Origin of the sequence: Roseovarius conchicola (assembly GCF_041403425.1) — a bacterium.
In the GTDB taxonomy this organism is placed as follows: domain Bacteria; phylum Pseudomonadota; class Alphaproteobacteria; order Rhodobacterales; family Rhodobacteraceae; genus Roseovarius; species Roseovarius conchicola.
In genome coordinates, this window is sequence record NZ_JBGEHK010000002.1 from 1 (window position 1) to 55,455 (window position 55,455).

The window sequence follows — 55,455 nt, forward strand, 5'->3', positions numbered from 1 at the left end:
AAAAGCATGATCGCGGATGGGGACGACGACGAATGAGGTATCCCGCATCCGAGAAACTCGAGATCATCCGGTTGGTTGAGCGGTCACATCTGCCGACCAAGCGCACCTTGGACAAGCTGGGTACAGCCAACCACTCTTCGCCATTTCACCGATACAGTTTGTGCCTGTAATAGTATCGCGTTGTCAGGGGCTTGCGTTAGGTCGCGCCAATCGTAGACTCATATCTGCACGAGAAACAGCCCGAACTGGGACACAAATCTGGGCAGGCCGATTTGGCGCCGTCGCTCCGGGTGCCGTAGAGCTGCCGAGGTCCATTCGGAGTCTTCACTACGCGCCGCTGTGTTGAGCGGAAATGATGAAAAGGCACCACGAATCAAACTTTACATGACAGAAGACGCACAAAAACAAATACGCATTGCTGCCTTGTACGCCGCCTTAAGCCATCGCTGGAGTGGCAGCCTGCGCCCTGAACCAGGCAGATGGCTTTCCGACGCCCGTGACAGAGTTGGCAACTTCGTTTCAAATTGCGCCGGCATTTCTGGCCGCTCGAATGCACTCAGGAGGCCGGGACGCGATGCTTCCGACTAATGGGCCGCTAGGTCGGGATCATATGACACCACAAGCACGTTCTGGGCGACCTGAGGGCTGGTCTCATATGGGCCCTCTCCCAAATACTCGACAAAACCAAGGCCAAGTCGGTCCATATCCTCCAGCGTAAAGGTCCACCCGGCGAGGCCAGACGCCTGCAACGCATCGAGATTACCGGGACGCAGACCATGCAGCGTGACTTCTGACGAAATGCCAATGGTTTCGAAAAAATCGGCTTCATCCTGGCGAGATATCTCGGCGAAGGCGATTTGTTGGTCAATCGCCTGTTCGATTTCTGCACTCGTGGCGTTTTCCGGCAGAGCCGGGATAAGAGCCGTTCGCAAGGCCGCTCGCTCCAGATCGTCGCCGCTTTGGTCAGGATCGCTTTCCGCGATGACGTCGTATTGGTTTTCTGATCCATGCCAACCCACAAAGGCACCTGCCCGAATGGTGCGCGTTGCCCCGGCCGTGAAGATGTAGTTGGCGCAGGAAGAAAAGCAGATAGCTTCGACCGTGACATTCAGGCCCTGTTCGTGAATCCATCGCCCTATGACCCGACCCGAATTCGTATCCCCACCACCAGAATTGACAACAAAACTCTGAACGCGCGACGCCGCCTCTGAATCAATGATTTCCAAAAACGCATCCTGCGAGGCAATGGAGATTTCGCCAAAAAAATACATCTCATTGCCCTCGATCCAGATACGGGCAGGATCGTCCTGAGCGAAGACGGGGGTCGGATCTTGGGCCAGGGAGAAGCTCGGGAGGACTGCAAGCGAACTGGCGATGACAAAGCTTGCACCAAGTGTGCGCATAGGGGCCACTACAAAGACCCCAAAAGCTCTGCAATCCGCGCGCGCGTCAGAGCGACATGGCACGCGCCTTCGGTGATGCCTGCACCCGAGCCGCCGCCGAGAAGCGCGGCGCTATAGCTGCACTGTGCGTCCCGATAGGTCAGCCATGCTGATTGCGCGTCGACCAAGGCGGGCACAGCCACCTCTCGACCCGTCACCTCGTCCAACTCCGTAGCCGCGTCCTGAGCGAAGCCCAGTGCTTCGGCAAGCGCCTGATTGGCGATTCCGACCTGAGCCGAGACACAGGACCCGATCTCGACCTGACTGGACACCTGCACGCCGCATTCCAATGCAGCGTCAGCGCCAGCAGGGCCTGAAAGTGGCATCGACAAGACGGCAAAGAAAATCGAATATCGGAACATGGGGATTTCCTGAGTTAAAACTGAGGCATGATGCGTTTACCCTAGCACTCTTTCGATCAATAAGAAACCTTGGTTAAGGCACCCTCGCAGCTGCTTTGATCACCGCGCCCGCCGCGACAATGCGCACTTCCACAAGTAATATCCCATCAAAACAAAGAGGCCATAGAGGGGCTCGAAGTATTGCACGACAAACGCGATGCCCTCGGTTGCGGGATCGCTGTCCAGGCTGACCGCGTTGTCAGCTGCCGCCTGCGGTCGCATAGCTGAAATGCGAGCATTCAAGGTGACCATCGAATCCCAGACGCAATGCAGAAAGGCTCCGGGCCAAATGGAGCGTGTTCGTAGTGCAAGGGCGCCATAAAGAATGCCGGATAAACCTGCCGAAACGACCTGGGTGGTGGTTTCATCGAAATCCTGTCCGCCAATCCAATTGACGTAGTGCATTGCTCCGAAAAGGATGGATGACGCAGCAATAGCCGCGAGCGGCCCCCACGTCACTTCGAACCCGAAAAGAACGACGCCACGAAAGAGGGTCTCTTCAAAAATCCCGACCAGCAGCGTCAGGGCAAGCAGAGACACTATGAAAGATGCCGGAAAGGACACGGTCACCGATTGTTCGATGGTGCCAAAGACTTCGAGAGAAAAAAGGGCGCCCATAAACAGAACGGGTATTAGGACAAACCACACTCCGCCCCATGCCGGTCTCGTGGTCAAACGCGTCTGTTTTGTCCAGCCCAACCAAATGATGATGCCAATCAGGCTGAGCACGAGTACAAGCTCAAATGGTGTTTGCGACAGATCCACCGTGTCGGCGTGGCGGTCAGCATTATGGCCCATTGACGTGTCTGATGAGAGCGTGGGGACCACAAAGGCCAAAAAATATCCGACAAGCATCAGCAACGCCGTTGTAAGCGGCCGCGCGGTCAGCCAATCGCGAAGTGTCTTAACCATGGATGATCCTAGACCGGCGCTTGTTCATCGTCGCCTCTTCTTGTCGCACGACAGACCTAATCCCAAAAGCGCTAAGTCATCTCCTAGGTTGCCGCCGCTCGTTTGTGTCTCTGCAGATAACTGCCTCTTGGCAGACCCAAAGCGAGTGAGATGGGTTTGCTGAAAAATGGGACGGCCTAGTTGAATTCGTTCCCGCGGACCATAGTCGACATACCGCAGGCATTCATCATGTTTCGGGAGTTCATTCGGCATCTCGACTCGCACCGCAATTTCGCGAAGATCGAGGGGCAAAGTAACCGCGGAAAGGCGTTGGAGATGGATCTGGCAGTTCTGGAAGCCCTGGTTGTCGCGTTTGTGGTGTTCGGGGTTATCTTGATGATTGATCGGATGCCGCGATTGAACAAGGCATCAAGAATGGTAAAGGCGGCTTGTGCGGCTGCGATGACTGCGGTCGTGATCGCAATCTTGAGCTGGATCGTGTGACTCTCCGGTAGCCACTGCAAGCGAGGCAATGACAGTTTACTTCCCGATAAAGCGCATCAACCACCAAGATGCCTATTCCAAGGATGGTGCCTGCAGTAACCAAGCGGAAAGCTATTTTAGTCGTTTGCGTCGCGCCGAAGTTGGCACGCACCATCATTTCGCTGGCAAGTACCTCGGTGCATACGCTGCCGAAATGGCGTGGCGTGCCCGAAGCGGCCATTGAAACCCGACATCAGAAACCAAATCCATATTGCGCGAACGCTGCGTGTTTGCGAAATTCGTCGCAAGAGAACTGCGCCTCCCCTTCAAGGATAAGCAAGGCCCTGAATAGGAACTCTTGTGAAATCATCGGGGTCGCGCCATGTGTTGACCCAAGCGCCGTTTTTCTCGTATGTAAATCTATAAACTTTACGCGTGTTGCGTTTGGAGTTTACAAGTTAAGAGATGGCACAGCGCAAGATCCGGAATATGGAAGAGTTTGCGGCGGTCAGCGGAATATCGCGACCGACGCTCTCCAAGTTTTTCAACAACCCTGACAGTGTTCGTGCATCGACACGGCAGCGGATCGAGAAGGCGTTGGACCAGCACGATTACCGCCCCAACATCTACGCCATGAACCAGAACCGGCAAACGACCAGAAATATCGGGGTCGTTGTGCCTTATCTGGCCGACCCGTTCTTTACCGAAATCGGCCGGGCGGTTGAGGTGGCCTGTATCAACGCGGGTTACAGCCCCATATTGCTCAGTTCGCATGGCAATCCCGAGCTGGAAAAGGAAAATCTCGACTCTCTGCGGTCACTGAAACCGGCAGGTGTGTTACTGGCCCCGTTCGGGCGCGCGTCGGATCAAAAGGCCATTCAGGAATTTGGCGCGGATGTGCCGCTGGTTTTGTTTGATGCCAATATCAGCGAGGCCGGAGAAGCCTTTATCGGCACGGACAATTTCCAGAGCGTCGGGTTGATTGTCGAATATCTGTGCCGCAGCGGTGAACCGCCCAGCTTGTTTGAAATGAAGACGCCTTCCAACCCGAATGCAATCAAGCGCCGTCAGGCTTATGGCGCGGCAATGGAGCGCCATGGGTTTACGCCGCACATCTTTCAGGTCGATGGTGAGGGCTGGGATTTCGAAGAGATCGGGAAGGACGAGGGCGGCAAACTTCTGGCCCAAGCGGCCTTTCCGACAAATACAGTTCTATGCAGCAATGACCGTCTGGCGATTGGCATGTTGTCAGCAGCTTACGGTTTGGGCATTCGCGTTGGGCATGGCGAAGGGTGCAGTTTGCGCATTGCCGGGCATGACGACCATCCCTTCTCGCGTTTCACCTGTCCGCCGCTGACGACAATTGCCCAGGATTACACCGCGATCGCTGACCGCGCGGTGAGCACCCTATTTCGAATCATCGAGGCGAAAGAAGCGCCTTCGGTGCGGGAAGAGACGCTTTTCGAGGGCAAATTGGTGATGCGCGACTCTGCCTAAGTCTTGGGCAAAGAGAGGAAAAGTGAAAATAATTTACGCGCGTAAAAAATAAATTGACTTCGCGTTAGTCTCACCGCTACTCTGTTTGCCAACATCCTGCAAAGAGGGAGGACTCGGATGTCTTTGAGGACTAGTATTTCGACCGCAGCCGTTCTGACGTTTGGCCTGACCGGTGCGGCACTGGCTGAAACCACCATCACAGTCGCCACCGTCAACAACGGCGACATGATCCGTATGCAGGGGCTGACCGATGCGTTCACAGCCGAGCACCCGGACATCACCGTTGAATGGGTCACTCTGGAAGAGAATGTCCTGCGTCAGCGCGTGACCCAGGACATCGCCGCCAAGGGCGGACAGTTCGACGTCATGACCATCGGGACCTATGAAGTGCCGATCTGGGGGGCGCAGGACTGGCTGGTGTCCCTGAACGACATGCCCGCCGAATGGGACGCCGACGATCTGCTACCGGCCATCCGGGGCGGACTGACCGTGGATGGCGAGCTTTATGCCGCACCGTTCTATGGCGAAAGCTCGATGGTGATGTATCGCACGGACCTGATGGAGCAAGCCGGGCTGGACATGCCCGATGCGCCGACCTGGGATTTCATCAAGGAAGCCGCTGCCGGCATGACCGACAAGGACAACGAGGTTTACGGCATCTGCCTGCGCGGCAAGGCCGGCTGGGGCGAGAACATGGCGTTCCTGACGGCCATGTCCAACTCCTTCGGCGCGCGCTGGTTTGATGAGAACTGGCAGCCTGAGTTGAATGGCGAGGAGTGGACCGCCACGGTCAACTTCTACATGGACCTGATGAACAATTACGGCCCCCCCGGTGCCTCAACCAACGGGTTCAACGAAAACCTGTCGCTGTTCCAGCAAGGCAAATGCGGGATGTGGATTGATGCCACTGTAGCGGCGTCCTTCGTGACCAACCCCAACGACTCGACCGTGGCCGACAAGGTTGGCTTTGCCCTGGCCCCCGATAACGGGCTTGGCAAGCGCGGCAACTGGCTCTGGGCGTGGTCCCTGGCCATCCCTGCCGGGTCTGATGCCACGGATGCCGCGAAAAAGTTTGTCGCCTGGGCCACATCCAAGGAATACACGGCGCTGGTCGCATCGAAAGAAGGCTGGGCCAATGTGCCTCCGGGCACGCGCACCTCGCTCTATGAGAACGCCGAGTATCAGGCGGCCGCACCTTTCGCGGAAATGACCCTGGGCTCGATCAATGCGGCCGATCCAACCAACCCGTCGGTGAAACCTGTGCCCTACACTGGCGTACAGTTTGTCGCGATCCCGGAATTTGCAGGTATCGCCACGCAGGTGGGCCAGGAAATCTCGGCGGCCCTTGCCGGCCAGCAATCGGTAGAAGAGGCGCTGGACAAGGCGCAGGCGCTGACCGTCGACGAGATGGAAGCCGCAGGCTACTAAGACATCGCTCCCGGGTTTGGGGGGCAATGATCGCAAGATCGCCCCCCAGGCCCTACACTGACCCGCAAACCCAAGCGTCACACCCGGCAGCCCGATGGCAGCCAACAGAGGAGGTGCATCATGGCAACCCAACATTCCAGATCAGCCGCCCGACTAATGATGGCACCGGCGGTCATACTGCTTCTCGGCTGGATGCTTGTGCCCCTGACGATGACCCTTCTCTTCTCGTTCAAGAAATACTTGCCCCTGCGCGGCGGTGATCTGGGCTGGGTCGGATTTGACAACTACGTTCGCTTCGTGACGTCCAGCGCCTTCTGGCCCTCGGTTTCAGCCACCCTGATAGTTGTGGGTGGGGTATTGCTTATCACCGTGGTGTTCGGTGTCCTGCTGGCCATTCTGCTTAATCAGCCGATGTGGGGACAGGGCGTTGTGCGGATCCTGGTGATTGCGCCCTTCTTCGTGATGCCCACCGTCTCGGCACTGGTGTGGAAGAACATGTTCATGGATCCGGTGAATGGCCTGTTCGCGCATTTATGGAAATTCTTCGGCGCAGCACCAGTGGAATGGCTCAGCCAGGCCTCGCTTCAATCCATCGTCATGATCGTCTCCTGGCAGTGGCTGCCCTTTGCCACGCTGATCCTGCTGACCGCGATCCAGTCGCTGGACAGCGAACAGCTTGAGGCCGCCGAAATGGACGGCGCACCGCCGGTCAAACGCTTCGCCTTTATCACTCTGCCGCATCTGGGCCGGGCCATCACGGTTGTGGTGCTGATCCAGACAATTTTCCTGCTGGCCATCTTTGCCGAGATTTTCGTGACCACCCAAGGCAGCTTTGGCACCAAGACACTGACCTATCTGATCTACCAGCGCGTGCTGGAGAGCCAGAATGTCGGGCTGGGGTCCGCCGGTGGTGTCTATGCAATCATTCTCGCCAATATCGTTGCCATCTTCCTGATGCGCATGGTCGGCAAGAACCTGGACGCGTGAGGAGGATATCATGGCCCGCTCAATCACGACGCAACGCAAGATCATCAACACCGCCGCCGCATGGGCTGTCGGGCTGCTGATCTTCTTCCCGATCCTCTGGACGATCCTGACCAGCTTCAAGACAGAGGCCACGGCGATTGCAGATCCGCCGGTGTTCCTTGCCTTCGACTGGACGCTAGAGAATTACGCCACGGTGCTGGAGCGCTCGGACTATGCGCGTTTCCTTTGGAATTCGATCATCATCGCGGGCGGTTCAACCATCCTTGGCCTGATCGTCGCCATTCCCGCGGCTTGGTCGATGGCCTTCGTGCCCTCGACACGGACCAAGGACATCCTGCTCTGGATGCTCAGCACCAAGATGCTGCCCGCCGTGGGTGTGCTCTATCCGATCTATCTGATCTTCATCAAGCTGGGCCTGCTGGACAGCCGGACCGGTCTGATCATCGTGCTGATGCTGATGAACCTGCCGATCATCGTGTGGATGCTCTACACCTACTTCAAGGAAATTCCAGGCGAGATCCTGGAGGCGGCCCGGATGGACGGAGCGGGGCTGAAGGAAGAAATCCTTCATGTGCTGACGCCAATGGCAATTCCCGGAATCGCCTCGACCCTGCTGTTGAACTTCATCCTGGCCTGGAACGAGGCGTTCTGGACCCTCAACCTGACTGCCGCCAAGGCGGCCCCGCTCACCGCCTTCATTGCAAGCTATTCCAGCCCTGAAGGCCTGTTCTATGCCAAGCTCAGCGCCGCCTCGACCATGGCGATCGCGCCGATCCTGGTGCTCGGATGGTTCAGCCAGAAACAGCTTGTGAGCGGCCTGACCTTTGGCGCTGTGAAATAAGGAGACAAGGAATATGGGACGTATCACACTGGACAAGGTCTCCAAGAGTTTCGGCGAGGTGGAGGTTATCCCGCCGCTGGACCTGACCATTGAAGACGGCGAATTCACGGTGTTTGTCGGCCCGTCGGGCTGCGGGAAATCCACCTTGCTCCGCCTGATCGCAGGGCTTGAGGACACCACCGGCGGGCATATCCGTATCGACGGTAATGATGCGACGCACGTGCCGCCCGCCAAGCGCGGCCTGGCCATGGTGTTCCAAAGCTATGCGCTTTATCCGCATATGTCGGTGCGCAAGAACATCGCCTTTCCGATGAAAATGGCGGGTGTGCCCGAGGATGAACAGAACCGGCGCATCGAAGCGGCGGCCAATGCGCTGAACCTCAGCGACTACCTGGACCGTCGTCCGGGGCAGCTCTCGGGCGGGCAACGCCAGCGGGTGGCTATTGGCCGCGCCATTGTGCGTGAACCGGCGGCGTTCCTGTTTGACGAACCGCTGTCGAACCTGGATGCCGCCCTGCGCGTCGGCATGCGGCTGGAAATCAGCGAGCTGCATAAGCGGCTCAAGACCACGATGATCTACGTCACCCACGATCAGGTCGAAGCGATGACCATGGCCGACAAGATCGTGGTCCTTCAAGCCGGTGTCATCGAGCAGGTGGGCAGCCCGCTAGAGCTGTACCGTGCACCGCGCAACAAGTTTGTGGCCGGATTCATTGGCTCGCCCAAGATGAATTTCATCGAAGGCGATGAAGCGGGGAAACATGGCGCGCACACAATCGGCGTTCGGCCCGAACATATCGACGTGGTCGAACAAGACGGTACGTGGCAGGGCACGGTCGGCGTGGCCGAACATCTGGGCTCGGACACGTTCTTCCACATTCATCAAACCGGCCTGGCCGAGACCTTGACCGTGCGTGCGCCGGGCGAAGTGAACTTGGCGCATGGTGACACGATCCACCTCACTCCGCGTGCCGACCAGATCCACAAGTTTGACGCCCAGGGCCTGCGGATCGACTGACGCAGGACAGGGGCAACGAATTTAAAGCCGATTGACATGACGCAGAAACTCGCGCTTTCCACGCTCTCGAATTTGCCGGACAGCATCGCTGTGCCAACCTATGACCGTGCCGGCCTGTCCGCCGGTATCCTTCATATCGGCATGGGCAACTTTCATCGGGCGCATCAGGCGGTTTATCTGGATCGCCTGTTCAACCTCGGGGTAGATCACGATTGGGCCATCGTTGGAGCCGGGATCATGCCATTTGACGCCGAACGTCGCGCCCTGTTGGAAAAGCAAGACTGGCTTAGCACGGTTGTCGAGATGAGCCCCGAGCGCTACGAAGCCCGCGTCACCGGTGCGATGATTGATTTCTGCCCGGCCGAGGCCGAAGCGATCATCAATAGCATTGCCGATCCCGCGATCCGTATCGTTTCCCTGACGATCACCGAAGGCGGGTATTTCATCGACGCGACATCGGGTCAGTTCGACGCGGAACATCCCGACATCCAGCACGACGCGCAACACCCGGACGCGCCGCGAACGGTCTTTGGAATTCTTCTGGCGGGCCTCTGCCGGCGGCGGGACGCGGGCACGCCACCACCGGCCATTCTCTCATGTGACAATATCCCCGAGAATGGCCATGTCACCAGACATGCGCTGCAAGGTCTGGCGGCACTCATATCTGCCCAGCTGCGCGATTGGCTTGCCGAGTGTGTGGCCTTTCCCAATTCCATGGTGGACCGGATCACCCCCGCAACCTCCGAGGGCAAGCGCGCGATGGTCGCCGAGCAGTTCGGGGTCGCGGATGCCGCACCTGTCGTCTGCGAGCCGTTCATTCAATGGGTGATGGAGGATAACTTTCCGCTGGGCCGCCCGCAGCTGGAAAAGGTAGGCGTGCAGTTTACCGAAGACATTCTGTCCTACGAGACGATGAAGCTGCGCCTACTGAACGCCGGGCATGCGGCGATCTCCTACCCCTCTGCTCTGTTGAATATCGATTGCGTGCACGAGGCGATGGCCGATCCGGATATCGCAGGATGGCTGATGAAGCTGATGAGCGAAGACGTTATTCCAGTGCTCAGCCCGATCGAGGGCGTCGACTATCAGACCTATCTGAACACCTGTGTCACGCGCTTTTCCAACCCCGAGGTGCGCGACACCATCGCACGACTGTGTCAGGATGGATCAAACCGGCAGCCCAAATTCGTCTTGCCAACAATCACCGAGGCGTTGGACCAAGGGCGGCCCGTGGAGGGGCTGGCGCTGGAGGTGGCGTTCTGGTGCCGCTATTGCGCCGAGACCGAGGCGCTGGATGACCCGCGTGCCACTGTTCTGCGCACCGCCGCGCAGGAAACACGGCACAACCCCGCGGCCTTCCTGGCGCTGTCAGAGGTGTTTGGCACGCTGGGCCAGAACGCCAGTTTCGCAAGTGGCTTTGCACGCCAGATCACGGCGCTTTGGGCCAATGATGCGCGTTCGGTGCTGCGCAGCTTTCTGAACCGGAAGGCGGCGTAAGATGATCCTGTGTTGCGGTGAGGCCCTGATCGACATGATCCCCACCCCCACAACGGGCGGGCAGGATGGGTTTGTGCCGCATACCGGCGGGGCCGTCTACAACACCGCCATAGCACTGGGGCGGCTTGGGGCCCGCAGCGGGCTGCTGACGGGGCTGTCCACGGATATGTTCGGGCAACAGCTGAGCGATGGGCTGCGGGCCAGCCATGTTGACGCGTCTCTTTGCATCCTGTCGGACCGCCCCACCACCCTGGCGTTCGTGCGGCTGGTGGATGGTCATGCCACCTACAGCTTTTACGACGAAAACTCCGCGGGACGCATGCTGTCCCCCAGTGACATGCCCACCCTGACCGATGAGATTACCGCGCTGTTTTTTGGCGGCATCAGCCTTGCCTGCGAACCCGGGGCCGATGCCTATGCCGCGCTTCTGGAACGGGAAGGCGCGCATCGGGCGGTGATGCTCGACCCCAATATTCGCCCCGGTTTCATTCAGGACATCGCGCGCTACCGCGCCCGGCTGGGGCAGATGATCAGCCAGGCCGACATTGTCAAAGTCTCGGATGAAGACCTCAATTGGATCGACCCTGCGCCCCTGTCCATGTCAGACAAGGTTCACACCATCCTAGAGGCCGGACCTGCCATGGTGATCCTGACCCGCGGTGGTGATGGCGCAACGGCATACCTGGCCGATGGCGCGCAGGTGCATGTGCCTGCCGCCACGGTAGACATTCACGATACCGTCGGGGCGGGTGATACATTCAACGCCGGAGTGCTGGCCAAACTGTCCGAAATGGGCCAATTGCGGAAACCCGATTTGCACGCATTGCCCTCTGAAGCATTGCATGAAGCGATGACGCATGGCGCAAAGGTTGCTGCCGTGACGGTATCACGCGCCGGGGCCAATCCCCCCTGGGCAGGAGAGCTCTGACATGACCAGATGCACACGGGTCGCATTCCCTTTTTGGCGTAAATATGTTAGCGCTATCAAATCTCATCTGGCAGTGCCCAGGCTGCTGCATAAATGGAGAAAATGACATGACCATCAATATTGCAATTAACGGGTTCGGACGTATCGGGCGCGGCGTTCTGCGGGCGTTGGTTGAAAATGCGGACAGCCATGTGCGCGTGGTGGCGATCAACGATCTGGCCCCGCCCGAAACCCTGGCTCACCTGCTGAAATACGACAGCGTGCATGGGCGGTTGAAGGCACGGGTCTGGGTGGAGGATGGCGACCTTGTGGTAGGAACCCAACGCATTCGCCTGACCGCCATCCGCAACCCGGCGGAGCTACCCTGGGGGGATGTGGATGTGGCATATGAATGCACCGGGCTGTTTACCGCGCGCGACAAGGCGGCGCTCCATTTGCAGAACGGCTCCAAGCGAGTGCTGATTTCAGCCCCCGGCAAGGGCGCGGATCGGACAGTTGTCTATGGTGTGAACCACCGCGACCTGACGGCGGATGATGTCATCGTCTCCAACGCCTCCTGCACAACCAATTGCCTGGCACCGGTGGCGATGGTTCTGGACCGGGTCTTTGGCATCAAGACGGGTTACATGACCACGATCCACTCCTTTACCGGCGATCAGCCCAGCCATGACAGCAGCCATGGTGACCTTTACCGCGCGCGCGCGGCGTCACTGTCGATGGTACCCGCGTCAACCGGGGCGGCCCGGGCAATCTCTGAAGTCTTGCCGCAACTGGCGGGCAAGCTGGAAGGCTCCGCCGTTCGGGTGCCGACCCCCAATGTCTCGCTCGTTGATCTCAGCTTTGTGCCCCAGACCCGGGCCAGCCGCGATGACATCAACGCCGCCCTCCGCGATGCGGCCGCAAGCGAACTTGCAGGTATTCTCGCCTATGAGGAAGACCCGCTGGTCTCGGTCGATTTCAACCACGATCCGCATTCTTCCTGCTTTGCCGCCGCGCAAACCTCGGTCACGCAGGACGGGCTGGTGCGCATCGTCAGCTGGTATGACAATGAATGGGGCTTCTCCAACAGGATGATCGACACTGGTCGGCGCATGGGTGAGCTTCTGCATCATGCCGGTCAGCTTCCGATGGCGTGCTAGGGCCATGGTCTCGCGCGTCATCCCTGTTGCGCCTTTTGATCTGGTCGTATTCGGTGCGACCGGCGATCTTGCACGGCGCAAGATCATCCCGGGTCTGTTCCACCGCTTTGCCGTCGGGCAGATGCCACCGGATGCACAGATCATCGGTGCCGCGCGCAGCGACATGGACGCGGACAGCTTTGCCGATCTGATCCGTTCCAGCTTGCTGGAGTTCGCCCCGGAGGCTGCCAAGGAGGGCGGGTCGCTTGGAGCGTTCCTCAAGACATTGCGCTATGTCCGCGTCGATGCGGGCGGCGAGAGTGGCTGGACCGCCCTTGCCGATCATCTGCGCCCCAAGGCGGTGCGGGCTTTTTACCTGTCGGTCTCGCCCTCGCTCTTTGGCCCGATCTCCGACAAGCTCAGCGCGCATGGTCTCGCCACTCCCGAAAGCCGCATCGTGGTGGAAAAACCCTTTGGGCATGACCTGGCGTCGGCCCGGGCCCTGAACGCGGACCTGCGTCGCAGCTTTGAAGAGCATCAGATTTACCGGATCGACCATTACCTGGGCAAGGAAACCGTGCAGAACCTGATGGCGCTGCGGTTTGCCAATTCGCTGTGGGAGCCGCTGTGGAACGCGACCCATGTGGACCATGTGCAAATCACCGTGGCCGAGAGCCTGGGCGTCGAGGGGCGTGGGGAGTATTACGACCGCTCGGGCGCAATGCGCGATATGGTGCAGAACCACCTGATGCAGTTGCTGTGCCTCACGGCGATGGAGCCGCCGTCACGCTTCACCTCGGATGCGGTGCGTGACGAAAAGGTCAAGGTGATCGAGGCGCTGGATCCGGTGGAGCCGAGCAATATCGTGCGGGGGCAGTATCGCGCGCGAGACACCGAGGGCAGCTATCGCGACCATGCTGGCAATCCACAAAGCCTGACCGAAAGCTTCGTCGCCATGAAGGTGACTATCGGCAACTGGCGCTGGGCCGGCACGCCGTTTTACCTTCGCACGGGCAAGAAGCTGCGCGCGCGGACGTCGGAAATTGCCATCGTGTTCCGCGACCCTCCGCACATGATCTTTCCCAGGATGGAAGGACGGCGCGGCAATGCGTTGATCATCCGTCTGCAACCCGACGAAGGCATCACCCTGCGCAACACGATCAAGGAGCCCGGCCCCGGCGGTTTCCGGTTGGCTGAAGTGGCGCTGGATATGACCTTTGCCGATGCGCTTGGCCCCCATGCCGAGACGCAGGATGCCTATGAGCGGTTGATCATGGATGTGATCCGCGGGGATCAAACCCTGTTCATGCGCGGGGACGAGGCCGAAGCCGCCTGGGCCTGGGCCGATCCGATCATCCATGCCTGGGAAGAGGCCCGTCAGGCCCCGGCGCCCTATGACGCGGGCGGGTCAGGGCCGGAGGACGCGCTGATGCTGTTGCATCGGGACGGGCGGCGTTGGCGCGAGATCGAAGCATGACCACAAGTTTTCAATCCGGGTGCTGTGCATCGAGACCATGCAGCGCCATCAAGGAGATGCAAGATGACCACATTGAATGACACCATTTTGCGGGTGACGGACCGGATCATCGCCCGCAGCGAACCCACTCGCACGGCCCATCTGGAAACCATGGAGGCCGCCCGTGCCAAGGGACCAGCGCGTGCGCATCTATCCTGCAGCGGACAGGCGCATGCCTATGCGGCATCGGGACCGGACAAAGATCGACTGGCAGCAACCAGCGCCGGAAACCTTGGCATCGTGACGGCCTATAATGACATGCTCTCGGCGCATCAGCCCTTCGAGCGGTATCCCGATCTGATCCGCCAGGCCGCGCGCGAGGTCGGTGGCACCGCACAGGTTGCTGGCGGGGTGCCCGCCATGTGCGACGGTGTCACGCAGGGCGAGGCGGGGATGGAGCTGTCGCTGTTTTCGCGCGACGTGATCGCGCTGGCCGCGTCGGTGGCGCTCAGCCACAACACCTTTGATGCCGCCGTGTTCCTGGGTGTGTGCGACAAGATCGTGCCGGGGCTGGTGATCGCAGCACAGGCCTTTGGACATTTACCCGCTGTCTTCATGCCCGCAGGACCCATGGAAAGCGGCATGCCCAATGACGAAAAGGCCAAGGTGCGCCAGGAATTCACCGCCGGTGACTGCGGCCGTGACAAGCTGATGGCCGCCGAGATGGCCGCCTATCACGGCCCCGGCACCTGCACCTTTTACGGCACCGCCAATACCAATCAGATGTTGATGGAGTTCATGGGGTTGCACCTGCCCGGGGCCAGTTTTGTGACCCCGGGCTCCAAGCTGCGTGACGCGCTGACCCGTGAGGGCGCCAAACGCGCCCTGAGCCTGAGTGCATTGGGCAACAATTATACTCCGGTCTGCGACATCCTCGATGAAAAGGCGTTCGTGAACGGCATTATCGGTCTGAATGCGACTGGCGGATCAACCAATCCGCTGATCCACCTGGTCGCCATGGCCCGCGCAGGCGGCATCGTGCTGGACTGGCAGGATTTCTCCGATCTCAGCGAGGTGACGCCGCTCATGGCGCGGGTCTATCCCAATGGCCTGGCCGATGTGAACCATTTCCATGCCGCGGGGGGCCTGGGCTACATGATCGGCGAGTTGCTGAAAGCGGGTCTGTTGCACCCCGACACAAGCACGGTGGCCGGAACCGGGCTGGAGCACTACACCAAGGACCCGGTTTTTGCCGACGACACGCTCAGCTGGCGCAACGGCACCGGGCAAAGCCTGAATGACAGGATCCTGCGCCCCGTGCATGACCCGTTCCAGCCCACGGGCGGGTTGAAGCGCCTGACCGGCGCGCTCGGGACGGCGGTGATGAAAGTGTCCTCCGTGGCACCCGAGCATCAGGTGATCGAAGCCCCGGTCAGGGTGTTCCACGATCAGGACGAGGTGAAAGCGGCCTTCAAAGCCCGAGAACTGACCGGCGATGTGATCGTCGTCGTCCGGTTCCAGGGGCCCAAGGCCAACGGGATGCCCGAACTGCACAGCCTCACGCCATTGCTGTCAATCCTGCAAGGGCGCGGGCAGAAGGTGGCCCTGGTGACAGATGGGCGCATGTCGGGGGCATCCGGCAAGGTGCCCGCGGCGATCCATGTCTGCCCCGAGGCGGTGGATGGCGGCCCGATTGCCCGGCTGCAAGACGGCGATATGCTGCGGGTGGATGCGGTGACGGGGGTGTTGGATATCCTGACCGACGGTGTTGCAGACCGCCCTGTTGCCACCGCAGATCTGGCGGCAAACACTACGGGCACCGGACGCGAACTGTTCGCACCCTTCCGCAATGCAGTGGGCGCAGCGACCGCTGGCGCGTCAATTTTCGGAGGTTAATCCAGATGGCTCTCTTCCCCAATGATGCAAGTCGGCTCGCGCGCGAATTCTGTGCCCTGGCCCCGATCATCCCGGTTCTGGTTGTCGAAGACGCAAAGACTGCCAGGCCCCTGGCCGAAGCCCTTGTTGCCGGAGGGCTACCCGCGCTGGAAGTCACATTGCGGACGCCTGCCGCGCTCGACGCCATTGCCGCGATGAGCGACGTGCCCGGAGGGTTTGTCGGCGCCGGTACGCTGATCACCCCAGAGGATGTACGCGCCGCCAAGGACGCGGGCGCAACCTTTGGCGTCTCGCCCGGGGCCACGGATGAGCTGCTGGCGGCGTGCGAAGCCGAAGACCTGCCCCTTTTGCCGGGCGCGGCCACTGCGACCGAGGCGATGCGCCTGTTGGCGCGCGGATATGACATGCTCAAGTTCTTTCCCGCCGAAGCGTCGGGCGGGGCGCCTGCACTCAAAGCGATCGGTGCGCCCCTGCCGCAGATTTCATTTTGCCCCACAGGCGGCGTCAATCCAGACAATGCGGCGACATATCTATCGCTCCCCAATGTGCTCTGCGCCGGGGGCAGCTGGGTTGCGCCGAAAGAGCTTGTGGCCGCAGGGGATTGGGCCGGGATCGAGGCCCTTGCACGTGACGCGGCCCGCCTAGAGGCGGACAGATGAGCGACCTCTGGCAAAAGCTGGCTCAGAACCGTGCCGCCACGAAAGACCGCAGGATACTGTCGCTGTTTGACGATCCGGGCCGGTTTGAAAGCTTCTCCGTCTGCACAGACGGCCTGTTTCTGGACATTTCCAAGACGAATATCGACAGCGAGGCCCTGACCTTGCTGACCGACCTGGCCATTGCATCGGGTGTCGCCGAACAGCGGCAGGACATGTTTGCCGGCACCAAGATCAACAACACGGAAAACCGGGCGGTTCTGCACACGGCCCTGCGCTCGGACGACAGCGCGCCATTGATCGTCGATGGCCAGGACGTACGGCCCGGCATTGCCGAAACGCTGCGCCGAATGGAGCAGTTTGCCGATGGCATCCGGACAGGTGAGATCACCGGGGCCAGCGGGGCCCACATTACAGACGTGATTAATATCGGCATCGGAGGCTCTGACCTTGGCCCCGCCATGGCCACATTGGCGCTGGCACCCTATCAGACAGGGCCACGCTGTCATTTCGTCTCGAATGTCGATGGTGCCCATATCGCCGACACGCTGCGCCCTCTCGATCCGCGACACACATTGATCATCGTCGCCTCCAAGACCTTCACCACGATCGAAACCATGACCAACGCCGCGACGGCGATCGATTGGCTGCGTGCGGGCGTGGGCACGGATGTTGGCGCGCATCTGGCTGCCGTCTCCACCGCGTTGGACAAAACCGCCGCGATGGGCATCGCGCCTGAGCGGGTGTTTGGCTTTGCCGATTGGGTCGGCGGGCGCTATTCGCTTTGGGGGCCAGTCGGGCTGCCGCTCATGTTGGCGGTTGGACCCGCGCATTTCCACGATTTCCTTGCCGGTGCGCGCGCAATGGACCGGCATTTTCAGGCCGCGCCGTTTGATCACAATCTGCCGGTTCTGATGGCGCTGGTGGGGGTTTGGCACCGCAATATCTGTGGCCATGCCACACGCGCGGTCTTGCCCTACGATCAACGGCTGTCACGTCTTCCCGCCTATTTGCAGCAGCTTGACATGGAAAGTAACGGCAAACGCGTGTCGCAGGATGGCACAGCGCTGGACCGCTCATCCGGTCCGGTGGTCTGGGGCGAACCCGGCACCAACGGCCAGCACGCCTTCTATCAGCTTCTGCACCAGGGCACCGAGGTGATCCCGGCGGAATTTCTGATCGCGGCGGAAGGGCACGAGCCTGAGCTGGCCCATCACCACGATCTGCTCAAGGCCAACTGCCTGGCACAATCCGAGGCGTTGATGCTGGGCCGAGCGGTGCAGGAGGCCATGGAACTGGCGGCGCAACAAGGCCTGCAAGGAGAGGCACAGCATTTGCTTGCGGCCCACCGTAGTTTCCCGGGTAATCGCCCATCGCTGACACTCGCCTATCCAAAACTGACCCCCTTCGTCCTGGGCCAGATCATCGCGCTCTATGAACACCGCGTCTTCGTGGAAGGCGTGATCTGGGGGATCAATTCATTCGATCAATGGGGCGTGGAACTGGGCAAGGAACTGGCAGCCGACCTTGTGCCTTTGGTGCAGGGCGCGAGAGCTGACCACTTGAACGGGTCCACCCAAGGGTTGATGAATCAGCTTTCAGCGTGGTCGAACAAATCGCGTCAGAAATCAAACGCACCGAATTGATCAACTGCTCTCCTGCATTTGTATCTCCTGCATAATCCAAGTCCTCTTGGTCGCGCGACCAGGGCGCAACAACATCAAGGCTTTGCCGCGCGGTGAACGAAGGGCTGCATTCGCCAGATGGGTCAATGGCTCTGCCCCAAAAAACAATCTATGTGGCCATAGGGGTCAAAGTGCTGTCCATAGGTGTTAAACTATGTGTCACGTAAAACCTTGCCAGCCAGTCGGCGCTGCCCCATATCTGCGCGAAGTGTTAGCCAGAGGGACAGAGTATGCGCAGCCAGATCGGCGCTTTCATCGACCGGCCAGCGGTTCAGAATTTCATTCTGGGCGTCATTCTGTTCAACGCGGTGATCCTGGGGCTTGAGACCTCAAAACCCGTGATGGCCCAGTTTGGCCCGCTGATCCTGATGCTGGACAAAATCTGTCTGGCCATTTTCGTGGTCGAGATTGCGATGAAGCTGATCGCGCGGGGTGCGGGGTTTTTCCGCAATGGGTGGAACCTGTTTGATTTCGTGATAGTCGGCATTTCGCTGGTTCCGGCTACACAAGGCCTGTCTGTGCTGCGGGCGCTGCGGATCTTGCGGCTGCTGCGCGTTGTCTCGGTCACCCCGTCGTTGCGCCGCGTGGTCGAAGGGCTGATGAACGCGCTGCCTGGCATGGGCTCGGTCTTTTTGCTGATGGGAATCATCTTTTACATCGGCTCGGTCATGGCGACGAAACTTTTTGGCGCATCTTTCCCCCAATGGTTCGGCACGCTGGGCCAATCGGCCTATTCCCTGTTCCAGATCATGACATTGGAGTCCTGGTCCATGGGCATCGTGCGCCCGGTGATGGAGGTGTATACCTACGCTTGGGCGTTCTTCGTACCCTTCATCCTGATCACCACATTCGCCGTGGTGAACCTTGTGGTCGGCCTGATCGTGAACTCGATGCAAGAGGCGCATGGGGTAGAAGATGCCGAGAAGACGGACGTCTACCGCGACGAGGTGCTCAAACGCCTCAACGAGATCGAGATTTGCCTGAAAGAGCGCGACAAGCCCTAAGTTTGCCTAATCCTCGCGACGACTGGAGCTTTCACGACCGCGTTTATATCCCCTGAGACCCGGAAATTCAGGCAACCACGCTTCGCGCCGGTCTGTCCAGCCTTCGTAAGTTGGGATCAATTGGTCCGGAGCATCCAACGCCCCCAGATGCACCTCGACCTCGTCACCGCTATGGGCAAAAACCGATGAGCCACAGGACGGACAGAAATGCCGCCCGGCATAATCATGCGTTTCTCCCGTGATCGTCACGGCCTCTTCCGGAAAGACAGCCGCCGCATAGAACAACGCACCATGATGCTTGCGGCAGTCAAGGCAGTGGCACAGGCCGACCCGATAGGGTTTGCCCGATGCGTGTAGCGAGACCTTACCGCAAAGGCAGCTGCCCGAAACCTGTTCCATGTTGCGTCTCCTCAAGAACCCAAGCAGTCTGCATCGTTACAGCGATCCCGGTCCGGGGTCCAACAGCGCGAGATCGATGAAATGGACTACCTCTTGTTCTTGGCCTTCCTGACCACGACACTTTTGTTCGTGGCCAAACCCGGCCCTTCCGTTGCCTTTGCAACCGCCCAGGCCGTCAGGCATGGCCCGTGCGCAGCCGTCATCACCACCGCAGGCGATGCCTTGGGGACCGTGGTGCATATCATCATCGCAGTGGGCAGCCTAAGCGCGCTGATGGCGCTGTCAGAGATCGTCTTGCCTTTCCTGCAGATCGCCGGAGGGGTTTTCATCCTGGGGATGGCGTATCGGTCATTCCGCGACGCGCGCAGGGCAAGCGATACGCCGGTCAAAGCAGTCGGCAAGGCAACATTCTGGGCCGGGTTCTTTGCCTGCGTCACCAACCCGAAAGCCATCGTGTTCTTCGTCGCGCTGTTTCCGGCCTTCATTTCACCCGACCACAGCATCATCCTGCAAAGCCTGATTTACGGCGCGGTGTTCGTGGTGTTGGATGCAGTTTCAATCCTGGGCTATGCATTGCTGACCATGCATGCGGTCAGGCGCACCACGTCGCGATGGGTCAATGTCGATATCCTCAGCGGGCTAGGCCTGTCCGGCGTCGGGGTTGCGATGATCGTGAAGGGATACCGCGCCATTCCGTCCAACTAACGGCTGCGGGTCAACTCCAGAAACACATCCTGAAGATCGGCCTGTTCGGTACGCACATCCCGAATGCGGATGCCCGCATTGCGCACGGCCTCCAGCACCGCCTCGGCGGGGGTGCTTTGGGATTGATAGCTGAGCGCCAGCGTGCCATCGGGCCGCTGTTCCACCTCGATACCCGGCGCATCCGGCAAGGTGGTCACGGTCGCGTCCGGCTGAATGATCATGGTACGCGCATCCAACCGCCCAAGCAGGTTTTCGGTGCTGTCGCGCGCCACCAAGGACCCCTGATTGATGATGGCGATCTGGTCGCACATCTCTTCGGCTTCTTCCAGGTAATGGGTGGTCAGAATGATGGTCATGCCCTGCTGATTCAGTTTGCGCACGTTTTCCCAGAGCATCTGACGCAACTCGATGTCCACACCCGCCGTGGGTTCGTCCAGTACTAGAATATGGGGCATATGCACCAGTGCCTTGGCCAACAACAACCGCCGCCGCATCCCCCCGGACAGCGTGCGCGCATAGGCTTCGGCCTTATCCTCAAGCCCGACCAGCGCCAGAATTTCATCGCTGCGCCGCTGCGCCTTCGGCACACCGTAAAGCCCTGCCTGCACCTCCAGGGCACCGCGCGGGGTGAAAAACGGATCGAGATTCAGCTCTTGCGGCATCACTCCGATCGAAGCGCGCGATTGGCGCGGGTTCACATCCTGATCAAAGCCCCAGATCGTTACCTGCCCGGCCGTTTTCAGAACCAGCCCGGCCAAGATATTGATCAGCGTCGACTTTCCCGCCCCGTTTGGCCCCAACAGACCAAAGACCGAACCCGCCGGAATATCCAGATCAATCGCCTTCAACGCCTGCTTCTCGGGGGCGGATTTACCGCCTTTGTAGGTTTTGCTTAACCCTCGAATTTCAATCGCGTTGCGCCGCATCGTCCTCTTGCCCCTGCCCGGCAGATCGCCCATAAACGCAGCTAGCGTGATTGCAGCCAAAAGGAAACGCCTGATGACCACCGAGGCACCGGAAACCAGAATTGTCGATAGCTTCCGTGTGTCATGCGATGGCGGCGAAGGCGCTTTGGGGCACCCACGTGTCTGGCTGCAAATCCCACTTGAAACAGGCTTTGTTGAATGCCCCTATTGCGATGCAAAACTGGTGCACAAGGATTTTGAAGGCAAGGTCTAGGACCGACCACGCCTGACTGCACCACCCAGAACCTTGGATGAGGGGGCTGCATGTTATGAAACGACTTATTTCGTGTTTTTTGGGCAAGATGCTGTTCCTGGTGACAGCCCTGACTGCTAATACCGTTCAGGCCCAGATGATTGGTATGTGCGAAGGCAGCGCGCTTGCCCCCCTTCTGGACGAGATGCATGAGGATGCCGGACGCCGCTTTGCAGATGGGGCCATCCGGGTCATGGATGTCTACATCGATAGCAACCTGCCAAACGCGGTTCTGATTGCGGTTCTGCATCCGGCACCCAGCGAATTGGCCGGCGGTGGCGTCTTTACCCGATGTTCGGCGGTTTACAGCACGCGCAATGGGCCGGGCTTTTTCGGGCAGGTCTTACTGGATCAGGCGGATGCATCCTATGATCCCGAGGTCGGGCTGACATTGCAGGTGCCAGTCAGGTATTACTATTCGGATCGTGCCGTTGAAGAAGACATGCTGACGTTGATTATCAATCAAAGCACCGGTTACGTCGACGCACGGATGCCTTAATCAAACGTTCCCGCCACGCGACCGACCAGCATAAAAGCCCGCGCCGTACGGGTATCAGACAGGTCTGAGATTTCGGCATCCGTTGCGGTTTGTGCAAACTCCGAGATCATCCGATCGAATTTGCGCAGGAAATGATGCGCCGCGTCGCGGAAGATCGGGTCCGAGCGCATCCGCGTTGCCGTCAGCGCGAGGGATGAACGATCCCGCACACCGCCCAGCGTGGCAATCTGGCGGCCCCTTTCACCGGCGGCAAAGCGCCGCCAGATTTCGGGCCGGGCCATATCGGGGCGCAGATCGTCCATGTAAATGCCGTCCTGACTAAGCAGGGTCAGCACATCCTGCGAAGCCTGCACCAATTGGGCGGTGGGGCGATCCTTCATCGCCCGGCGCAAGGCGGCAAACCCGGCCTTGTCCTCGGCCGTTTCGGGGAAGTTCAGGGCGCGGATGAAATCATCATGCGCCAGGGGCGGTTGGATATCCTCGGCTGGCGTGCCCAATGGCAAGACCACCTGATCCTCATCCGTTACCTGTACCACCTCTGGCTGAACCACGGCCCGTGGCGGGGCCGCTGGACGGGTCGAAGAAAACGTTGCCAACGCGGTTTCGGTCTTGCGTTGGGCCGCTGCGATTTCATCCAGTTTGCGCGCGACAGACGGTTCGGACGTGGTGGTTTGCGACTGGCTTTGCGCGAGATAGGCATGGCGGATCGCATCGATCGCCGATTGCAGGCGCTGGCTTTCCTCGCGCATCACCTGCGAGGCCCGCGCGGCAGTCGCTGCAACCCAAATCATTGCCACGGGCAGGAACACCGCCATCAGGATCGTCACAAAGCGGAGCGCCCCACCACTTTCTTCGGAACCGCCCGGTTCCAGCACCAGAAAGAACACTGCCGCCAGCACAAGCCAAAGGACGGAGAGGATCACCGCCGCGATCTCGATCGCTGTGATCCCTTCGCGCTTGGCCTTGCTGTATAACCCCGTAGATTTGGGGGGCGTCTCGCGACGGTTCGTCATTGGGCAGGTCCAGTTTCAGGTGGCTGGGTCAGATATACTGAATTTTTAACACTTCATACGAGCGGTCGCCACCGGGCGTGCGCACTTCGACGCTATCGCCCTCATCCTTGCCGATCAGGGCGCGGGCGATGGGGGATTTGATATTCAACAAACCCGCTTCGATATTGGCCTCATGCTCACCTACTATCTGGTAGGTTTTCTCCTCGTCCGTATCTTCGTCGACGAGGGTGACAGTGGCCCCGAACTTAATCGTGCCCGACAGCTTGGCGGGGTCAATCACCTCGGCCAGGCTAATCACACCCTCAATCTCTTTGATGCGCCCTTCGATGAAGGACTGCTTTTCCTTGGCCGAATGATATTCGGCATTCTCGGACAGGTCACCATGCTCGCGCGCTTCGGCAATAGCGCGGATGATAGCGGGGCGCTCTTCGGATTTGAGCTGCTTGAGTTCTACTTCCAACGCGGAGAAGCCCGCATGGGTCATCGGAATTTTATCCATCGTCCAAAATCCAGTTTTGTCGTGCCTGCCGGTGCTGTCTCACACCCAATTGCAATCTGGATAGAATGGGCGCATCGGGCGTCGGATTTCAATAGGATAAAGCAATGGGGCAGACAATGGCCGTCAATCTGCCCAGCCTAGTCGACGGAACACCCCGTGCCACCGATGCCATCACCGGGATCGTCACAGGACGTATCAGGGGTCACAGGTGCGGCTTCAACAGGCGCTTCGGCGACCGGCTCGGCCAGGATAGCGGCCTCTGCGTCGGTACTGCGCCCCGCTCCCATAAGATCATCGCCCTGGGGCCCGGCGCATCCCGCTAACGCCATCAACACCGCTATTCTAAAGATCAGTCTGGTCATGATCCGTCCTTGGCCTTGGCGGGCTGTGCATAGAAATACCCACCCGCGCGTAAGCGCATTGTGCCTTGACCGGACACTGATGTCTTCATTTTCGCCGCCTCAGCATTGATTTCTTCCAATAATTTCATCTGACGAACCTGGAAGCGGGCGGCAAGCGTATCGACCTGTGCCTGGCTCAAACCAGAGTAATGAACCGCGCGTTCAAAGAAGGGTGGCTCGGCTCCCAACACGTTTTCCGATGCCGCTGCCAGATGATCGCCGACGTTAAGGTCCAGATACTCCAGCTGATCCTCGCTGCCCCCCAAGGGCAAATAGGCGGTTTCAATCAGGTGAACGGTCTGGCCATCATCGTCCACACCGATCGTGCCCGTTGTTTCCAGCGTGTCCAGCATGGTGCGTGGATGCACATCCTTGCGCACCATCAGCGCCAGCGCCTCGAACGAGGGGGCAGGCCCGGTACGGGGCAGCGGCAGGGGTGCTCCCGCCTCGGCATAGTCCGGATCCGACTGCCATAAGGCGACAAGGCGGCTAAGGTGATTTGGCTTGGCCGGTTTGGGTTGAAACTCGCGCAGGCGGGCAATTTCACGTCGTTGCAGGCCTGTCATCACCGACAGGCGGCTATCGGTGGTTTTGCCTTCTGCCAAGGCAAGCGCGGCCTGCACGTAATGCCCTTTGAGCCGTTCCGCAAACTCTGCAAACCCCACGCCACGCGCCACCATCAGGCGACATAGCGGTGAGAGGAGGTGATCAAGCATCGTTGGCATAATGTGCGAATTACACATTTTTATTGACAAGGGCAAGCGATTCCCAATAAATGTGCAAATTACACATTTATTGGAGATTACCATGCCCCGCTTTTTCAGAGCTTCCCGTCACATTCCCCTGCACACCCGGCGAATCGTCCTTTTTGCCGCGCTGCTTGGCTGTGCATTCGCAGCGGGGTGCAACGATGGCAACATGGCCGGGATACCAGCCGCGGACAGCGCCGACATGGGCGCAGCACTTGAGGCCCCTGCCCCCGTGGCCGAGGCGATGATCGTCGCCGAACCTGCGCCTGTGTCCTCGGGGCGCTGGCAAAACCCCCGGCGCGGCGTTGTGACTGCGGGCGACATTGATGACGCCCTCAATCTGGCGGCGTTCAAATCCTATCAGGGCCGCACGGCGAAAGATCTGCGCCTGCCTCAGGTCAATCTGCGCGGCGCGGTGCGGGTGCAACTGACCGGATCGGATGGCAAACCGGCCTCCGGCGTGCCGGTTACGCTGCGCAAACCGGGTGCCGATGAACCGTTTTACCAAGGGCATTCCGGTGTCGATGGCTGGGTCACCGCCTTTCCCGCCGCCCTTGGCACAGGTGCGCCCAAACGCGTTCAATTGCGGGCTTTTGGTGAGGGGCAGCAAGTGCATGATCACAGCCTGCCCACCGGGTCGCCGAACCGCAGCACCCTGCCGTTCAACAGCAAGTGGCAACCGGATTTTCTGGATCTTGTGTTTGTCTTCGACACAACCGGCAGCATGGGCGACGAACTGTCCTGGCTGACCAAGGAATTTGGCGGCATCGTGCAGGCCGCGCGGCGCTCCGCACCTCGGGCCAATATCCGCTTTGGTCTGGTGGCCTATCGCGACCGGGGTGACGCCTACGTGGTGAGAAACTTTGGTTTCACCAACCGACAGGCGCAAATGCAGAGCTGGTTGCGCAGCCTGGATGCCAATGGCGGGGGCGACTACCCCGAAGCCGCCGCCGCAGCGTTGCAGTCAGCCGTTGGCTTGAATTGGCGACGCGGCAAGGGCGAGCGTATCCTGTTTCACATCGCCGATGCACCGCCGCACAAATCCGAGGCCCGTGCCTATCTGGATGCCGCTCGCGGCGCCGCCAAGAAGAACATCCAGATCTTTGGCTTGGGCGCCAGTGGCGTGGCCGAGGAATCAGAGTTCCTGATGCGCCAAGCCGCCCTGGTCACCGCCGGGCGCTATCTGTTCCTGACAGATGACAGCGGTGTTGGCCTGTCCCACGCCGAGCCCAGCACTGCCTGTTATCGCGTTACGCGGCTGAAATCACTGTTGGTGCGGGTGCTGCAATCCGAGTTGAGCGGCGTGCGCAAAGAAGCCAGTGACAGCGAGGTTCTGCGCGAAGTCGGCACCTACCACCGGGGCGTTTGCAAGCAATAGATGTAAGTCGGACATGCATCCACCAGCGGTATATCGACTCACGATTCGTTCCAAATTGTTGGCAAGCGTGATTTGACAAAACGGTCTGAATTGGCGACTTTTCGCCATATCTTTCCGGCTGAGGTTATACATGCGCAAGCTGATTAGAACATTTTTTGTAGCGACTTTACTGGCCATGACGGGTGCTGGTGCGACCGTTGCTGCCGATGATCTGGAAGATGCGCGCATCATCGTCACGGCCAAGTCGAACACGATCAAGAAGTGGCAATATCCACCCCGTTTCGTCGTCGTGCATGATCAGCCGGTTGATGTATCGGTCTTTGAAGAAGTAACAAACTTCATCGTCTCCACAACCGGGCTGGATATCGAGCCGCCGACCTTCGTCAACATGTCGGAGGACGCGTTTGATCCTCGGTTCTACTCGGCCTCTCGTTACAGGCCGCGGCAGACCTCCCCCGGACAGATGACATCGGATCTGCTGATTGCACAGCGCGAAGACCTAACGCTTTCGGCGAACATCTTTGTCTTCATGGTCTCGCCCCACCTGGCGTCGCACTTTATCGCGCTGACGTCTTATGGCCGGTTCTCGGGCAACCTGACGCGCGGCTATGTCGAGGGCCACGGACCCTGCTATTTCAAGGTGTTGTCAAACGATGAAAGTATCCAGTTTGGCACGATCCTGATCGCACCAACCATCGACCCGGATATGCAGCGCGCCTGCATATACGAGGAAATGGTGCAGGCTATGGGATTGATGAACGATGCACAGGATTCGCCTTTCTTCACCTTCGACAACCTCGCCGAGGACAAGTCGCGCGACTATGATCGCCGCCTTCTGGCCGCCCTCTATCACGCCGAGGTTCAAAATGGTGACGAGGTCGACAAGGTGCTGAATATCTACGCGAAGGGCAAATAGCCGTAACCGCCGCGTAACAATCTTTCCCAAAACGATGTTTTTGCCGCATTTAGATACGTTTCGACGCTGTGTCGCAATTGACGATGCCTCATATGTGACGCTAAGCAGCTTCGAGCGAGGTCTGCCAGATGGCACAGTTTTAGGAGCGGCAAATGTCCGAGATCGAACGCGAAGCGATGGAATACGATGTGGTGATCGTGGGCGCTGGCCCTGCGGGGCTGTCGGCGGCTATCCGACTGAAGCAGCTTGATCCGGACCGCGAGATCGTTGTTCTGGAAAAAGGCAGCGAAGTGGGTGCGCATATCCTGTCCGGTGCCGTGTTGGACCCGGTGGGTCTGGACGCGCTGATCCCGGATTGGAAAGACAAGGGCGCGCCAATCACCGTACCGGTCAAGGAAGATAACTTCTATGTGCTGGGTCCGGCCGGAAAAATCCGCTTGCCGAACCTGCCCATGCCGCCGTTGATGGACAATCATGGCAACTACATCGTCTCGATGGCCAATGTTTGCCGCTGGATGGCGGAACAGGCCGAAGAAATGGGGATCGAGATTTTCCCCGGCATGGCCTGCTCAGAAATCGTTTATGCCGAGGATGGCAGCGTCAAAGGTGTGGTCGCCGGCGAGTTTGGCAAGAACCCCGATGGCACCCCTGGCCCTGCATATGAACCAGGCATGGAACTGCATGGCAAATACGTCTTCCTGTCCGAGGGCGTGCGCGGCAGCCTGTCAAAAGAGGTGATCGCGAAATTCGACCTCTCACAAGGCAAACAGCCGCAGAAATTCGGCATCGGCATGAAAGAGATCTGGGAGATCGACCCCGAAAAGCATAAGGAAGGCACCGTGACCCACACGATGGGCTGGCCTTTGGGCAGCAATGCCGGGGGTGGATCGTTCATCTATCACCTGGATAACAATCAGGTCTATGTTGGTTTCGTGGTCCACCTGAACTACAAGAACCCGCATCTGTTCCCTTACATGGAATTCCAGCGGTTCAAGCATCACCCGATGGTGGCCGACTTACTGAAAGGCGGCAAACGCGTGGCGTATGGCGCGCGGGCGATCACCGAAGGCGGCTATCAGTCGATGCCCAAGATGGTCGCACCGGGTGTGGCGCTGCTGGGCTGCTCGGTTGGTATGGTCAACGTGCCGCGCATCAAGGGCAACCATAACGCAATGCTGTCCGGCATGGCCGCCGCCGAAGCCGCGCATAAAGCAATTGAGGCCGGGCGTTCGGGCGACGAGCTGAACGATTACGAAACCGAAGTGCGCGATGGCGCGATTGGCAAGGACCTGAAAAAAGTCCGCAACGTCAAACCGATCTGGTCAAAATACGGTCTTCTGGCCTCGCTCACGCTTGGTGGGTTCGACATGTGGACCAACACGCTGGGCTTTTCCCTGTTCGGCACCGTCGGTCACTCGAAAAACGACGCGGACTCGACCGAAGAGGCCAGCAAGCACAAGCCGATCGACTATCCCAAGCCCGATGGCACGCTCAGCTTTGACCGGCTGACCAATGTCAGCTTCTCGATGACCAATCACGAGGAAAGCCAGCCAGCGCACCTGACGTTGAAGGATGCCAGCGTACCGATCAGTGTGAACCTGCCCAAATACGCCGAACCGGCACAACGCTATTGCCCGGCCGGGGTGTATGAGATTGTCGAGGAAGACGGCAAGGACCCGCGCTTTGTGATCAACTTCCAGAACTGCGTGCATTGCAAGACCTGCGACATCAAGGATCCCAGCCAGAATATCAACTGGGTCACGCCGCAGGGTGGCGACGGTCCGAACTATCCCAACATGTGATCGCTCACCTTTTGGTGAGAACGGGGGCGGTGCATCGCTTGCGCCGCCCCTTTGCATTGCCTCGGACCCTAGGGCGTATTACCTTCTGCAGCGTAGATGCAAAAACAACAAGGCAGGTCGGCGTGAGAAGCAGAGCATTATCCATCCTTGCAGCGGCCATTCTGTTGGTTGACGCTGTTCCGCCCGTTTTTGCTGATGGCGGCGATGTGGGGGCCTATCTCGCTGCACGGCAAGCCCGCTTTGAAGGCGATTTTGCCGCCGCTGCGCAGTATTACACCAAGGCACTGACCAAGGACCCGTCGAACCCGCAAATCCTGGAAAGTGCGGCTGTTGCTTATCTTTCGCTGGGTCAGTTGGACAAAGCCTTGCCGATTGCCCGCAAGATCGAAGCGGACGGCCTTATGAGCCAAGTCGCCAACATGGTTCTGATGGCCGACGAGGCCGTACGCGAAGCCCATGACGACGTGCTGGCCCGGATCGCGGATGATCGCGGCGTCGGGGTGCTGGCCGACGGGTTGGTCGCCGCCTGGACCCTTCGGGGACAGGGCGATATGGACGCCTCGCTCGCGCGGTTTGACGAGGTGGCCGGAGAACGCGGGCTGAAAAGCTTTGCGATGTATCACAAGGCGCTCGCACTGGCCTCTATCGGCGATTTCGAGGGCGCTGACCGGATTTTCTCGGGCGAGGCAGAAGGGCCAATCCAACAGACCCGGCTGGGCACCATCGCCTGGGCCGAAATCCTCAGCCAGCTCGAGCGCAACCCCGAAGCCGTCACCATCCTCGACGAAACTTTCGGAACTGATCCGGATCCCGAGATCGCAGATATCCGCGCCCGTCTGGCCGCGGGTGAAAGCCTACCCTTCACGCGGGTCAGATCCTCGACCGACGGGATTGCCGAGGTGTTCTTCACCATCGGTCAGGCGCTGATGTCAGACAGCACGGATGACTACATCCTGCTCTATTCGCGACTGACCGAGCATCTCAAACCCGATCATATCGATGCGATGCTGATGACCGCCGAACTGCTTGATGGGCTGGAACGCTATGTGCTGGCCAACGAGGCGTATAAACGCGTGCCGCGCGACCACCCCAATTTCCACATCGCCGAGCTGGGGCGCAGTGAATCACTGCGCCAGGCCGGGAAAGAAGACATTGCCATCGAAGTGCTGGAACAACTGTCCCAAAGCCATGGCGATCTGCCGATCGTGCATGTCTCGACCGGCGATATGTACCGGTTCGTCGATGAGTACGAGAAAGCCGCCGCCGCTTATGACCGCGCGATTGACCTTTATTATGAACGCGAAAACGCCCAGTGGTTTGCCTATTACGCCCGCGGCATCAGCCATGAGCGTCTGAATAACTGGCCCGAAGCCGAGGCAGATTTCCGGCGCGCGCTTGAGTTGAATCCGGATCAGCCGCAGGTGCTGAACTACCTGGGCTACTCGCTGGTCGAAGAGCAGATCAAGCTGGACGAAGCGCTCGACATGATCGAACGTGCCGTCGCCGCCCAACCCAACAGCGGGTATATCGTCGATAGCCTTGGTTGGGTGCTGTATCGTCTGGGCCGCTATGAAGAAGCCGTAGTGCATATGGAGCGTGCGGTCGAACTGGAAGCCGTGGACCCGGTTATCAATGATCATCTGGGCGACGTGCTCTGGGCCGTGGGTCGCTATACCGAGGCCGAGTTCCAGTGGAAACGCGCCCTGTCCTTTATCGATGAAGACAATCCCGGCCAGGACAGCGACCCGGATCGCATCCGCCGCAAGCTGGAAGTGGGCCTGGATGTCGTGCTGGATGAGGAAGGGGCGCCGCCCCTGAGAGTTGCAGACGAAGATGGGTAGATTTCTTGCGCCTGCCAAGATCAACCTGACACTGCATGTGACCGGGCAACGGGACGATGGCTATCACCTGCTGGATTCGCTGGTCATGTTCGCCGACAAGGGCGACCGGATTTCCGTATCACTGGCCGAGGAAACCAGTCTGCAGGTCGAAGGCCGGATGAGCGACGGCGTACCGGTGGATGAAACCAACCTGATGGTGCGGGCGGCCCGGCTGATGGACGTGCCCGTGGCAATGAAGGTCAAGAAAAAGCTGCCCAATGCCGCTGGTCTCGGCGGCGGGTCATCGGATGCCGCTGCGGTACTGACCGCGATTTCCCTGATCACTGGTAAGCCCATTCCGGAGCACGCGATTGAACTGGGCGCCGATGTACCCGTCTGTCTCAAGCGCTCGGCTGCGCGGATGCGCGGGATTGGTGACCGTATCGATACAGTGCCAAGCATGCCCTCGCTTGAGGCGGTGTTGGTCAATCCAGGGCGGCCCGTGCCCACGAAGGCGGTGTTTGAGCATCTGGAGAAGAAAGAAAACCCCCCGATGCCCGACGAGCTGCCAAGGGGCAAAACCGCCAGTCAACTGGTCGAGTGGCTGGCCACGATGCGCAATGATCTTCAAGCCCCTGCCATGGCCGCAGAGCCGGTGATTGCGCAAGTATTCGACACGCTGTCGAAAACACCGGGCTGTATGTTGACGCGGATGTCCGGCTCGGGCGGGACATGTTTCGGGATCTATTCGGACAAGGAAACCGCGCGCGCGGCGGCAGGGCGTTTGCGCGAACAGAACCCCGGCTGGTGGGTGACAGCGACAACGCTGAACGCGTGACGGGCGTTGCCCGGTTAACTGACCCGCGCGACCACGTAATCCGCCAGATCAATCAACATACGCCGCAGCGGATGATCAGGCAGCTTTGCCAACGCATTCTTGGCCGTCCCGGACCAGAACAGAGCATCCTGCCGCGTGGCCTCCAACGTGCCATGACGGTGCAACAGCTCCAGCGCGTATTCGAGATCGCCGTCGCGCTGATCGCCTTTCTCAATGGTGCGCTTCCAGAACGCGCGTTCTTCGGCGTCGGCTTTCGCCACCGCCTTGATCACCGGCAAGGTCAGTTTCCGTTCGCGGAAATCGTCGCCCACGTTCTTGCCGGTGGCACTGCTTTCGCCCTGATAATCCAGCAGATCATCAACGATCTGAAACGAAATACCCAAGGCATCGCCGTAATCAAACAACGCCTGTACCTGATCCTCGGGCGCTCCGGCGATCACGCCGCCTACCTCGGTTGCCGCGGAAAACAGCGCGGCGGTCTTGCCCCGCACCACTTGCAGGTAAACGCCCTCATCCGTGGCCAGGTCACGCGCCGCAGTCAGTTGCAGCACCTCGCCCTCGGCAATGGTGGCCGAGGCGTTCGAAAGGATATCCAGTACCCGCAGGGACCCGGTTTCAACCATCAACTGGAACGCGCGGGAAAACAGGTAGTCGCCGACCAGAACCGACGACTTGTTATCCCACAGCAGGTTGGCCGTGGGTCGCCCACGCCGTTGCCCGCTCTCATCGACAACATCGTCATGCAGCAAGGTCGCGGTGTGAATGAACTCCACGGTGGCGGCCAGATGCACATCATACGGCCCGCCATAGCCACACATTTCAGCCGTCGCCAAGGTCAGCATCGGGCGCAGGCGCTTGCCGCCTGCCTCAACCAGATGCGCGGTGACTTCGGGAATGCGGGGCGCGTGTTTCGAGGCCATGCGATCGCGGATCAACACGTTCACCGCGTCCATCCCCGAGGCCAGGTGCGCCGCCAGTTCTTCGTGCGGCTTGGTGGCTGCGTCGTCCAATCCCATCACACTCCCGTCACACCGCTCGACAAACCGGGGGCGGTGCCCTTATCTCGTTCCTATGAAACAGTTAATGCGTACCACCGACCCAACCCAAATCGCCTTTGCCAAGGCGCTTCTTCAGGGCGAGGGTATAGACTGCTTTGAATTGGACGTAAATATCAGCATCCTCGAGGGATCGACCGGGATTTTTCCTCGTCGGATCATGGTGGCGGAACGCGATTTCTGGCGGGCGCGCGCGGCGCTAACGGATAATGGATTGCCGGTGGATGAATGACACCCTGACCCGCGATGCGTTTCTGGGCGGCAAGCTACACCTGTGGCAGCCGAAGTCCGGGTATCGCGCAGGCGTTGATCCGGTTCTGCTGGCGGCCAGCGTGGCCGCCAAACCGGGGCAAAGCGTGTTGGATCTGGGTTGTGGTGTCGGAGCCGCCATGTTGTGCTTGGGTGCCCGGGTGCCGGGCGTGGCCCTCACCGGGTTGGAACTGCAATCAGACTATGCCGATCTGGCGCGGCGCAACAGCTCTGAGGCGGGGATCGACGCCGAGGTGGTCACCGGCGATCTGTCCGAGATGCCACCCCACCTGCGCCAACACCGGTTTGATCACGTGATTGCCAACCCGCCCTATTTTGACCGCGGGGCCGGCACCGAAGCACGCGATGCCGGACGCGAGACAGCCCTGGGAGAAGCCACACCGCTAGCGGACTGGGTCAAAGCGGCAGCAAAGCGCTGTGCCCCCCAAGGGTATGTGAACCTTATTCACCGGGCCGAACGCCTGCCCGATCTGTTGGCGGCGATGAACGGCCGTCTTGGCAGTATCGAGGTTTTGCCACTGATCGCGCGCCCCGGGCGTGCCGCGCGTCTGGTGCTGATCCGCGCGCGGATGGGTGGACGGGCGGATTTTCGACTGCACCATGGTATGATTTTACACGATGGACTGGCCCATGATGGTGATCGGGAAAACTACAGCGCAACAATCACTTGCGTGTTGCGTGATGGCGCGTCTCTGCCATTTCCGGCCTAGCTTGGCGAAAATTGACGGCATTTCATAGCGGGTATGATGCACCTGCAGCGTGACAGATTTGCGAAAGTGTGATGCACTCGTATTCCGATGACGTTCAAACCTTAGAGGAGACTGCCCATGAGCCTGCATTCGCATCTTGAAGAGTTGAAACGGAAACATCAGACCCTGTCACAGCAAGTCGAAGACGCACAGCGCGCGCCGGGGTTCTCTGACCTGGAAATTTCGGACCTCAAGAAGCAAAAGCTGCGACTCAAGGAAGAGATCGAAAGGTTGTCCGTCAGCGCCTAGGCGCGGGCGACCTCAACGGCCGAAACAATCTCGTGGTTCTGCGCCAGGTGGTCCATGCCACTTGCCTGGCGCAAGACCCATTCACGGATCGCTTTGATGCCGGAGCGGTCCTCATGCCCTTTTTGGCATAGAATTCGAAACTTTGCGCCCGTATCCAACGCAATTCGATAGGGGGCAACCAGCCGCCCGATCGTCAGATCGAACCCCACCAGCGTACTACGCCCCAAGGTCACACCAGTGCCAGATATGGCCGCATCCAGCGCGTGATCAGGTTGGGAAAAATGCATACTTTGCTGCGGTGCGAAATCGACGCCAGCGGCCTTGAACCAGACTGCCCAGTTCGATGCCAACGCCAATGAATCGATTGAATCATCAGTGATCAACGGCGCCCGGATCAGGCTATCCGGAGTCGGATAGCGCGCCGCCATCTCGGGTGTCATGACCGGGGTGACCCATTCGTCTTTCAACGGCGCAGAAAACAAGTCTTTATCATCGCCAAAGCCAAAACGGATGGCCACGTCGATCTCGTCACGCTGAAAATCCATGGTCTTCATGCTGGCTGAAAACTTCAACTCAATATCAGGATGGGCACGCGCAAAGTCGTACACACGGGGGGCAAGCCATTTGGCTGTGAAGGCGGGCCCCGCCGTCACGGTCACTGAGCCGCTATCCGACAGGCGCCGCGTCGCGCGCCAGGCCGCCCCCAGGGTCTCGAACCCGTCCTTGGCCCCGGGGGCCAATGCGCGACCTGCTTCGGTCAACTCGACCGCGCGATTGAGACGACGAAACAGCGGCGCGCCCAAATGCTCTTCCAATGACTTGATCTGGAAACTCAGTGCCGCGGGCGTGACACTCAACTCGGCCGCGGCCTGTTGAAACGACATATGGCGCGCCGCGGCGTCAAAGGCACGAAGAGCCGTGAGGGGAGGTAGGCGATCTGACATTTCAGTTAAGTATCACTTAACTGAACCGGAAGAAAGTCTAGTTTGTCGCACGCGTTTTAAAGGGCCATATTGGGTGCAGATAAGAAATCCTGACAAACTCAAGGAGACAGACAATGATCGAAGCGCCCACAGATCCCCGCACCCGCACCGCTTTCGAAGCCGCTCATCGCGCCCGTGGCGCTGCCTTGAGTGATTTCTGGGCGTGGATGACGGGCAACCATACTCCCTCTTGATCGTTGCAAGTGATCGAGAATGAGAAAAGGGCCGGTCAGATGTGACCGGCCCTTTGATTATGTTTGTGGTTTTGTCTCAGCTAAAGAACTGTGCACCGTTCGCTGAAATCGTCGAACCGTTGATAAACTGTGCATCGTCCGAGGCTAGGAACGCCACGCAGCGTGCGATTTCCTCTGGCTCGCCCAGACGGCCCGCAGGGATTTGCGCAATGATCGACTCGCGAACTTTTTCTGGCACGGCCATAACCATTTCGGTGGCGATGTAACCGGGGGCAACCACGTTGGCCGTGATGCCGGCGCGCGCACCTTCCTGAGCCAGTGAACGCACGATGCCGATGTCACCAGCTTTGGTCGCGGCATAGTTCACCTGTGCGAACTGGCCTTTTTGACCATTGACCGAACTGATCACGATCACACGACCGAATTTACGCTCGCGCATGCCGGGCCAGACGGGGTGCACAGTGTTGAACACGCCGGTCAGGTTGGTGTCGATCACCTGATGCCACTGTTCGGGCGTCATTTTGTGGAAAGGTGCGTCACGGGTGATACCGGCGTTGGCAACGACTATGTCGATGGGGCCAAGATCGGCTTCGACCTGGGCGATACCGGCGGTCGATTCGTCGTAATCGGCGGCGTTCCATTTGTAGGTCTTGATGCCGGTTTCGGCGGTAAAGGCCGCCGCGGCCTCGTCATTGCCCGCGTAAGTGGCGGCAACGTTGTGGCCTTCGGCCTTGAGTGCTTTGGAAATGGCCGCGCCGATACCGCGCGATCCACCGGTGACAAGTGCTGTTCGTGCCATGATGTCCTCCTGACTGGCGTAATCCTGTTGGTAACTCTGTTACTGTTTTGATTGATAATACGCAATATTATTGCGTGATGTTTTTCTGCAATGCAGCTAAAAATGGCCGATTATGCGTATTGTCGTCTCTTAAAAAGACAAAGGGCGCCGCAGGTGGACGCCCTTTACCTTACGTGATTCGCGAGGCTTGGGCTTAGGGGCGCTCAAGGCACATGGCCACGCCCATACCGCCACCGATGCACAATGTGGCAAGACCCTTCTTGGCATCGCGGCGCTTCATCTCGAACAGCAGCGTGTTCAGGATTCGGCAGCCCGACGCCCCGATCGGGTGACCAATGGCGATCGCGCCACCGTTCACGTTCACGATGGACGGGTCCCAACCCATGTCTTTGTTGACGGCGCAAGCCTGCGCGGCAAACGCTTCGTTGGCTTCGACCAGGTCCAGGTCATCAACCGACCAACCGGCTTTTTCCAGTGCTTTGCGGCTGGCGTGGATTGGGCCAACGCCCATGATCGAGGGGTCCAGACCGGCGGTAGCGTAAGAGGCGATGCGCGCCAGAGGTTCGACCCCTTGCTTTTCGGCCTGATCGGCACTCATCAGCAGAACGGCAGCGGCTCCGTCATTGATGCCTGACGCGTTCGCAGCGGTAACCGAACCGTCTTTGGTAAAGGCGGGGCGCATTTTCTGCATCGCTTCCAGATTGGCCCCGTGGCGGATGTATTCATCCTTGTCGACAACGATGTCGCCTTTACGGGTCTTGACCGTGAAGGGGATCACCTCGTCATCGAATTTGCCAGCGTTTTGAGCGGCTTCGGCTTTGTTCTGGCTGCCCACGGCAAACTCGTCCTGCATGTCGCGGGTGATCTGCCATTGGTCGGCAACATTCTCGGCTGTCTGACCCATATGATATCCGTTGAACGCATCCCAAAGGCCGTCGCGGATCATCGAATCGATATATTTCATGTCACCCATTTTGTGGCCTGCACGAAGGTGAGCAACATGGGGGCTGAGCGTCATGTTTTCCTGACCGCCAGCAGCGACAATATCGGCATCGCCCAGCTGGATGTGCTGAGCACCCAATGCCACGGTCCGCAGACCAGATCCACAGACTTGGTTGATGCTCCATGCCGAGCTTTCGATGGGCAGGCCGGCATTCACATGCGCCTGACGGGCGGGGTTCTGACCCTGACCGGCGGTCAGCACCTGACCCAGGATGGTTTCGGACACCATGGATTTGTCGATGCCCGCGCGCGCAACAACCGCGTCCAGAACGGCTGCGCCCAGATCATGGGCCGGGGTGTTTGCGAATGAGCCGCTGAAAGAGCCCACGGCAGTGCGTGCGGCTGATGCGATAACTACGTTGGTCAAATGTCTGTCCTCCACCAATGATGAGGCCGGGCAATGTCTGGGCATCACAACAAATAAGGAGTCCAGATTCCCCCGGCTGTTGGCGATGTCTTAAAGGATGCGCCGCAACGCGGCAACAGTAGGGTATGTCGCAGTTTCGCTCTGCCTCGTGCGATCGGCATGTTTTAGCATGTGCACCACCCACGCCCTGCAAAGACAGTTGAGTGAAACAGCAGTGGCGACAGATCAGGCCGAAGCGCGATTCTCAACCGGTGCAAGCCAGGGGGGACGAACAGTGGGCGCGCCATAGTAGTAGCCCTGCAAACAGTCGATGCCCATCGCGGTCAGATAGGCGGCATCCTGTGGTGTCTCGACGCTTTCGGCCACAGTCAACATATCAAACTGCTCGGCAATCGTAGCCAAAGCCGTTGTCAGCACCTGATTGTCAGGATCCTGAGAAATCCCGCGAATGAACTGCCCGTCAATCTTGAGAATGTCGAAATAGAAATCCCTGAGATAGCGGAACGACGTATAGCCTGCGCCAAAGTCATCCAGTGCAAAGCTGATCCCCTTGCTCTGCAAATCGGCCATAAAGCCCATCACCAGTTCAGGCACCAGCATGGCCGAGCTTTCCGTGATCTCAAGGATCAGCCTCTCGCCGATTGTCGGGTCTTTGCCCAGCCCTCGCTTGAGTGTGCGCATCCAGCGGCTGTAGCCGATCGAGCGTGCCGACATGTTGATCGACAAGCGAATGCACGGATACTTGGACAGGACATGCAGCCCTTTTTCCAAAGCAAGGCAGTCAACAATCCTTCCGGTTTCAGTCGTTTCAATCGCGCCGATGAAATCTTTGGCCGGTATTATACGCCCGGTTTCGTCCAGCACCCGGATCAGTCCCTCGTAAAAGGCGGGTTTTGATTGGTTCCGCGCGGGTACGACCGCCTGATAGGCCAGCATGACCTGCTTATGGCGCACGGCCGCATTCACCATTTCGATCACTGACCGATCCCGCGCAGCCACGGCGTAAGACAGCGGGTCCTGTGCCCCCGCAGGAATATCCGCCTTGGTCATTTTATCATCTCGTGGCATGGCCCGCCTCCAGTTTGGTTGGTTCACAGGCTGGACCATCCGCGCTAAGGAAGTCTTAAATCGAGAATTCGCCGAGAATTGTCGGCATCCATCACCGCGAACCAGTCGGAGAGGAAAAGAACATGTCAGACAGGTGTGGCTGGGCAGGGCCCGATCCGATCTACCTGGACTATCACGACACCGAGTGGGGCGTGCCCGAATATGACAGCCGCGCGCTGTGGGAAAAGCTGATTCTGGATGGGTTTCAGGCCGGGCTGAGCTGGATCACGATCCTGAAGAAACGCGACAGTTTTCGCGAGGCATTTGAAGGGTTTGATCCAAATATCATTGCCACTTGGGGTGAAGACGATGTGCTGCGCCTGTTGGACAATCCCGGCATCATCCGCCACCGCGGCAAGATCGAGGCCACCATTGGCAACGCGCGTGCCTGGCAGGTGATTGAGCAGGAGCAAGGATTTGACACGTACCTGTGGGACTACATGGGTGGCGCGCCTTTGCAAAACCGATGGTCTTCGCTGTCCGAGGTGCCCGCGCAGACGGAGTTGTCCCAACGGATTTCAAAGGATTTGAAGAAACGTGGATTCAAGTTTTGCGGACCAACAATTGTTTACGCGTTCATGCAGGCGGTCGGAATGGTTAACGATCATCTGATCACCTGTCCCTGTCATGACACGGTGGCTAAGCTGGCACGTTAGATCGTCAGCACGGCACCTGCCGGGTGGGACCACTCACACGGGGACAGCCTCTCTCCGGCTTTCGCGTACCGGCAAATGCACAATCGCCGAGAACGCGCCAACCCCTACACCAATCCACCACACGGCGGTGTAGTCGCCATAGATGTCATACATCCGTCCCCCCAGCCAAACGCCCAGGAAACTGCCCAACTGGTGGCTGAAAAACACGATCCCATAGAGCGTGCCCATGTAACGCAACCCATAGATATGCGCGATCAGCCCGCTGGTCAGCGGCACCGTGGCCAGCCACAGCGCCCCCATGCTGACCGAGAAAAGCAACACTGTTCCGGGCGTGATCGGCGTCAGGATAAACGCCGCCGCAATCAAAGTGCGCAGGGTGTAAATCCCCGCCAGCAAGTATTTCTTGGAATACCGATTGCCCAGCCACCCGGCGAACAAAGTGCCCCCGATATTGGCCAGCCCAATCACGGAGATCGCCACCGCGCCCAGCGCCGAGGTCGTGGTGATCCCTATGTTATGCAAGGTGCTGCCCGGTGCAATCGGGCCGCACATCTCGGTCACGAAGGCCGGGAAATGCGCGGTGACGAACGATAACTGGTAGCCGCAGGATAAGAACCCGAGGAAGATCAAAGTAAAGCTGGGATCGCGCAGCGCACGGTTCAAAATAACCCCCATGCTTTCCTCAAGCTCGGCCTTGGTGGCCACCTTGGGACTACGCATCATCGGCAGCAGCAAAAGAACCGCCAAGATCATTGCGGCAAAGGCAAGGAACACCATTTGCCAACTCATTTGGCCCAGCATGAATTCCGCCAAAGGCGGGCCAACCACCTGCCCGCCTGACCCTGCCGCCGTCGCGATAGCGAGTGACATCGACCGATTTTCATCCGAACTGGCCCGGCCCACGACTGCAAGGATCACACCAAAGCCGGTGCCCGCGATGCCGAAGCCCACCAAAATTTCATAGAATTGGTGTGCCTCTGGTGTCACCGCAAACGAGCTGAGCACCAGTCCGGCAGCATAGATGAACGCGCCGATGATGATCGCCCTGCGGTCCCCGATCTTCTCGGCCAAAGCGCCGAAGAAAGGCTGCCCGATGCCCCAGGCCAGATTCTGAATGGCGATTGCCATGGAGAACTCGGCGCGCAACCACCCGAACTCATCCGCGATCGGAATCTGGAACACGCCAAACGAGGCGCGGATCGCAAAGGACACCAGGATGATCGCACAACCGACGATCAGCACCGGCGTAAAAAGGGGGGCAGATTTCTGCATGACGCGCTCCTGAGATCACCACTCTATGGGATCGCTCCGACCCGTCAATTCAGCAATTGTGATGCACACAATCACCAAATCGCAGCGGGCTTTCCCTTGGCGACATCGCAGGTTAGAGGTTCGCCATGGAAACGCTGCCAAATCTTTATGCCGCCATGGTCGCCGAGGGCGTGCTGACACAGGACGCCACCCAGGTGGCGGTGATCCCCGAATTCGAGCGCATTCGGGCGGGTTTGGCGCAGCCTGCCAAGAAGGGATGGTTTCGCAAAACCGCCGAGGCACCCAAGGGTCTCTATCTTTGGGGCGGGGTCGGGCGCGGCAAATCAATGATCATGGATTTGTTCGTCGACACATTGCAGGTGCCCAGCCGTCGTGTGCATTTTCACGCTTTCATGCAGGAAATTCACAAGGGCATGCATGCCGCCCGACAGAAAGGGGTCGAGGATGCGCTGGCCCCTGTGGCCAAAGAGGTGATCGACAGCGTCCGCCTTCTGGCTTTTGACGAAATGCAGATCACCGACATCACCGATGCGATGATTGTCGGGCGCTTGTTTCAGGCGCTGTTTGATGCCGGTGTGGTGGTTGTGACGACATCGAACCGCGTGCCGGACGATCTGTATAAGAACGGTCTGAACCGACAGCTGTTCCTGCCTTTCATCGATCTGGTGAAAGAACAGATGGTGGTGCATGAAATGACCAGTCCCACCGATTACCGGCAAGACAAGCTGGCCGGAAGCCCCAGCTATTTCACCCCCGTTAATGATGAGGCGCGCGCGCAGATCGACGCGGTGTGGCAGGATTTGACCGGTGGACAGGGTGGCCCCCTGCCATTGATCGTCAACAAACGCGAAGTTCTGATCCCGGCGTTTCATAACGGCGTGGCGCGGGCCAGTTTCTACGACCTGTGCGGCAAGCCGCTTGGCCCGGCTGACTATCTGGCCCTGGCCGAGGCGGCGCGCGTGCTGGTGTTGGAGAATATCCCTCAGCTGGGCCGCAGTAATTTCAACGAGGCCAAGCGCTTTGTCACCCTGATTGACGCGCTTTACGAGGCCAAGGTGCAACTGATCTGTTCAGCCGCCGCCAAACCCGAGTTCCTTTACATTGAGGGCGAAGGCAGTTTCGAGTTTGAACGCACTGCCAGCCGGTTGCGCGAAATGCAATCTGAGGATTGGGGCCAGACCTGATCTAGAGCGCGGCAACGGCGGCGGCGAACCGCGCAATTTCCTCGTCAGTATTATAATAATGAACCGACGCCCGGACCAAACCATCGGTCAGGCCGCGGGGTTCCAAGTCCAGCCGCGCGCTGGTCAGAAGAGAGACCGACGTGTTGATACCCTGCGCGCTCAGCGCAGCGGTAATCTGATCCGGGGCCACACCGAATTTGGTGAAGGTGGTGATGCCGCATTTGCGCAGTCCCTGATCGTGCACGCTGACGCCCGGGATGTCGCGCAACGCATCTCGCAAACTGGCCGCAAGTGTGCTCACCCGCGCTTCGATCGCAGGCAGGCCGATGGCGCGCGCATAGCGGACAGCCTGCATCAACCCAATCTGACCGGCGATATTGCGTTCCCAGTTCTCAAAGCGTTTGGCATCCGGGGCCAGTTCATAGCTTTGCCGCCCCGTCCAGGTGGCCGCAAACAGGTCGATGAAAGGCGGCTCGATCTGCCCAATCATCTCGCGGCGTACATAGAGGAACCCGGTGCCGCGAGGCCCGCGCAGATACTTCCGGCCCGTGCCGGACAGCACATCGCAGCCGATTTTCTGCACGTCCAGATCAATCTGACCGGCAGACTGGCAGGCATCCAGCACATAGATCAGCCCATGGTCTTTGGCGATGTTTCCGACCTCTTCGGCGGGGTTCACCAATCCGCCCTGCGTGGGCACATGGGTGAGAGCAATTACACGGGTCTGTGGGGTGATCAACGCGGGAATAGCCTCGACATCCACCTGCCCGAAGGCATCCGAGGGAATGAGATCAATTTCCAAACCGCGCCGCTTGGCCTGTTGCAGGAACGCCAGATAGTTCGACACATATTCCGAGCCATGGGTAAGGATTCGATCCCCCTCGCCCAAGGGCAGACCATAAAACGCCATGTCCCAGGCACGGGTGGCGTTTTCGATGAAAGCAATCTCATCAGGGCTTGCGTTCAGAAGCCTGGCAAACTCGTCATAGAAGGCATCGCACTCACCCTTGGCTGATGCATGCGCCTCATAGCCGCCGATTCGTGCCTCCAAGGCAATATGCCCTGTCAGAGCATCTATCACCGGTTGAGGCATCAACCCGGCCCCGGCATTGTTGAAATGCAGAACCTCTGCGCAGCCGGGCGTGTCAGCACGCAGCGCGGCGATATCCATCAGGCCTTGTCCGTTCCGACATTCTCGGCAAAAGCTTTCTTGAATGCTTGCTGCTTTTCGGGTGACGCGTCAGTCTGATAGTTGGCTTTCCATTCATCCATGGTCATGCCGTAATAAATCTCGCGGGCCTCTTCCTTCCCCATTTCGATGCCGCGTTCATTGGCGGCCTCCTGATACCAGCGTGACAGGCAATTGCGGCAGAACCCGGCGAGGTTCATCATGTCGATATTCTGCACGTCAGTGCGCTTTTCCATCAGGTGTTCGCGCAGGGTGCGAAAGGCGGCGGCTTCGATTTCGATACGGGTTTGATCGTCCATCGTTCATCAGGCTCCAAAGGAAAATGTGGCAAGCTCCGCCAGGCAGCCTAGCAGCGGCCTGACAGCGGTACAATCGCATTGCCCTGCGGAACGTATTACATCAACCGCAAAGCAAGATACGGCACGAGCGTCAGCACGATCAACGCTAACTTGTAGCCGCCCAGCCAGACATACATAGTCTGCCGGACCACTGCGGCATCCAACCCGAACAACCGGGAGTGCAGCTCTGATACCCAATCCCTGAGCACAAGGATCAAAAAGGTGCTGATCAGCAGGATGCCGAAGTTCAGGACCACCATCCAGCCAAAGACGTTCGTGAGCATGTCTTGTGTCATCGCAATATCCTTTCGGATTTCAGGAAATCACACCACAGATGTGGGGAGAGCGCCCAGGCACCGCAAGACGGTGGGACAGCAAGACGCAGGGCTACAACATACGTTTGAGATAGGGCGGGTTCAGGTCTGTAAGGCGCACGGTCAGGCTGCCCACATCGGCCAGCGGCCCTGTCATCGCGTCCATCACCAGTTGTGCCAGTTCACTGCGATGCGCCTCGCTGCGCCCCGGCAACAACAGCACGGTGGCATGGGCAAAGCTTTGCGGCTCGACCCCGATGCGGCTGGCCGTTGCCGCGATACAACGCACGCGTACGGTGTCAGGGCCTTTGACCGAAGGGTGATCGGCAAAGCCTTGCCAGATCACATCGCAAAGCGACTGCAGATCGTGACTATCCTGAAGACCGGCGGAGTGTTCGATGACAATGTGGGGCATGGCGGACCTTTCAGAAGACCCGCAAACCCTGCATCGCTTGGGCCGGGCTTGCAATGGCTCATCACACTCCGGCGATTTCACCTGCTTTTTCGATGAAAGGTGCCAGACGATCGGCCCACGCGACCTGATCCGCGGCATCCTCGATCAGATCATTGCGCAGCTCGATCAGGATATTGGGCCGCTCATACGCAATCGCATGGCGTGCAATGGCGTCTCCGGGCAGGTGCCCGCCATAGGGTTCGTTCTCACCGATGCACAGATCATTTTCCTGCCCCAGAAGATCGGCCAACGGCCGTGCCAGCCGGGTGTCGGATGCATAAAGCAGTCCCACGTGCCAGGGGCGTGGCGCATAGCCGTTCAGCTGTTTGGTAAAGCTGTGGACAGAGATGATCACCGTATCGGCCCGGCGCGCTGCCAACTCGGCCAGCGCGGTGTGATAGGGGCGATAACAGCGATTCAGACGATGCTCGCGTTCCTCCACATCCGCATGGCGATTGCCGGGGATGATCGTACCGTCATAAAGCTTCATCAGAAGCGTCGGGTCATCCTCGCCCCGGTTGGGATCAATCACCAGCCGCGAGAAATTTGACAGGATGGCCGGGGCATCCAGTCGCTCGGCCAGCCGCCGGGTCAGACCCGCAGCCCCCACATCATAGGCAATATGGCGCCCCATATCCGAATCGGGCAGACCCAAGTTTCCGCCATTCACAAAAGGCGGCACCGTGTTGGTGGCATGGTCGCAGGTGACGAGCCACCTGGCAGGGCGATCAGCCCCTTCGATGTCAAAAGGTTGATATGTCATCGGGTTGTTAAATCCTCTGAGCAGGATTTAGGACAGTTGATGCAGAATGTGAATTGGGTAATAAGGCAAAGTGAGATTGATAGCGGTAACATCAAAAGCGGTCCGACGGCGCAGTTTCCCGTCATGTCGGTTGACAGCCCCGCATGCCGCATGCCGATTACAGGTAAAGACAAGATAAGGACGCAGGAATGAGACGCTTTCGCAACGTCAAGATCGTCGCCACGCTTGGCCCATCCTCCGAGGATTATGACACCATCCGCGCCCTGCACGAAGCTGGTGCAGATGTGTTCCGTCTGAACATGAGCCATGGCGATCACGACAGCATCCGCGAGAAACACCGCATCATCCGCCAGATCGAAGAGGACTGCGATAGCCCGATCTGTATTCTGGCCGATCTGCAGGGGCCGAAACTGCGCGTTGGTGTATTTGCCAAAGAAGAGGAAGAGCTGGAACCCGGTGCGCCCTTCCGTCTTGACCTGGACCCGGCTGACGGCGACGCCACCCGCGTTTGCCTGCCGCATCCCGAGATTTTCGAGGCGCTGGAAGTGGGATCGTCCCTGCTGGTCAATGATGGCAAAATCCGCCTGAAAGTTACCGATTGCGGCGCGGATTATGCGGAAACCGAGGTGGTGGTCGGTGGAACGATCTCAAACCGCAAGGGTGTGAACGTGCCCGACGTGGTGCTGCCGCTGGCCGCTTTGAGCGAAAAGGATCGCGCCGATCTTGAGTTTGTCTGTGAATTGGGCGTCGATTGGCTGGCGCTCAGCTTTGTTCAGCGCGCCAAAGACGTGGAAGAGGCCCGCGCGCTTTGTGCCGGCCGGGCCGCGATTCTCTCCAAAATAGAAAAGCCCTCGGCAGTCGAGTGGTTCGACAACATTCTAGCAGCCTCGGACGGGATCATGGTGGCGCGCGGCGATCTGGGGGTTGAACTGCCGGTGCAGAACGTCCCACCCATCCAGAAACGCCTTGTGCGCAAATGCCGGGCTGCCGCCAAGCCGGTGATCGTGGCCACGCAAATGTTGGAAAGCATGGTGGAAAGCCCGGTGCCCACCCGGGCCGAGGTTTCGGATGTGGCAGCGGCCATTTATGAAGGCGCGGACGCAATCATGCTCTCGGCCGAATCCGCCGCCGGGGACTATCCGGTGGAAGCCGTGACCACGATGGACAACGTTGCCCGCGAAGTGGAAGAAGACCCGACCTATACTCAGATTATCGAAGCCTCACGCCGGGTGGAAAGGACGTCTGTCGCGGATGGCATCGTGGCCGCCGCACGCGAAATTGCCGAGGCAACGGATATCAAGGCGATCTGCTGTTTCACGCAATCCGGCACGACAGCCCTGTTGACTGCGCGTGAACGCCCCCGGGTCCCTATCATGGCGATGACCAATCTGCGCGGCACTGCGCGGCGCCTCGCGCTCAGCTGGGGCGTAAACTGCGTAATGACCGACGAGCTGGAACGCTTCAAACTGGCCGTGATCGCCGCCGCCCGAGCGGCCCGCGCGCAAGGCTATGCGGAAGCGCTGGATCAGATCGTGATCACCGCCGGCGTGCCTTTCAACGTACCCGGCACAACCAACATCCTGCGTATCGCGCCTTGTCAGGAAAGTTTGCTTTTTTCGACAGATCCGGGATAGGCTTGCATCAGGTGAAGTGCAGGAGCAGGTATTTTGGATACCGACATTATCCTTGTTATTGGCGTGTTGCTGGGCGTCTTTTCCATCCCGTCGATCCTGTCAGCCATCTCTGAGGGGCGCGCGCCACGCGTCGCGGCTTTTACCATTATCGCCTCTGGTGTGCTGATCCTTTATGCGATCAATTCTCACCCCGGGGGGTATACGCTGGAAGATGTGCCCGGCGCCTTTGTACGGGTTGTGGCAAAGTTCCTCTGACGCATTTCCCGATATGCCGCCTACGCTCACAGCCTGTGCAAACGGGTTGATTTTTTAGGCGCTTTGTCAGGGCCAAAACCGCTCAATTGGGCGATTGGTTGTCAATCCGGGTCGTTTCTGTAAGCTGATCATATGGTTAACGCGCCCAAGCACTTCAGCGAAATGACATCCGAGGATGGCGTTCGCACCCCATATTCCAGCTATGATACGTGGTTTACCAAACAGGATGTCGAACGGCTGGCCCGTAAATCACAGGAGGCCGAGGCCTTTTTTCGCCGCACTGGCATCACCTTCAATGTCTATGGTCAGTCCGATGCAGAAGAGCGCCTGATCCCTTTCGATCTGGTGCCGCGCATCCTGTCCAACAGTGAATGGACGAAACTGTCCAAAGGCGTGGATCAAAGGGTCCGCGCAATCAATGCGTTCCTGCACGATATCTATAACCGTCAGGAAATCCTGCGTGCGGGCGTGGTGCCCGTCGATCTGGTCGCCCAGAACGATGCTTTCCTGCCCGAGATGATGGATTTCACCCCGCCGGGCAGCGTCTATACCCATATCGTCGGTACCGATATCGTCCGCACTGGCGAGGATGATTTCTTCGTGCTTGAGGACAATGCGCGCACGCCGTCCGGTGTCAGCTATATGCTGGAAAACCGCGAAACCATGCTGCAGATGTTCCCCGAGCTTTTCAGCAAGATCAGGGTGCAGCGGGTCAATGATTACCCCAAGAACCTGCGCGCCTCGCTTGAGGCATCGGCCCACCCGAATTGCCCCGGACGGCCCTGCGTTGTGGTCCTGACCCCCGGCATTCACAACTCGGCCTATTTTGAACACAGCTTTCTGGCTGATCAGATGGGCGTCGAACTGGTCGAGGGGCATGATCTGAAAGTGGTCAACGGCCATATCACCATGCGCACGACGCGCGGCGAAAAGGTGATCGACGTGATTTATCGCCGGGTGGATGATGAATTCCTCGATCCGCTGACTTTCAATCCCACCTCGATGCTTGGTGTGCCGGGCATCATGGATGTCTATCGCGCGGGCAATATCACCATCGCCAATGCCCCCGGCACTGGCGTGGCCGATGACAAAGCGATCTATAGCTACATGCCCGATATCGTCGAGTTCTACACCGGCGAGAAGGCAATCCTGAAGAATGTTGAAACGCATCGCTGCTCGGAACCGGACACGCTGCAATATGTGTTGGATAACCTAGCCGATCTGGTGGTCAAAGAGGTTCATGGATCAGGCGGCTATGGCATGTTGGTCGGCCCTGCCGCCAGCAAAAAGGAACTGGCCGAGTTCACCGAAAAGCTAAAGGCGCACCCGGCCAATTACATCGCCCAGCCGACCTTGTCGCTGTCCACCGTTCCGATCTTTACCGAGGCGGGCCTTGCCCCGCGCCATGTCGATCTGCGCCCCTTCGCGCTGGTCTCGCCCGAAGGCGTGAACATCGCGCCCGGCGGGCTGACCCGTGTGGCGTTGACCGAGGGCAGCCTGGTGGTCAATTCCAGCCAGGGCGGCGGCACCAAAGACACCTGGGTTCTGGAGGGCTGATATGCTGGGCAAAACCGCAGGTGGTCTTTACTGGATGTTTCGCGGGCTTGAGCGGGCGGAAAACACCGCGCGCCTGATCGAGGCTGGGTTTCGCATGGCGCTGACCCGCTCCAGCGATCCGGCCTCGGAATGGAAATCGGTCATCGTCACCTCCGCCGCGCAAATGGCCTATGAGGCCAAGCATGACAGCTATGACAGTACCCGTGTCACCGATTTCCTGCTGCGCGATCTGGACAATCCCAGCTCGGTCCTGTCGGTGATCAAAACCGCGCGCGACAATGCACGGATGGTGCGCACCGCCCTGACCAGCGAAGTGTGGTCGGCGGTCAACGAAACCTGGATGCTGCTGGATGACATCCTGAAAGAGCCGGTGCCCGAAACCGATCTGCCCGAAGTTTTGGGCATCATCCGACAACAATCGGCGCTGGTGCGCGGCGCGCTGCACGGCACGATGCTGCGCAATGATATCTACGATTTCTGTCGTCTTGGCACCTTTGTGGAACGCGCCGACAGCACCGCACGGATCATCGACGTGAAATACCACGCTTTGCTGCCCTCACCGTCTTTCGTGGGCAGCCGGATGGACAATGTGCAGTGGGAAACAATCCTGCGTTCAGTCTCGGCGCATCGGTCGTTCCGTTGGGCGATGGAGGGGGAATACAACGCCGCCAACATCGCCAGCTTCCTGATCCTTGATCGCCGGATGCCCCGCTCGCTGGCGTTTTGTGCCAGTGCGCTGGTGGGCAATCTGGGTTTTCTGGCCGATGATTACGGCGCTGAATCCGAGAGCCTTGAAATGGCGCGGGACTTCCATGCCCGGCTGAAAGACCGCGACATCAATTCGATCTTTGATGAAGGCCTGCACGAGTTTCTCAGCACCGCCATCGCCAGCACAGCCGAGTTGGGCCTGCAGATCGAAAAAGATTACAGGTTTAACGGCTAGATGCGACTGACCATTACCCATACCACCTCCTACGCCTATGACACGCCGGTCAGCTATGCGCTGCAAAAGGTGCGGTTGCGGCCCCTATCGGGGCCGCTACAGGATATCGCCAACTGGGATCTGGAGATCACCGGTGGCAAGATCGAAACCAGCTATGTCGATCACTACGGCAACCACGTCGATCTGGTCAGCGCAGATATCCGGACGCATCAGATGACCATCACCGCCACCGGCACGGTCGAAACGCGCGACACGGCTGGTGTTCTGGGCAAGACCTATGGCCGCGCACCGCTGTGGCATTTTCAGCAGGCCAGCAAACTGACACAGCCTTCATCTGATATTGAGGCTCTTTCCAAGACGATCATCGCCAGTGACACCACGCTGAACGGACTACATGATCTGTCCTCTGCCATTCTCAAGGCCGTGCCCTATCAAGCCGAGAAAACCCATTCTGAAACCTCTGCGACCGAGGCCATCGCGATTGGCCACGGCGTGTGTCAGGACCACGCCCATATCATGATCGCTGCCGCCCGTCTGGCTGGTCTGCCTGCGCGGTATGTGTCGGGGTACCTTATGATGAATGACCGCGTTGATCAGGATGCCAGCCACGCCTGGGCCGAGGTCCATCTGGACGATCTGGGCTGGGTGGGCTTTGATGTCTCAAACGGAGTCTCTCCGGATGAGAAATACGTCCGTATCGCCACCGGACGCGATGCCCATGACGCCGCCCCCGTCTCGGGCTTGCGGATGGGCGATGGGGATGAAACATTGATTGTATCTTTACAGGTGCAGCAGTAAGCCAACGGCATGGCAATTTCGGCAGGCAAGTCAGAATGACATATTGCGTAGGGATGCGTCTGAACCACGGGCTGGTTTTCATGTCCGACACCCGCACCAATGCCGGGGTGGACAACTTCGCCTCGACCCGCAAGATGTTCACTTGGAGCATCCCGGGCGAACGCTCGATCACCATCATGACCGCTGGAAATCTGGCCACCACCCAGGCGATGATCAGCCTTCTGCAAGAACGCTCGGAAGCCGCCGAAGATCGCGACCCCGGCATCCTGAACCAGCCGACGATGTTTCAGGTGGCTCGCCTTGTTGGCGCGACGTTGAAAGAGGTGATTTCCTACAGCACCCCGGTCGGCCCCACATCCGATGATCAGTTCAGCGCCTCGGCCATCGTGGGTGGTCAGATCAAGGGGGGCCAACCGACCATTTTCCTGATCTATCCCGAAGGCAATTTTATCGAGGTGACCGACGACACGCCCTTCTTCCAGATCGGCGAGGCGAAATATGGCAAACCCATTCTGGTGCGGGCCTTTGCGCCGACCTTGAGTTTCAAAGAGGCGCTGCGCCTGCTTTTGGTGTCGTTCAATTCAACCGTGAAATCCAACCTCTCGGTCGGCCTGCCCTTTGATGTGCAGGTCTATGAGAATGACAGCTTGCACAGTGACCGTACACTGCGGATCGAGGCGGATGATCCGGTTTATCAATCGATTGCGTCGGGCTGGGGCGATGCGCTGAGACTGGCGCTGGAACAGCTACCGGACTACGATATCTAAGCGGCTCAGATCACCGCCTTTTCCACCATCGGCGTGCCGCTTGCGATGCGGTCAAAATGAAACGGGCTGAGGTCAAGGCTGCGATACGTCCCATGCACCAGCATCTCGGCCAAACCGCGCCCCATTGCCGGGGATTGCTGTAACCCGTGACCTGAGAACCCGTTGATGAAGTAAAAGTTTTCGACCACAGGATGCGGGCCTAAAATCGCGTTCTGGTCCAAAGTGTTATAAGCGTAATGCCCGGTCCATTCTGATTGCACCTTGATCGCCTCGAATTGGGGAATACGCGTCGCCAGAACCGGCCAGATATGGTTTTCCCAAAGGGAGAAATCCATCGTGAAATCATCATAGGCCGCTGCCGGATCAATATCGGAATGCCCCCCGGCCTGATAGGTGCCACCTCCATTTTCGCGCACATGCACACCCGAGGGATCAATGGTCAGCGGCAGGTCACGATCCAGCGGCTTGTCGGCCTTGAATATCCACGAATACCGCTTGCGCGGCTCCACCGGCATCTCGATCCCCACCATCCGTGCTGTTTGTGCGGCCCGTGGCCCCGAGGCATTCACCAGCTTGTCACAAGCAATCACCTCACCCGTTGCCAGCGTCACGCTGCGCACAGCCGTACCCGCCGCGTTCAGAGACATGGCGACCACCTCGTTGTGTATGTACTCCACCCCTCGTTCACGCGCCTGCCGCCGCCACCAGTCACAAACCGTGTTGCCGTCGAAATACCCCTCGTTCACGCGATTGATCGCTCCCAAAACAATGTCATCGACATTGTAGAAGGGGTAATCGCGCTTGATATCCTCGGGCATCATCAACTGGGTTGCGGCCCCGGTGGCATTCTGCACCTTCACATTCTGTCGCAGCACATCGGCAAAGGCATCGGTATCGACCAGATACATGTAACCGAAACTGCGGATCGACAGCTCGGGGATACGCTCATCCCCACCCATATACTCGCGGATATTGGTGACAAAATCGGCCGCAAACTGCGAAATCCGCACATTTAAGGCTTCGGAAAACTGCTGACGCATGCAACTGTTGGTGTGGGTGGTCGAGGCGAACTCGAAACTGGGGTCACGCTCCACCACCAAAACGCGCCCGTCAAAGTCGGGATCGTCCGACAAGAACCACGCCGTCGATGATCCCATGATCGCACCGCCGATGATCACAATGTCATAGCTGGATTGCCGGGGCGTCTTGTGCATCAGATGTCTCCTGTCGCGGGTCGGGTCTGCTCTACCCTTCGCATCCCTTGGCACGAGAAAACAAGCCTTGTGACATCACGCGTTGCACCGGTGGCTCAAGCCTCCTACGGTCCGCCGGAAAGCAAATTCGGAGCGCCCATGCGCATGTCTTTGATATCCTCGGCCCTGGTGGCGGCGATGGTGGGCTACGGCGCATCCGTTGCCATCGTGCTGGCCGCGGCACAGGCCGTGGGGGCCAGCCCGGTCGAGGCCGCGTCATGGCTGGCCGCTGTGTCGATTGCCAAAGGGTTGGGCATGACATTTCTGAGTTTCACAACCCGCATGCCTGTGGTGCTGGCCTGGTCCACGCCGGGTGCGGCCCTGATCGCCACGACGGTGGGGATCACCATGCCCGACGCGGTCGGAGCCTTCCTTTTGACAGCCCTGTTGTTGATCATCACGGCGCTTTTGCCGCCGGTCCGCAAGGCGGTCAGCGCCATTCCTGACGGGGTGGCCGGCGCCATGCTGGCCGGTGTGTTGTTACCCTTTTGCATGGCCGCCGCCGCTTATGCAGGCACAGATCCGGTCTTTGCGTTGCCGATCATTGCGGCCTTCTTTCTGATGCGCCTGATCAACCCGTTGATGGCGGCAATTGCCGCGCTTGCCCTTGGTCTGGCGCTTGGCTTCACGCTGACTAACGCCACCCTGCCAGCGCCCGATATCCCGTTGAACCCGTTTGTCTTCATCCCGCCGGAATTCAACACAGCCGTGCTGATCGGGCTTGGCATCCCGCTCTATCTGGTCACCATGGCCTCGCAAAACCTGCCGGGCTTTGCCGTGATGCGCGCGCACGGCTATGAACCGCCCGTGCCGCAGGCCTTGGGGGTCACCGGTATCGGATCGGGACTGTCGGCACTGTTCGGCGCGCATACCCATTGCATGGCCGCCATCACCGCGGCGCTATGCATGGGCGACGATGTGCATCCTGACCGCGATCAGCGCTGGAAAGTGGGCGTGGTGCAGGGGGTGATCTGGGTGGGTCTGGGGTTTCTGGGCCCGTTCATCACCCAAGTGATCCTGGCGCTGCCGGTGTCGATCATCGGCACGGTAGCTGGCCTCGCCCTGATCTCGCCCTTCCTCGGCGCGGTGCAGACCGCCTTCACCCCCGAGGCGACCCGCTTTGCCGCCGCCGTCACCTTGATCACCACTGCCTCAGGTGTTGTAATCTTTGGCATCGGCGCGGCGTTCTGGGGCCTTGTCGCCGGGATCGCGGTGGCCCTTTCAGATCGCAGGTCAAGATGACAGATAAATAAATGGTAAAGCCCCACCGGGTCACGAAACCCGATGGGGCAAAAACACTATGCCATATGGCGCGATGAGACAGGTTTAAAACTCAATCTGTTCCAACGCAGTATCGACGTAACCTTCGACCATGGCATTGTAGAAGTCATCTTTTGTGGCAGGCAGCAAAACCCAACCCTCAGGCAACACGATGTCGGGTGTCGTCGCGCTTACCCCGACGGCAAAGCTCTGCAGAATACGTCCGGGCTCAGAATCCGCCTTGGCGTTGGTACCAGCGTTCAGCGATTCCATCACAACGACGGTACCCTCCAGCTGATTGAATTCGCCGTCATCGGCCAGGATGGTTTCGCCGTTCACGGCAACCTTGTTGATTTCAACGCGGATGCTCGGCGCATCTGACAGGTCATCAATGGCGACTTTCTCGGAAATCTCTTGCGCGATATCGGCCTCCAGAGTGGGCCAGTAATCAAGCGCGCTGCTGTTTTCGTAGGCGCTCAGATCGGTTTTGACCTCGATATCGGACAGTTCCATGTTTGCAGCTACAACAGCCGTGGACGACAGGGCCAGGGCAGAGCACAAAGCAAGAGTCTTAATCGGTTTCATAACGGTCTCCTTCTGTTTTTCCTGATGCCGCGGCCAGAGCGGGCACGAGGGCCCTTGGATAAAAGCAAATCCAACCGCAGCGTCTGGGAGAAGAACTTGGGGCCGCCCACAAGGTTCCGAAAAAAATGCGATTTATGCGCGCCGATTGAGAAAGAAGCGGTGACTTTTGATTTTAAATCAAAGCCTTATTATCAACCCCGACGCCGCCGCCGTCTGCCGCCAGCCTGATCACCCTCGCCCTTGGTGTTGAAACTTGGCTGAGGCAGGTTGACCACCTGACTAAGCTCGGGGAAGGGATCGGTCTTGTGCGGGATCGCGTTGGCGGCGACGAAATGCTCCTGAAATTTCGGCTCGATCGCGGTTTCGACCTTGGTGATCTGGCCCACGACCCGCTCGATCTCGGCGCGCGCAGCCACGTTACACAGCGCAATCCGCGCGCCGGTACCTGCGGCATTGCCCGCGCTGGTCACCTTGTCCAGTGGCACATCCGGGATCATGCCCAACACCATCGCGTGCAGGGACGAGATATGGGCTCCAAAGGCCCCCGCCAGCACGACACGGTCCACCTTGTCCACACCGCGTTCGTCCATCAACAGGCGCGCGCCGGCATAAAGCGCCGATTTGGCCAGTTGGATGGCGCGAATGTCGCCTTGGGTCACGGTGATCTTCGGGCCGCCCTCGGCAGTGCCATCATGCACCAGATAGGCGTGGGTGCGCCCTTCGGGAATGTTGCGCGGGGTGCCGGTTTGCCCGGCCGACCCGATCAGCCCAGACTCGTCCATCAGGCCAGCGATGCGCAGTTCCGCCACGGCTTCGATAATGCCCGACCCACAAATGCCAGTAATCCCGGTTGTCGCGGTTTCCTCCCAGAAGCCCTCTTCATCCGACCATTTCTCGCAACCAATCACGCGGAAACGAGGTTCCTTGGTTTCGGGGTCAATCCGGATGGCTTCGATGGCACCGGGAGCGGCGCGCTGACCGGATGAGATCTGTGCGCCTTCAAAGGCGGGGCCGGTGGGAGAAGAACAAGCCAGCACCCGGTTCTTGTCGCCCAGCAGGATTTCAGCATTGGTGCCCACATCGACGATCAGGGCGAGGTCTTCGGACTTGCCCGGCTCTTCCGACAGCGCGACGGCCGCGGCGTCCGCCCCCACATGACCCGCAATGCAGGGCAACACATAGACCCGCGCGCGCGGGTTGATCGCATCCATGCCCAGCGCACTGGCATCCAGTGTCAGGCTGCCCGACGTGGCCAAGGCAAAGGGTGCCTGGCCAAGTTCAACCGGATCAATGCCCAGCAGTAAATGGTGCATCACCGGATTGCAGACAAACACAGTCTCGACGATCAGGCTGGGATCAATCTCGGCCTCGGTCGCAATTTCGCCAGCCAGCACATTGATCGCATCACGCACCGAGGCGGTCATTTCCTTGTCCCCACCGGGGTTCATCATCGAATAACTGACCCGGCTCATCAGGTCTTCACCAAAGCGGATTTGCGGGTTCATGATGCCCGAACTGGCCTTGACTTCACCCGTTTCCAGATCGGTCAGGTGGGCCGCGACCGTGGTCGAACCAAGGTCAATCGCCAGTCCATAGAGCCCGCCCTCATGCAGGCCCGGCCAGATGTCCAGAACACGCGCCACATCTTCGTCATGGCTTTTGTTCAGCGCCACTGTGACCTGAAATTTGCCCTTGCGCAGAACCGGTTGCAGCTTGGTCAGCAGGGTCAGGTCAGCGCGAATCTCGGGGATTTCCCATTGCTCGCGCAAAGCCCGCTCCAGCCGTTCCAGATCGCCGGTAGGTTCGTGCATATCGGCCTCGTCCACCTCAACGAAGTAGAGCCGCGTGGCCGGGTCCATCTCAATCACCCGGGCCGAGGCCGCCTTGCGAACGACCTGTTTATGCACCTGGCTTTCTGGGGGGACGTCGATCACCACATCGCCCATCACCTGCGCCTGACAGCCCAGACGACGGCCCGGTTTCAAGCCGCGCT

Annotated in this window: 57 protein-coding genes and 2 pseudogenes (1 of these 59 only partly in view); 36 read left to right on the forward strand and 23 right to left on the reverse strand. The window is 59.3% G+C overall.

Annotated elements, in window-relative coordinates; translation table 11 throughout:
• Positions 1 to 155, forward strand: a pseudogene (locus V6N02_RS05835) (IS3 family transposase); the annotation flags it as partial.
• A 429-nt stretch (positions 156 to 584) separates the two neighbouring features.
• Here the strand turns inward: V6N02_RS05835 and V6N02_RS05840 are convergent.
• From V6N02_RS05840 to V6N02_RS05850, 3 genes are all read right to left on the reverse strand, one after another.
• Entirely contained in the window at positions 585 to 1,403 is an 819-nt protein-coding gene (locus V6N02_RS05840) for a hypothetical protein (RefSeq protein ID WP_371224576.1), read from the reverse strand.
• Positions 1,404 to 1,411: 8 nt separating this feature from the next.
• Positions 1,412 to 1,804, reverse strand: coding sequence for a lysozyme inhibitor LprI family protein (locus V6N02_RS05845; protein ID WP_371224577.1), 393 nt, complete (start codon positions 1,802 to 1,804; stop codon positions 1,412 to 1,414).
• Positions 1,805 to 1,903: 99 nt separating this feature from the next.
• A complete protein-coding gene (locus V6N02_RS05850; protein WP_371224578.1) occupies positions 1,904 to 2,755 on the reverse strand; it encodes a CPBP family intramembrane glutamic endopeptidase in 852 nt (283 codons plus the stop codon).
• A gap of 228 nt (positions 2,756 to 2,983) precedes the next feature.
• Between V6N02_RS05850 and V6N02_RS05855 the strand changes: the two genes are divergently transcribed.
• The 15 genes and pseudogenes from V6N02_RS05855 to V6N02_RS05925 all read left to right on the forward strand — a co-directional run bounded on the left by V6N02_RS05855 (position 2,984) and on the right by V6N02_RS05925 (position 19,228).
• Complete coding sequence (locus tag V6N02_RS05855) at positions 2,984 to 3,238, forward strand: hypothetical protein (RefSeq protein WP_371224579.1); 255 nt, start codon at positions 2,984 to 2,986, stop codon at positions 3,236 to 3,238.
• A gap of 37 nt (positions 3,239 to 3,275) precedes the next feature.
• Positions 3,276 to 3,443 (forward strand): annotated as a pseudogene (locus tag V6N02_RS05860) (transposase); the annotation flags it as partial.
• A 239-nt stretch (positions 3,444 to 3,682) separates the two neighbouring features.
• Positions 3,683 to 4,714, forward strand: coding sequence for a LacI family DNA-binding transcriptional regulator (locus V6N02_RS05865; RefSeq protein WP_371224580.1), 1,032 nt, complete (start codon positions 3,683 to 3,685; stop codon positions 4,712 to 4,714).
• A gap of 117 nt (positions 4,715 to 4,831) precedes the next feature.
• Complete coding sequence (locus tag V6N02_RS05870) at positions 4,832 to 6,142, forward strand: ABC transporter substrate-binding protein (protein WP_371224582.1); 1,311 nt, start codon at positions 4,832 to 4,834, stop codon at positions 6,140 to 6,142.
• Between the two features lie 120 nt (positions 6,143 to 6,262).
• Entirely contained in the window at positions 6,263 to 7,129 is an 867-nt protein-coding gene (locus V6N02_RS05875; RefSeq protein ID WP_371224583.1) for a carbohydrate ABC transporter permease, read from the forward strand.
• A gap of 10 nt (positions 7,130 to 7,139) precedes the next feature.
• Complete coding sequence (locus V6N02_RS05880) at positions 7,140 to 7,970, forward strand: carbohydrate ABC transporter permease (RefSeq protein ID WP_371224584.1); 831 nt, start codon at positions 7,140 to 7,142, stop codon at positions 7,968 to 7,970.
• Between the two features lie 13 nt (positions 7,971 to 7,983).
• Entirely contained in the window at positions 7,984 to 8,988 is a 1,005-nt protein-coding gene (locus V6N02_RS05885; protein ID WP_371224585.1) for an ABC transporter ATP-binding protein, read from the forward strand.
• A 36-nt stretch (positions 8,989 to 9,024) separates the two neighbouring features.
• Positions 9,025 to 10,485, forward strand: coding sequence for a mannitol dehydrogenase family protein (locus V6N02_RS05890; RefSeq protein ID WP_371224586.1), 1,461 nt, complete (start codon positions 9,025 to 9,027; stop codon positions 10,483 to 10,485).
• Position 10,486: 1 nt separating this feature from the next.
• The gene (locus tag V6N02_RS05895) at positions 10,487 to 11,413 is read left to right on the forward strand and encodes a carbohydrate kinase family protein (RefSeq protein ID WP_371224587.1); all 927 of its coding nucleotides are present in this window, start codon (positions 10,487 to 10,489) and stop codon (positions 11,411 to 11,413) included.
• Between the two features lie 107 nt (positions 11,414 to 11,520).
• Complete coding sequence (gene gap / locus V6N02_RS05900; protein ID WP_371224588.1) at positions 11,521 to 12,552, forward strand: type I glyceraldehyde-3-phosphate dehydrogenase; 1,032 nt, start codon at positions 11,521 to 11,523, stop codon at positions 12,550 to 12,552.
• A 4-nt stretch (positions 12,553 to 12,556) separates the two neighbouring features.
• The gene (zwf, locus tag V6N02_RS05905; protein ID WP_371225266.1) at positions 12,557 to 14,008 is read left to right on the forward strand and encodes a glucose-6-phosphate dehydrogenase; all 1,452 of its coding nucleotides are present in this window, start codon (positions 12,557 to 12,559) and stop codon (positions 14,006 to 14,008) included.
• A gap of 63 nt (positions 14,009 to 14,071) precedes the next feature.
• A complete protein-coding gene (edd, locus tag V6N02_RS05910) occupies positions 14,072 to 15,883 on the forward strand; it encodes a phosphogluconate dehydratase (RefSeq protein WP_371224589.1) in 1,812 nt (603 codons plus the stop codon).
• Positions 15,884 to 15,888: 5 nt separating this feature from the next.
• Positions 15,889 to 16,542, forward strand: a complete 654-nt coding sequence (gene eda, locus V6N02_RS05915) for a bifunctional 4-hydroxy-2-oxoglutarate aldolase/2-dehydro-3-deoxy-phosphogluconate aldolase (protein WP_371224590.1) — start codon at positions 15,889 to 15,891, stop codon at positions 16,540 to 16,542.
• On the forward strand, positions 16,539 to 18,185 hold the full coding sequence (gene pgi, locus V6N02_RS05920) for a glucose-6-phosphate isomerase (protein WP_371224591.1): 1,647 nt from the start codon (positions 16,539 to 16,541) through the stop codon (positions 18,183 to 18,185). Before eda ends, pgi begins: the two co-directional genes overlap by 4 nt.
• A gap of 269 nt (positions 18,186 to 18,454) precedes the next feature.
• Entirely contained in the window at positions 18,455 to 19,228 is a 774-nt protein-coding gene (locus tag V6N02_RS05925; protein ID WP_371224592.1) for an ion transporter, read from the forward strand.
• Positions 19,229 to 19,234: 6 nt separating this feature from the next.
• Here V6N02_RS05925 and V6N02_RS05930 read toward each other — a convergent pair whose 3' ends face one another.
• The gene (locus tag V6N02_RS05930) at positions 19,235 to 19,627 is read right to left on the reverse strand and encodes a GFA family protein (protein WP_371224593.1); all 393 of its coding nucleotides are present in this window, start codon (positions 19,625 to 19,627) and stop codon (positions 19,235 to 19,237) included.
• A gap of 81 nt (positions 19,628 to 19,708) precedes the next feature.
• Here V6N02_RS05930 and V6N02_RS05935 point away from each other — a divergent pair, with 81 nt between their 5' ends.
• Positions 19,709 to 20,332, forward strand: coding sequence for a LysE family translocator (locus V6N02_RS05935; RefSeq protein WP_371224594.1), 624 nt, complete (start codon positions 19,709 to 19,711; stop codon positions 20,330 to 20,332).
• On the opposite strand, the gene V6N02_RS05940 is transcribed toward V6N02_RS05935, so the two are convergent.
• Positions 20,329 to 21,258, reverse strand: a complete 930-nt coding sequence (locus V6N02_RS05940) for an ABC transporter ATP-binding protein (protein ID WP_371225267.1) — start codon at positions 21,256 to 21,258, stop codon at positions 20,329 to 20,331. The two genes, V6N02_RS05935 and V6N02_RS05940, sit on opposite strands and share 4 nt — an antisense overlap.
• A gap of 73 nt (positions 21,259 to 21,331) precedes the next feature.
• Here V6N02_RS05940 and V6N02_RS05945 point away from each other — a divergent pair, with 73 nt between their 5' ends.
• The gene (locus V6N02_RS05945; protein ID WP_371224595.1) at positions 21,332 to 21,511 is read left to right on the forward strand and encodes a zinc-finger domain-containing protein; all 180 of its coding nucleotides are present in this window, start codon (positions 21,332 to 21,334) and stop codon (positions 21,509 to 21,511) included.
• A 55-nt stretch (positions 21,512 to 21,566) separates the two neighbouring features.
• Positions 21,567 to 22,049, forward strand: a complete 483-nt coding sequence (locus tag V6N02_RS05950) for a hypothetical protein (RefSeq protein WP_371224596.1) — start codon at positions 21,567 to 21,569, stop codon at positions 22,047 to 22,049.
• Here V6N02_RS05950 and V6N02_RS05955 read toward each other — a convergent pair.
• From V6N02_RS05955 to V6N02_RS05970, 4 genes are all read right to left on the reverse strand, one after another.
• Positions 22,046 to 23,062 carry a hypothetical protein gene (locus V6N02_RS05955; protein ID WP_371224597.1) on the reverse strand — a complete coding sequence of 339 codons (1,017 nt, stop codon included), beginning with the start codon at positions 23,060 to 23,062 and terminating at the stop codon, positions 22,046 to 22,048. The genes V6N02_RS05950 and V6N02_RS05955 overlap by 4 nt on opposite strands.
• Before the next feature lie 28 nt (positions 23,063 to 23,090).
• Entirely contained in the window at positions 23,091 to 23,561 is a 471-nt protein-coding gene (gene greA, locus V6N02_RS05960) for a transcription elongation factor GreA (protein ID WP_371224598.1), read from the reverse strand.
• A 137-nt stretch (positions 23,562 to 23,698) separates the two neighbouring features.
• A complete protein-coding gene (locus tag V6N02_RS05965) occupies positions 23,699 to 23,923 on the reverse strand; it encodes a hypothetical protein (protein WP_371224600.1) in 225 nt (74 codons plus the stop codon).
• Positions 23,920 to 24,678 (reverse strand): DUF6502 family protein, encoded by a 759-nt coding sequence (locus tag V6N02_RS05970; RefSeq protein ID WP_371224601.1) that lies wholly within the window; start codon positions 24,676 to 24,678, stop codon positions 23,920 to 23,922. Before V6N02_RS05970 ends, V6N02_RS05965 begins: the two co-directional genes overlap by 4 nt.
• A 91-nt stretch (positions 24,679 to 24,769) precedes the next feature.
• Between V6N02_RS05970 and V6N02_RS05975 the strand changes: the two genes are divergently transcribed.
• The 5 genes from V6N02_RS05975 (at position 24,770) to V6N02_RS05995 (ending at position 31,465) form a co-directional block, all read left to right on the forward strand.
• Complete coding sequence (locus V6N02_RS05975) at positions 24,770 to 26,089, forward strand: vWA domain-containing protein (RefSeq protein ID WP_371224602.1); 1,320 nt, start codon at positions 24,770 to 24,772, stop codon at positions 26,087 to 26,089.
• Between the two features lie 130 nt (positions 26,090 to 26,219).
• The gene (locus tag V6N02_RS05980) at positions 26,220 to 27,005 is read left to right on the forward strand and encodes a DUF2927 domain-containing protein (RefSeq protein ID WP_371224603.1); all 786 of its coding nucleotides are present in this window, start codon (positions 26,220 to 26,222) and stop codon (positions 27,003 to 27,005) included.
• A gap of 152 nt (positions 27,006 to 27,157) precedes the next feature.
• Entirely contained in the window at positions 27,158 to 28,807 is a 1,650-nt protein-coding gene (locus V6N02_RS05985) for an electron transfer flavoprotein-ubiquinone oxidoreductase (protein ID WP_371224604.1), read from the forward strand.
• Positions 28,808 to 28,929: 122 nt separating this feature from the next.
• Positions 28,930 to 30,648 carry a tetratricopeptide repeat protein gene (locus V6N02_RS05990; RefSeq protein WP_371224605.1) on the forward strand — a complete coding sequence of 573 codons (1,719 nt, stop codon included), beginning with the start codon at positions 28,930 to 28,932 and terminating at the stop codon, positions 30,646 to 30,648.
• On the forward strand, positions 30,641 to 31,465 hold the full coding sequence (locus tag V6N02_RS05995; protein WP_371224606.1) for a 4-(cytidine 5'-diphospho)-2-C-methyl-D-erythritol kinase: 825 nt from the start codon (positions 30,641 to 30,643) through the stop codon (positions 31,463 to 31,465). The genes V6N02_RS05990 and V6N02_RS05995 overlap by 8 nt, the downstream gene beginning before the upstream one ends.
• Positions 31,466 to 31,479: 14 nt before the next feature.
• On the opposite strand, the gene V6N02_RS06000 is transcribed toward V6N02_RS05995, so the two are convergent.
• Positions 31,480 to 32,481: a polyprenyl synthetase family protein gene (locus tag V6N02_RS06000; RefSeq protein ID WP_371224608.1), complete on the reverse strand. Its 1,002-nt coding sequence runs from the start codon at positions 32,479 to 32,481 to the stop codon at positions 31,480 to 31,482.
• Between the two features lie 55 nt (positions 32,482 to 32,536).
• Here V6N02_RS06000 and V6N02_RS06005 point away from each other — a divergent pair, with 55 nt between their 5' ends.
• From V6N02_RS06005 to V6N02_RS06015, 3 genes are all read left to right on the forward strand, one after another.
• Positions 32,537 to 32,752 carry a putative signal transducing protein gene (locus tag V6N02_RS06005; RefSeq protein ID WP_371224609.1) on the forward strand — a complete coding sequence of 72 codons (216 nt, stop codon included), beginning with the start codon at positions 32,537 to 32,539 and terminating at the stop codon, positions 32,750 to 32,752.
• Positions 32,745 to 33,500, forward strand: a complete 756-nt coding sequence (locus V6N02_RS06010; protein WP_371224610.1) for a tRNA1(Val) (adenine(37)-N6)-methyltransferase — start codon at positions 32,745 to 32,747, stop codon at positions 33,498 to 33,500. Before V6N02_RS06005 ends, V6N02_RS06010 begins: the two co-directional genes overlap by 8 nt.
• A gap of 117 nt (positions 33,501 to 33,617) precedes the next feature.
• A complete protein-coding gene (locus V6N02_RS06015; RefSeq protein WP_371224611.1) occupies positions 33,618 to 33,788 on the forward strand; it encodes a YdcH family protein in 171 nt (56 codons plus the stop codon).
• Here V6N02_RS06015 and gcvA read toward each other — a convergent pair.
• The 4 genes from gcvA to V6N02_RS06035 all read right to left on the reverse strand — a co-directional run bounded on the left by gcvA (position 33,785) and on the right by V6N02_RS06035 (position 38,201).
• The gene (gene gcvA, locus V6N02_RS06020; protein WP_371224612.1) at positions 33,785 to 34,732 is read right to left on the reverse strand and encodes a transcriptional regulator GcvA; all 948 of its coding nucleotides are present in this window, start codon (positions 34,730 to 34,732) and stop codon (positions 33,785 to 33,787) included. The genes V6N02_RS06015 and gcvA overlap by 4 nt on opposite strands.
• A 309-nt stretch (positions 34,733 to 35,041) precedes the next feature.
• On the reverse strand, positions 35,042 to 35,764 hold the full coding sequence (gene phbB, locus V6N02_RS06025; RefSeq protein WP_371224614.1) for an acetoacetyl-CoA reductase: 723 nt from the start codon (positions 35,762 to 35,764) through the stop codon (positions 35,042 to 35,044).
• Positions 35,765 to 35,957: 193 nt separating this feature from the next.
• Positions 35,958 to 37,133 carry an acetyl-CoA C-acetyltransferase gene (locus tag V6N02_RS06030; RefSeq protein WP_371224615.1) on the reverse strand — a complete coding sequence of 392 codons (1,176 nt, stop codon included), beginning with the start codon at positions 37,131 to 37,133 and terminating at the stop codon, positions 35,958 to 35,960.
• A gap of 225 nt (positions 37,134 to 37,358) precedes the next feature.
• Positions 37,359 to 38,201 (reverse strand): EAL domain-containing protein, encoded by an 843-nt coding sequence (locus V6N02_RS06035; protein WP_371224616.1) that lies wholly within the window; start codon positions 38,199 to 38,201, stop codon positions 37,359 to 37,361.
• A gap of 122 nt (positions 38,202 to 38,323) precedes the next feature.
• Here V6N02_RS06035 and V6N02_RS06040 point away from each other — a divergent pair, with 122 nt between their 5' ends.
• Entirely contained in the window at positions 38,324 to 38,896 is a 573-nt protein-coding gene (locus V6N02_RS06040) for a DNA-3-methyladenine glycosylase I (RefSeq protein WP_371224617.1), read from the forward strand.
• A 33-nt stretch (positions 38,897 to 38,929) separates the two neighbouring features.
• Here V6N02_RS06040 and V6N02_RS06045 read toward each other — a convergent pair whose 3' ends face one another.
• Complete coding sequence (locus V6N02_RS06045; RefSeq protein WP_371224618.1) at positions 38,930 to 40,168, reverse strand: MFS transporter; 1,239 nt, start codon at positions 40,166 to 40,168, stop codon at positions 38,930 to 38,932.
• 125 nt (positions 40,169 to 40,293) lie between these two features.
• Here V6N02_RS06045 and zapE point away from each other — a divergent pair, with 125 nt between their 5' ends.
• Complete coding sequence (gene zapE / locus V6N02_RS06050; protein ID WP_371224619.1) at positions 40,294 to 41,352, forward strand: cell division protein ZapE; 1,059 nt, start codon at positions 40,294 to 40,296, stop codon at positions 41,350 to 41,352.
• Between the two features lies 1 nt (position 41,353).
• Here zapE and V6N02_RS06055 read toward each other — a convergent pair whose 3' ends face one another.
• The 5 genes from V6N02_RS06055 to V6N02_RS06075 all read right to left on the reverse strand — a co-directional run bounded on the left by V6N02_RS06055 (position 41,354) and on the right by V6N02_RS06075 (position 44,410).
• Positions 41,354 to 42,523 carry an aminotransferase class V-fold PLP-dependent enzyme gene (locus tag V6N02_RS06055; RefSeq protein WP_371224620.1) on the reverse strand — a complete coding sequence of 390 codons (1,170 nt, stop codon included), beginning with the start codon at positions 42,521 to 42,523 and terminating at the stop codon, positions 41,354 to 41,356.
• Positions 42,523 to 42,840, reverse strand: a complete 318-nt coding sequence (locus V6N02_RS06060; protein WP_371224621.1) for a DUF1244 domain-containing protein — start codon at positions 42,838 to 42,840, stop codon at positions 42,523 to 42,525. The genes V6N02_RS06055 and V6N02_RS06060 overlap by 1 nt, the downstream gene beginning before the upstream one ends.
• 95 nt (positions 42,841 to 42,935) lie before the next feature.
• Positions 42,936 to 43,175, reverse strand: a complete 240-nt coding sequence (locus tag V6N02_RS06065; protein ID WP_371224622.1) for a DUF6868 family protein — start codon at positions 43,173 to 43,175, stop codon at positions 42,936 to 42,938.
• Between the two features lie 91 nt (positions 43,176 to 43,266).
• Complete coding sequence (locus V6N02_RS06070; RefSeq protein ID WP_371224623.1) at positions 43,267 to 43,608, reverse strand: tautomerase family protein; 342 nt, start codon at positions 43,606 to 43,608, stop codon at positions 43,267 to 43,269.
• A gap of 61 nt (positions 43,609 to 43,669) precedes the next feature.
• Complete coding sequence (locus V6N02_RS06075; RefSeq protein WP_371224624.1) at positions 43,670 to 44,410, reverse strand: N-formylglutamate amidohydrolase; 741 nt, start codon at positions 44,408 to 44,410, stop codon at positions 43,670 to 43,672.
• 188 nt (positions 44,411 to 44,598) lie between these two features.
• Between V6N02_RS06075 and pyk the strand changes: the two genes are divergently transcribed.
• The 6 genes from pyk to V6N02_RS06105 all read left to right on the forward strand — a co-directional run bounded on the left by pyk (position 44,599) and on the right by V6N02_RS06105 (position 50,364).
• Entirely contained in the window at positions 44,599 to 46,044 is a 1,446-nt protein-coding gene (pyk, locus tag V6N02_RS06080) for a pyruvate kinase (RefSeq protein WP_371224625.1), read from the forward strand.
• Positions 46,045 to 46,077: 33 nt separating this feature from the next.
• A complete protein-coding gene (locus V6N02_RS06085; protein ID WP_371224626.1) occupies positions 46,078 to 46,299 on the forward strand; it encodes a hypothetical protein in 222 nt (73 codons plus the stop codon).
• Positions 46,300 to 46,431: 132 nt separating this feature from the next.
• The gene (locus V6N02_RS06090) at positions 46,432 to 47,856 is read left to right on the forward strand and encodes a circularly permuted type 2 ATP-grasp protein (protein ID WP_371224627.1); all 1,425 of its coding nucleotides are present in this window, start codon (positions 46,432 to 46,434) and stop codon (positions 47,854 to 47,856) included.
• Position 47,857: 1 nt separating this feature from the next.
• Complete coding sequence (locus V6N02_RS06095; protein ID WP_371224628.1) at positions 47,858 to 48,799, forward strand: alpha-E domain-containing protein; 942 nt, start codon at positions 47,858 to 47,860, stop codon at positions 48,797 to 48,799.
• Positions 48,800 to 49,597, forward strand: a complete 798-nt coding sequence (locus tag V6N02_RS06100; protein ID WP_371224629.1) for a transglutaminase family protein — start codon at positions 48,800 to 48,802, stop codon at positions 49,595 to 49,597. It begins immediately after the preceding gene.
• A gap of 35 nt (positions 49,598 to 49,632) precedes the next feature.
• Positions 49,633 to 50,364 carry a proteasome-type protease gene (locus tag V6N02_RS06105; RefSeq protein WP_371224630.1) on the forward strand — a complete coding sequence of 244 codons (732 nt, stop codon included), beginning with the start codon at positions 49,633 to 49,635 and terminating at the stop codon, positions 50,362 to 50,364.
• Between the two features lie 5 nt (positions 50,365 to 50,369).
• Here the strand turns inward: V6N02_RS06105 and V6N02_RS06110 are convergent, their stop codons facing one another.
• Positions 50,370 to 51,578: an NAD(P)/FAD-dependent oxidoreductase gene (locus V6N02_RS06110; protein ID WP_371224631.1), complete on the reverse strand. Its 1,209-nt coding sequence runs from the start codon at positions 51,576 to 51,578 to the stop codon at positions 50,370 to 50,372.
• A 144-nt stretch (positions 51,579 to 51,722) separates the two neighbouring features.
• Here V6N02_RS06110 and V6N02_RS06115 point away from each other — a divergent pair, with 144 nt between their 5' ends.
• A complete protein-coding gene (locus tag V6N02_RS06115) occupies positions 51,723 to 52,859 on the forward strand; it encodes a benzoate/H(+) symporter BenE family transporter (protein WP_371224632.1) in 1,137 nt (378 codons plus the stop codon).
• Positions 52,860 to 52,943: 84 nt separating this feature from the next.
• Here V6N02_RS06115 and V6N02_RS06120 read toward each other — a convergent pair whose 3' ends face one another.
• Positions 52,944 to 53,462, reverse strand: coding sequence for a hypothetical protein (locus V6N02_RS06120; RefSeq protein WP_371224633.1), 519 nt, complete (start codon positions 53,460 to 53,462; stop codon positions 52,944 to 52,946).
• Positions 53,463 to 53,653: 191 nt separating this feature from the next.
• Positions 53,654 to 55,455: the 3' portion of an ASKHA domain-containing protein gene (locus V6N02_RS06125; protein ID WP_371224634.1), read on the reverse strand. It continues 247 nt past the right edge of the window; only the last 1,802 of its 2,049 coding nucleotides appear in the window; its start codon lies off the right edge, out of view — the gene reads right to left on this strand; the stop codon is at positions 53,654 to 53,656.

Excerpts from the sequence above, each read along its gene's own strand:
- V6N02_RS06055 (WP_371224620.1), bottom strand. The coding sequence starts at position 42,523 with ATGGATATCGCCGCGCTGCGTGCTGACACGCCCGGCTGCGCAGAGGTT.
- zwf (WP_371225266.1), top strand. The coding sequence starts at position 12,557 with ATGGTCTCGCGCGTCATCCCTGTTGCGCCTTTTGATCTGGTCGTATTC.
- V6N02_RS05880 (WP_371224584.1), top strand. The coding sequence starts at position 7,140 with ATGGCCCGCTCAATCACGACGCAACGCAAGATCATCAACACCGCCGCC.
- V6N02_RS06070 (WP_371224623.1), bottom strand. The coding sequence starts at position 43,608 with ATGCCCCACATTGTCATCGAACACTCCGCCGGTCTTCAGGATAGTCAC.
- V6N02_RS06040 (WP_371224617.1), top strand. The coding sequence starts at position 38,324 with ATGTCAGACAGGTGTGGCTGGGCAGGGCCCGATCCGATCTACCTGGAC.
- V6N02_RS06035 (WP_371224616.1), bottom strand. The coding sequence starts at position 38,201 with ATGCCACGAGATGATAAAATGACCAAGGCGGATATTCCTGCGGGGGCA.
- V6N02_RS05940 (WP_371225267.1), bottom strand. The coding sequence starts at position 21,258 with ATGCGGCGCAACGCGATTGAAATTCGAGGGTTAAGCAAAACCTACAAA.
- phbB (WP_371224614.1), bottom strand. The coding sequence starts at position 35,764 with ATGGCACGAACAGCACTTGTCACCGGTGGATCGCGCGGTATCGGCGCG.
- zapE (WP_371224619.1), top strand. The coding sequence starts at position 40,294 with ATGGAAACGCTGCCAAATCTTTATGCCGCCATGGTCGCCGAGGGCGTG.
- V6N02_RS06045 (WP_371224618.1), bottom strand. The coding sequence starts at position 40,168 with ATGCAGAAATCTGCCCCCCTTTTTACGCCGGTGCTGATCGTCGGTTGT.
- V6N02_RS05945 (WP_371224595.1), top strand. The coding sequence starts at position 21,332 with ATGACCACCGAGGCACCGGAAACCAGAATTGTCGATAGCTTCCGTGTG.
- V6N02_RS05870 (WP_371224582.1), top strand. The coding sequence starts at position 4,832 with ATGTCTTTGAGGACTAGTATTTCGACCGCAGCCGTTCTGACGTTTGGC.
- gap (WP_371224588.1), top strand. The coding sequence starts at position 11,521 with ATGACCATCAATATTGCAATTAACGGGTTCGGACGTATCGGGCGCGGC.
- V6N02_RS06005 (WP_371224609.1), top strand. The coding sequence starts at position 32,537 with ATGAAACAGTTAATGCGTACCACCGACCCAACCCAAATCGCCTTTGCC.
- V6N02_RS06000 (WP_371224608.1), bottom strand. The coding sequence starts at position 32,481 with ATGGGATTGGACGACGCAGCCACCAAGCCGCACGAAGAACTGGCGGCG.
- gcvA (WP_371224612.1), bottom strand. The coding sequence starts at position 34,732 with ATGTCAGATCGCCTACCTCCCCTCACGGCTCTTCGTGCCTTTGACGCC.
- V6N02_RS05950 (WP_371224596.1), top strand. The coding sequence starts at position 21,567 with ATGAAACGACTTATTTCGTGTTTTTTGGGCAAGATGCTGTTCCTGGTG.
- V6N02_RS05840 (WP_371224576.1), bottom strand. The coding sequence starts at position 1,403 with ATGCGCACACTTGGTGCAAGCTTTGTCATCGCCAGTTCGCTTGCAGTC.
- V6N02_RS06075 (WP_371224624.1), bottom strand. The coding sequence starts at position 44,410 with ATGACATATCAACCTTTTGACATCGAAGGGGCTGATCGCCCTGCCAGG.
- V6N02_RS05890 (WP_371224586.1), top strand. The coding sequence starts at position 9,025 with ATGACGCAGAAACTCGCGCTTTCCACGCTCTCGAATTTGCCGGACAGC.
- eda (WP_371224590.1), top strand. The coding sequence starts at position 15,889 with ATGGCTCTCTTCCCCAATGATGCAAGTCGGCTCGCGCGCGAATTCTGT.
- greA (WP_371224598.1), bottom strand. The coding sequence starts at position 23,561 with ATGGATAAAATTCCGATGACCCATGCGGGCTTCTCCGCGTTGGAAGTA.
- pyk (WP_371224625.1), top strand. The coding sequence starts at position 44,599 with ATGAGACGCTTTCGCAACGTCAAGATCGTCGCCACGCTTGGCCCATCC.
- V6N02_RS06065 (WP_371224622.1), bottom strand. The coding sequence starts at position 43,175 with ATGACACAAGACATGCTCACGAACGTCTTTGGCTGGATGGTGGTCCTG.
- V6N02_RS06100 (WP_371224629.1), top strand. The coding sequence starts at position 48,800 with ATGCGACTGACCATTACCCATACCACCTCCTACGCCTATGACACGCCG.
- V6N02_RS06015 (WP_371224611.1), top strand. The coding sequence starts at position 33,618 with ATGAGCCTGCATTCGCATCTTGAAGAGTTGAAACGGAAACATCAGACC.
- V6N02_RS05895 (WP_371224587.1), top strand. The coding sequence starts at position 10,487 with ATGATCCTGTGTTGCGGTGAGGCCCTGATCGACATGATCCCCACCCCC.
- V6N02_RS05850 (WP_371224578.1), bottom strand. The coding sequence starts at position 2,755 with ATGGTTAAGACACTTCGCGATTGGCTGACCGCGCGGCCGCTTACAACG.
- V6N02_RS05885 (WP_371224585.1), top strand. The coding sequence starts at position 7,984 with ATGGGACGTATCACACTGGACAAGGTCTCCAAGAGTTTCGGCGAGGTG.
- pgi (WP_371224591.1), top strand. The coding sequence starts at position 16,539 with ATGAGCGACCTCTGGCAAAAGCTGGCTCAGAACCGTGCCGCCACGAAA.
- V6N02_RS05980 (WP_371224603.1), top strand. The coding sequence starts at position 26,220 with ATGCGCAAGCTGATTAGAACATTTTTTGTAGCGACTTTACTGGCCATG.
- V6N02_RS05995 (WP_371224606.1), top strand. The coding sequence starts at position 30,641 with ATGGGTAGATTTCTTGCGCCTGCCAAGATCAACCTGACACTGCATGTG.
- V6N02_RS06090 (WP_371224627.1), top strand. The coding sequence starts at position 46,432 with ATGGTTAACGCGCCCAAGCACTTCAGCGAAATGACATCCGAGGATGGC.
- V6N02_RS05925 (WP_371224592.1), top strand. The coding sequence starts at position 18,455 with ATGCGCAGCCAGATCGGCGCTTTCATCGACCGGCCAGCGGTTCAGAAT.
- V6N02_RS06105 (WP_371224630.1), top strand. The coding sequence starts at position 49,633 with ATGACATATTGCGTAGGGATGCGTCTGAACCACGGGCTGGTTTTCATG.
- V6N02_RS05955 (WP_371224597.1), bottom strand. The coding sequence starts at position 23,062 with ATGACGAACCGTCGCGAGACGCCCCCCAAATCTACGGGGTTATACAGC.
- V6N02_RS05970 (WP_371224601.1), bottom strand. The coding sequence starts at position 24,678 with ATGCTTGATCACCTCCTCTCACCGCTATGTCGCCTGATGGTGGCGCGT.
- V6N02_RS06115 (WP_371224632.1), top strand. The coding sequence starts at position 51,723 with ATGTCTTTGATATCCTCGGCCCTGGTGGCGGCGATGGTGGGCTACGGC.
- V6N02_RS06120 (WP_371224633.1), bottom strand. The coding sequence starts at position 53,462 with ATGAAACCGATTAAGACTCTTGCTTTGTGCTCTGCCCTGGCCCTGTCG.
- V6N02_RS05985 (WP_371224604.1), top strand. The coding sequence starts at position 27,158 with ATGTCCGAGATCGAACGCGAAGCGATGGAATACGATGTGGTGATCGTG.
- V6N02_RS05965 (WP_371224600.1), bottom strand. The coding sequence starts at position 23,923 with ATGACCAGACTGATCTTTAGAATAGCGGTGTTGATGGCGTTAGCGGGA.
- V6N02_RS06010 (WP_371224610.1), top strand. The coding sequence starts at position 32,745 with ATGAATGACACCCTGACCCGCGATGCGTTTCTGGGCGGCAAGCTACAC.
- V6N02_RS06095 (WP_371224628.1), top strand. The coding sequence starts at position 47,858 with ATGCTGGGCAAAACCGCAGGTGGTCTTTACTGGATGTTTCGCGGGCTT.
- V6N02_RS05845 (WP_371224577.1), bottom strand. The coding sequence starts at position 1,804 with ATGTTCCGATATTCGATTTTCTTTGCCGTCTTGTCGATGCCACTTTCA.
- V6N02_RS05875 (WP_371224583.1), top strand. The coding sequence starts at position 6,263 with ATGGCAACCCAACATTCCAGATCAGCCGCCCGACTAATGATGGCACCG.
- V6N02_RS05975 (WP_371224602.1), top strand. The coding sequence starts at position 24,770 with ATGCCCCGCTTTTTCAGAGCTTCCCGTCACATTCCCCTGCACACCCGG.
- V6N02_RS06060 (WP_371224621.1), bottom strand. The coding sequence starts at position 42,840 with ATGGACGATCAAACCCGTATCGAAATCGAAGCCGCCGCCTTTCGCACC.
- V6N02_RS06110 (WP_371224631.1), bottom strand. The coding sequence starts at position 51,578 with ATGCACAAGACGCCCCGGCAATCCAGCTATGACATTGTGATCATCGGC.
- edd (WP_371224589.1), top strand. The coding sequence starts at position 14,072 with ATGACCACATTGAATGACACCATTTTGCGGGTGACGGACCGGATCATC.
- V6N02_RS05855 (WP_371224579.1), top strand. The coding sequence starts at position 2,984 with ATGTTTCGGGAGTTCATTCGGCATCTCGACTCGCACCGCAATTTCGCG.
- V6N02_RS05930 (WP_371224593.1), bottom strand. The coding sequence starts at position 19,627 with ATGGAACAGGTTTCGGGCAGCTGCCTTTGCGGTAAGGTCTCGCTACAC.
- V6N02_RS05935 (WP_371224594.1), top strand. The coding sequence starts at position 19,709 with ATGGACTACCTCTTGTTCTTGGCCTTCCTGACCACGACACTTTTGTTC.
- V6N02_RS05865 (WP_371224580.1), top strand. The coding sequence starts at position 3,683 with ATGGCACAGCGCAAGATCCGGAATATGGAAGAGTTTGCGGCGGTCAGC.